This window comes from Winogradskyella sp. (assembly GCF_013213835.1).
In the GTDB taxonomy this organism is placed as follows: domain Bacteria; phylum Bacteroidota; class Bacteroidia; order Flavobacteriales; family Flavobacteriaceae; genus Winogradskyella.
This window is the reverse complement of record NZ_JABSSU010000015.1, coordinates 1-47500: the sequence shown is the minus strand read 5'-3', so window position 1 is coordinate 47500 and position 47500 is coordinate 1. Positions and strand designations below refer to the sequence as shown.

The window sequence follows — 47500 nt, the reverse complement described above, 5'->3', positions numbered from 1 at the left end:
GTTTTTTTACCCAAACCAATGATTTTTTATCCAAAAATGTAAAAGACGGTAAAGTAGATTATCATAGTATTAAGAAAGATATAAAAACATTAGATAAAATTATAGCATTATCAAATGACTTAGTTTTAGAAAATATAAATGATAATCAGTATAAAGCCTTCTGGATTAATATTTATAATCTTTGTGTAATAAAAGGCATAACCAATAATCTCAAAATTAACTCACCATTAGATGTAAATGGTTTCTTTGATACAATTACTTATCAGGTTGGTCGAAAGAAAATAGCTCTAAATGATATCGAAAATAAATTATTACGTGATAAATATAATGATCCTAGATTTCATTTTGTTCTTGTTTGTGGCGCGATAGGGTGCCCTGTATTACTTAATGAAGCGTATATGCCAAATACTATTGATCAACAACTAGAAGCACAAACTACTAAGGCAGTGAATAATTCTGAGTTTATTAAGATTAATAGAAAGAAAAAAAGGATTGAAGTTTCAGAAATATTTAAATGGTATAAAAAAGATTTTGTAATGAATGGAACAGAAATAGATTTTATCAATAAGTATTTGAAGGAACCGGTTTCATCAAAATTTAAATTGAGTTATTATTCATACAATTGGAAATTAAACATAAAAAAAGACTAACAAATTAAATCAAAATGAAAAAGAAATTAACTTTATTATGCGTCTTGGCTTTTAGTATTATGGCATTTGGGCAAGAAAAAGAATCAAATAGAAGTATTATTCAAGAATATACACCTTCAATATTATTAAAGAAGGGACAATGGGATATAAAGTGGTTTAATAATTTATATACAGAAACAAGAGCAACATTTGGGGGAAACGAAAGTGACATAGCAAGAAATACGTTTTTTACTTCTACTGTGGATGTTTTTACAGGTTTGAGTGAAAGTCGTAGTTTAAATGTGGGATTATTGTTAGAATTTAGATCTAATGTTATCGGTGGAAGAGATGCCTTGGATGTTTTTTCTTTTGATGGTGAAAGTGGAAGTGCGCGTTCTGGCTTAACATCCTTTGCTCCAGCAATTAAGTTTAATCCCATTAAAAGTATTGGAAATTTTACTATTCAATCAGCATTTCATATTCCTTTGGTAGATAATGAAACTGAAGATAATGTGTTTTTAGATCAAAACGGCTATATATTCCAAAATAGATTTTTTTATGATTATAGTTTTTCTGATGGAGACTGGCAGTTATTTACTGAATTAAATTCAGAATATAGTTTTAAAGAAGAGACTAGCTTTGCGAGCAATAGTTTAAGATTCATACCGGGTGCTTTTTTAAGTTATTTTCCATCTCCTAAATTCACTGTGCTTGGATTTGTTCAACATTTACAGTTAATTTCATTCGAAACGGAAGGATTTGAACAAGATGCTACAATTTTAGGTACTGGGGCAAAGTATCAATTGTCAGATGAATTAAATATAGAGTTACTTTATTCAAATTTTGTAAGAGGAAATGATACAGGTTTAGGACAAACTTTTAATATTGGGCTTAGAGCACTGTTTTAAATTTTATATTTGAAAAAAAAACAATTGAAACTGAAATACGCTTTAATTCTACTATTTATTTCCTTAGTTTCAAATGCACAACAAAATGAAGTTGCTAGTATTGAAATTAGAGGATTAAAAAGAACCAAAGTTTCATTCATTAGAAAGATATTAAATACAAAACCAAATGCTGTTTTAGACAGTACAATTATTAATAATGATATTGAGAGACTAAAGCGATTACCTTTAGTCTCTCATGCGTCTTACCAGGTTTTTTATTCACACGAAAACAAACACAATGTTTTTTTCAATATAGAAGAGAATTTTACGTTAATTCCCAATGTTAATTTGTGGACAGCAGTTAATGATCAATTTGCATATAGATTAGGCCTAAGTGATTTTAATTTTTTAGGAAGGGGAATTGCATTTGGTGGGTTTTATCAAAACAATGGGTACGATACTTATTCAATAAATTTTAGAGCACCTTATTTGTTGAGCAAGCACTTAGGATTAGCTGTAAACCATCAAAACTGGAAAAGTGAGGAACCTCTTTATTTTGAAAATACAAGTGCAAACTATTTATATAACAATATTTCCATCGAGGCCTTAGCTATAGTTGAATTCAATAGGAAGCACAAATTACATTTAGGTATCAATTTTTTTACGGAGAAATTTGAGTACTTGAATGGGGAAGTGCCAGAGAATGTTCCAAGAAATCTTGATATCAATAAAACGCTATATAAATTGGTGTATGATTTTGATGGGTTAGAATATCATTATCAATATGTTTCAGGATTTAGAAGTTTGCTTTATGTGCAGTCTGTAGAGGCTGAGAATAACTTACAACCAAATTTTTTAATTGCTTGGAATGATTTTTTCTTTTATAAGAGAATTGGCGATAAAGGTAATTGGGCAAATAGATTGCGGCTGGGATTATCTACAAACAATGATAGCCCATTTGCCCCGTTTTCACTAGATAACAATTTAAATATTAGAGGTGTTGGGAATTTAATTGATAGAGGTACAGGTGTAATTGTGCTAAATACTGAGTATAGACATTCATTAATTGAAAAGAAATGGTTTGTATTGCAATCAAATGTATTTGTTGATTCTGGTACATGGAGGAATCCAGGTGGTGAATTTAATGATTTTGTAAGGTCTCAAAACTTAAGAGTTTATCCAGGTTTCGGACTTAGATTTATAAATAAAAGAATATATAATGCCACCTTAAGAATTGATTACGGATTTGGAATTACTGAAAATTCAAGTAATGGTATCGTATTTGGAATTGGCCAGTACTTTTAAGAATTGTTTTAATAGACCTAATAAAGATTATAATATCAAATAGTATAAAATTATTTTATGGGTAAAGGTTTTAGAATCGTTTTATTTTCAACATTATTAGTTTTTCAGATTGTAAGTGGTCAAGAATTTACAATCAATACTAAGAAGATAGAAAGGCAAGCAAGAAAATTAATAAAGAGGAAAAAGGTTCCAGGTTTATCTATATCTGTGATTCGGAATGATTCACTCATGTTTTCAAAAGGTTATGGCTATGCCGATTTAGAGAATAAAGTATTAATAAATTCTCGAGAGACACTCTTTAGGATCGCTAGTATTTCTAAAAGTTTATCAGCTTATGGTTTAGCTAAAGCTGTTGAGCAGAATTATATAAATCTAGATACTACAGCATTTGCTTATTTGCCTAATTTCCCTCAAAAAAAATACGATTTTACAATAAGAGATTTAGGAGGACATTTGTCTGGCATTCGCAGTTATAAAGGTAACGAATTTAAAAATTCTGAAAATTTGTCTATTAGAGAAGGTTTGGAGTTTTTTAAATCAGATTCTTTACTTTTTGAACCTAGAACTGACTATGCTTATACCAGTTATGGCTGGAACTTAATTTCTATGGCAATTGAGAATGCAGTTAAGACTTCTTTCGAAGATTTTATGAAGAAAAATGTCCTTAATCCTCTTAGTTTAAAACAGACTATTGCAGATAAAAATGAATATATAGAGGGTAAGGCAATTTTCTATTCTAAACCAAAACTTAGACGTAAATTCCATGAGGTGGAAGAAGTTCACAATTACTTTAAGCTAGCTGGTGGTGGTTACTTATCTACATCAGAGGATATTGCAAATTTTGGAAAGGCTTTATTGAATTATAGAAAAATAGATGCAACAATTTTTAATGAATTTATAACCTCTCAAACACTTAATGACAATTCTAAAACGTATTATGGTATAGGATTTCAAACAAGTTTTGATCATAAGAATAGACCTTATTTTGGTCATTTTGGAAGTGGTTTAGGAGGTTATGGTCTGTTTTATGTGTATCCTCGGCAAAAAACGGTTATAGTAATTTTGATGAACTGTTCAGATCCTAAGCAACAAAAGCGATTTAATAAAATTATAGATGCTGTAGTTGATAAGTGATTAAGGTTATTATAGACTAACTCTTGTCAAAAAAACTATTCACAATAGTCCTAAGAGCAATAAAGAACATAACTATGGCTAACAAAATAATCAAGATTGAAACTATTAAAATAGGGATATAAAGGTTTTTTTCTTGATTTAGCATTGCTATTCTAAATAAAGATGGACCTGCAAACATTAACAGAACAGTAATACCTAATTGTTGAAGTCCCTTTTTTAGAAGTTCTTTATCAGTTCTATTATTTTCGTCCATGTTTAATACTTTCTCTAACGTTTTTATATGTTTTGAGTAGTTTAGAGGCTTCTTCTTTTGAAATATTTAGTTCATTCATTATCATTTTTTCACCTCTGTCCACAAGTTTGTTATTACTCAACTGCATATCAACCATTTTATTTCCTTTGACTTTACCTAAATGTATCATGGTTGTTGTGGTTATCATATTAAGTACTAGTTTTTGAGCTGTTCCTGCTTTCATGCGTGAACTACCAGTCAAAAACTCAGGACCTACAATAACTTCTATTGGAAATTTAGCAGTAAGACTTAAAGGACTGTTCAGATTACAAGTAATACATCCTGTAATTATATTGTTTTGATCACATTTCTTTAGTGTATTTACAACATATGGTGTAGTTCCAGAAGCTGCTATACCAACCACTACATCTTTTTCTGAAATTTGATATTCTAATAAATCTTCCCAACCTTGAGTTATTGAATCTTCAGCATTCTCAACCGCTTTTCTAATAGCTTTGTCACCACCAGCAATTAGACCAATGACAAGGTCATGAGAAACACCAAAAGTTGGTGGGCATTCAGATGCATCAAGTATTCCTAAACGTCCGCTAGTACCAGCACCAATATAAAAAAGTCGCCCACCGTTCTTTAGTTTCTTAACTACTTGTTCTATTAGTAATTCTATTTGAGGTAATGATTTTTCTACTGCTAATGGAACGGTTTTGTCTTCGTTATTAATGTTAGTGATAACCTCTGAAATTGACATTCTTTCGAGATTATTATAATTTGAATCTTGCTCTGTAGTTTTGATAAAATCCATGGGTTAAAGGTAACAAATATATCTTCTATATAGCTTTCGTTAGCGGTAGAAACCGCATATTTTATAGCCTTAGTTTTAAAGATAAAGGCAATGACACGACCTTAATTGTAGTAACGCTACAGAAATTATTCTATCGTATAAAATACTTGATCCACTTCAGAAAGTCTAAAATAACCAAATGGAAAATTATCTGGATTGGTAGTGTTAATGCAATTACCTCTCACAGTTGCTGGTTGTGTTTCAAATGGTCCGCCATTATCTTGACTACCTTGTTGTAATAAAAGAAACATGTATTCGTAAAATCGTTTTGAAACGCCATAATTTCTTATAGTTACCTCAATTCCCGGTTCTAAATCTTCTTCAGTATAAAAACCAAATATTTGGTTTCCATCAGTAAATCTATCTTCATAAACTTCTAATGTAGGAATTACAGGGATATCACTAATAAATTCAAAGAAATAGTAATTTTCGATATTTACTGGGTCAGTATAATAGGCCTTTAACTCAATTTCCTCACCTGAAAAACCTCCTTCGTCATTTTGTTCTACAAAATCTATAGGAACCACGGATTTTAATGTCTCTGTGGCATTGTAAATTTCGTTATTGTAATTTATGGTAAGTGTATAGGTTTCATCAATTACAGGAATGAAATTATTATTGCTGTATATGCCTGAATCGTTAAACTCTGCAAATACATATATGTTATTATTAGAATCCTGTATCTGAACTTCTGCACCTGTTGCTGGTGGCACTGCATTATCAAAAAATGGCGCAGTAAGACTTAATTTAATGGACTGCTCATTACCTGATGTTCCTTTAAACCAGTTAATGGAAGCTTCAATAACTAATCTTGGTTCAGTTTCATTTAAATCTACATCAATAACGTCTTCGCAGCTAAAGCAAAATATAAGACAGAATATATATATTATCTTTTTCATGATTTAAAATTTAAAATTATATGAAACCGAAGGTACAGCACCGAAAATTGCCAAACGCACAGCTTCGTTACGTCCTGACATTCTATTTTCTCTGAATGATATACTTGCTGCATTTCTTCTATTATAAACATTGTATATACCAAATACCCACTCACTTTTAAACTTTTTAGTACTATTTGGTTTAGGTCTGTAATTAACCGCTAAATCTAATCTATGGTATGAAGGTAATCTGCTAGAGTTTCTTGCCTCAAAGCTTGGGACAATAATGCCGTTATATTCATATTGCGCATTAGGAAATGTAACAGGTAACCCGGTTTGAAATAAGAAATTACTGCTAAATGACCATTTTTTGCTGAGTTCGTAACTTGCAGTTAGTGATATATCATGTGTTTTATCAAATGGTGTGCTGTACCATTCTCCGTTGTTAATTCCTGATTCCAAAGAATTTCTTCCAGGTGTTCTTTGTTCAGATTTAGATAATGTATATGCCAACCAACCTTTTAGTTTTCCTTCGTTTTTTCGTAATAACACTTCAAGACCATACGCTCTTGCTTCTCCGTTGAGAATCACCTGTTCTATAGCATTGTTAGCTATAAGATTTGCACCGTCTATATAATCTATTCTATTTTGAATAGTTTTATAAAAACTTTCAACTTCTAATGAATATCTATTGTCCTTAAATGTTCTAAAGTATCCTATCGCCACCTGATCTAATAATTGGGGTTTTACAAATTCTCCACTTGGCGTCCAAACATCTAGTGGTGTAGGTGAGTTTGTGTTAGATAATAAGTGTAAATATTGACTCATTCTGTTATAACTAGCCTTTATTGATGAGTCGTCATTTAATTGATATGCCAATGCAAATCGCGGTTCTATGTTTTCAAATGAGGCGATGACATCACTTCTATCAAAAGTTTCCGTACCAATAGGTTCTGCCTTTAAGTAAGTGCCAGTATCTTCATCAAAAATGACAGGATTATTATTTGCATAAATATTTTGTTCATTTTGACCTAATCTATGAAATGTACTGAACCTTGCCCCATAACTTAAGGATAGCCTATCACTAAGTTTATGTTCGGCATCTATATAGACTGCATTTTCAAATGCATATTTATCTATAAGTTTAAACGGGTTAATGCCAGAATCTGGTGTATTAGGGTTTATTTCACCAGGATTGAATTTGTAGTAGATACTATTTAAACCATATTCAAGTTTGAAGTTATTGCTTATATAATGCTTAAAATCATATTTTAAATTGAAGTTTCTGATTCCAGATTCCCATTCAAAACCAACAAAATTTAAATCAAGTCCATAGTAATAGTCAGAGTATATTAGGGAAAGATTTGAAAATAATTTATCCGAAAACAAATGATTCCAACGAAAATTAACAACCGAATTACCATAAGTATTTGCAAAACTATCTTGGATGGTAAACACATCTCTACCAAAATATCCAGATAAGAATATGCTATTTTTGTCATTTATTCTATAACTTAATTTTGTGTTTAGGTCATAGAAATAGGCTTCATTATCTAAATCAAAAAGAGGTAAAAACAAGTGTGCATAACTGCTGCGTCCCCCAAACAAAAAAGAACCTTTGTCTTTTTTAATAGGACCTTCTGCTAATAATCGACTAGAGATTAATCCAATGCCACCATTCATATGAAAGCTACTGCTGTTACCTTCTTTTTGATATATGTCTAAAACCGAAGATACACGACCACCATATTTTGCAGGAATTCCACCTTTATATAGTTTAATATCTTTTATAGCATCCGGATTAAAAACCGAAAAGAACCCAAATAAATGAGACGAGTTAAATATTGTGGCTTCATCTAACAAGATGAGATTTTGGTCAGCTGCGCCACCTCTGACATTAAAACCTGAAGAACCTTCACCTGCATTTGTAACACCTGGTAGAAGCGTTATGGATTTAATAACATCAACTTCGCCTAAAACAACCGGCATTTGTTTGATGGTATTAATTGAAAGTGCATTAACACTCATCTGAGGTTTCTTAATGTTTAGTTTTTCTACATCCTGTTTAATGATGACTTCATCAAGGCTTTCGGCAGCTTCATTAAGTTTAAAGTTTTTTGTTTGGTCACTATTAAGGTTAATAGTTTCAACTATAGATTGGAATCCTAAATAGCTAATCTGTATTTTGTAAGTGCCTTTTGGTAATGTAATAGAGTAGAAGCCATATTCATTGGTCATAGTACCAGTTTGGAGATCTGGCAGTATAATATTAACTCCAATGAGGGTTTCATTACTGCTCGCATCTGAAATAGTTCCACTTAGCGTTACTTTTTCTTGTGCTAAAAAAGCGTTAGTGCTCAAAAAAAGTAAGAGTAGGACTTTTAGCATTAAATTTTTCATCATGCTAAATTAAGAAACAAGAGTCTCAGCATTAGCACGCTAAAAGTTAATTATATATTAAAAGGAAGATTGGTGACATCTACATTTCCACCAGAAATTATAACACCAATTTTTTTGCCTTTAAATTTATTTTTTTCTCTGAGAATTGCGGCAAAAGTTACAGCGCTAGAAGGTTCAATAATTATTTTCATGCGTTCCCATATAAATCGCATAGCTTCGATAATGTCTTCTTCAGTAACACGTATAATTTCATTGACATTATCCTTTATAATCGGAAAGTTGTGATGACCTAATTGTGTTCTTAATCCGTCTGCGATTGTATTCGTGGTAGTGTTACTTTCAATTTTACCACTTATTAAAGACCTATATGCATCATCTGCCTCAAAAGGTTCGCCACCAATAACTATAGTATTATCAGAGAAATGATGCACAGCAAGTGCAGAACCAGCAATGAGTCCACCACCACCAACAGGACAAGCGACTACATCTAAATTTGGATAATCTTGAAGCAATTCATAGCAAGCTGTGCCTTGACCTAAAATGACATCTAAGTCGTTTGAAGGATGAATAAAAGTTCCACCAGTTTCTTCTACAATTTTATCTGCTGTTGACTGACGAGCTTCAATCGTAGGTTCGCATTCTATGATGTTACCACCATAAGTTTTTACACCTTCTTTTTTAGCTATTGGTGAGTTTGAAGGCATTACAATTGTTGCCTTAACACCTAAACTTTGAGCTGCTTTTGACAACGCTTGAGCAAAGTTACCCGAAGAATGTGTTACTACGCCTTTTACTCTTTGTTCATCTGACAATTGCATAATCGCATTAGTCGCACCGCGCATTTTATAAGCACCTGTTTTTTGAAAGTTTTCACACTTAAAGAATACTTCTGCACCAACTAATTCATTAACCAGACTAGAAGTTAATACTGGTGTTTTGTGAATATAAGGTGCTATTCTTTGGTAACAATCATTTAGGTTTTGCTTTGTCATAAGGCAAAAGAAAGACCGTAATAAATACGGCCTTAAATTTTAATTTAAAATATTATTTAGTGTTTCACTAGGTCGCATTGCAGTGCTTGTTAGTGTTTCACTTGGATAGTAATAACCATCTATATCAACAGCATTACCTTGTATATCGTTAAGTTCGTTTACTATCTTTTCTTCATTGGCTTTTAAGCTTACAGCAATAGACGTAAACTCTTCTTTTAAAGCGTCATCTTTATCTTGATTTGCTAAAGCTTCTGCCCAATACATCGCCAAATAGAAATGACTTCCGCGATTGTCAAGCTCATTCACTTTTCTAGAAGGTCCTTTTTTATTCTGAAGTAATTTCTCAGTTGCTTCATCTAAAGCTTCACCAAGTACACTTGCTTTTTTGTTATCATTAACTTCAGCATAATGGTCCAAAGACACTGCTAATGCTAAGAATTCACCTAAAGAATCCCAACGTAAGTGATTCTCTGTTACAAACTGTTGAACGTGCTTAGGTGCAGAACCACCAGCACCAGTTTCAAATAATCCACCACCATTCATTAATGGTACAATAGATAACATTTTTGCACTTGTACCTAGTTCTAAAATTGGGAAAAGGTCTGTTAAGTAATCTCTTAAAACGTTACCAGTTACTGAGATTGTATCTTCACCAGCTTTTACTCTTTCAAGTGTAAAGTTAGTCGCTTCAATTGGTGATAAGATTCTAATGTCTAAACCTTCAGTATCATGGTTTGGTAAATAAGTATTTACTTTTTTGATTAACTCAGCATCGTGGGCTCTATTCTCGTCTAACCAGAAAACTACTGGTGTTTGAGATGCTCTTGCTCTTGTTACCGCAAGCTTAATCCAATCTTGTACAGGTGCATCTTTAACTTGGCACATTCGCCAGATATCACCAGTTTCAACATCATGGGAAGTTAATACTTTACCTTCAGCATCAATAACTTCTACTTTTCCATCTGCTGAAATTTCAAAAGTTTTATCGTGAGAACCATATTCTTCAGCTTTCTGAGCCATTAAACCAACATTAGGAACTGTACCCATTGTAGTTGGGTCAAAAGCACCATGTTTTTTACAGAAATCTATAGTTGCAATATATACACCAGAATAACTACTATCTGGAATAATCGCTTTAGTATCTTGTTGCTTACCTTCAGCATTCCACATCTGACCAGAAGTTCTAATCATTGCAGGCATAGAAGCATCAATAATAACATCACTTGGTACGTGAAGGTTAGTAATGCCTTTATCAGAATTTACCATTGCTAAGTCCGGTCCGTTCTCTAAAGCGGTTTTAATATCAGCTTCAATCTCTTGACGCTTGTCAGCTGGTAACTCTTCTAAGTTTTCTAATAAATTACCAAAACCATTATTAACGTCAACACCGATTTCTTCTAAAGTTGTACCGTGCTTTTCAAATACAGATTTGAAATATGTTTTTACAGCATGACCAAAAATGATTGGGTCAGAAACCTTCATCATTGTAGCTTTCATGTGAAGCGACATTAAAATATCTTGGTCTTTAGCATCTTTAATTTCGGCTTCTAAGAAATGTAATAATGCTTTTTTACTCATTACTGTAGCATCAATAATTTCACCGTCAAGAAGATTTAATCCATCTTTTAATATCGTAGCATTACCATTAGCATCTGTATGAACAATCTTTACAGAAGTAGCATTATCTACTGTGACAGATTTTTCGTTGTGCGCAAAGTCGCCATGAGACATAGTAGCTATATGTGTCTTAGAATCTGATGTCCAAGCGCCCATACTATGTGGATTTTTCTTTGAGTAGTTCTTTACTGCTTTTGGTGCTCTACGGTCTGAATTTCCTTCTCTAAGTACAGGATTTACAGCACTACCTTTTATTTTATCATAGCGAGATTTAATCTCTTTTTCTGCGTCTGTTTGCGGATCTTCTGGATAATCTGGAAGATTGTAACCTTTAGACTGTAATTCTTCTATAGCATCTGTTAACTGAGGAATAGAAGCACTAATATTTGGTAACTTAATGATGTTAGCTTCTGGTAATTTTGCTAATGCACCAAGCTCGCTTAAAGCATCATTTACTTTTTGATTATCGGTTAAAAAATCTGGGAAAACAGCTAATATTCTAGATGCTAGAGAGATGTCTTTAGTCTCAATTTTTATACCTGAAGATTTGGTAAAAGCTTTTACTATTGGCAGAAATGAGCGCGTTGCTAAAGCAGGTGCTTCGTCAGTTTTTGTATAAACAATCTTAGCAGTTTTGTTCATAGGTTTTAAAATATTATTGATTGTGCTAATTAGGTCAAAATTAATTCCGCCAAATATACAAAAACGAAAGGGTTTCTAAGTGATAAATTTTGCTGAAAACAGATACTTTCTCTGAGCTTTTTAAGATTTTATTTTTACATGAAAAGAATCGAGTAACCCAAAGCAGTTTTCTCTAGAGAAAACAGCACCTTTTAAATTATTTATTGTTGGATTGATGGAAATATTAAAAGCTGTTTCAAATTGAGTTTTTTGAAGTGAAGTTTGATCAAAAATAGCATCTTTCAAGTCACAGTTATCAAAGATGACATTATTTGCAGAAGTTTCTGTAAAGTCTACATGTTGCAATTTACAATCTGCAAATTTTGTATTGTTAACCTTGAGCCGATAAAATGAACTGTAATTAAGTATACAATTACTGAATTTAAAATCGAGAAGAAAATCATTACAATGATAGAACTGAATACCTACTAGTTTACAATCTGAGAAATAAACGTCATTAAAAATGGTGTGTTTAACTGTTCCATTACTGATGTTACAATTAATGAACTCACACTCAAGAAATGAATTGTTAGATACATCGGAAGCTTCAAAATTACAATTGATGAATTGACATTCGTTGTATTCTGCGGTTGGTAATTTGTTGTTTGTAAAGTCTTTGTTTTTAAACTCTTCGTTATCTATAAGTGGTAAATTCATGAGATAAATATAGAGTTATTTTTAAGTCTGAAATTTAGAATAATAAAAAAAGCCATATCACTGTAGTACTACTACTTTGACATGGCTTTCAATTAAAACCGTACTAACGTGACCTATTTAGCTTTCACTAACTCAGCTGCATGGTAATTACCATCATCCTTTTCGGTTCAAGGTTTCCAGTTTCAGTGAAACATTTCACAACTTTCAAAATGTATTTACTCGTCACTACTTTGTTTCTAATGAGATCATGTTTTTCTTGATGTTTTATTCTTTACTATCCACTTTCGTGTCAAGTACGTTCAAAAACATTGCTCTATATTTTCGTTTTCACTTGCGATCAAACTACTTTTTCAAGCTTTCAATTCTAAAACTTCCTCAATTGCTTTATTGAACATCATTTTTAATTTTAAGTAAAATTTGTTCGAGTTAATATAGCTTTAACATCAATCGATTGCTCTTTTGATCTTAACAACAATACTTCGTTTACTTTAATTAATCTTCAATACTTGATGCTCTACAACCAAGTGCTTTAAAATATCTTGGCTAACTACGCAATACTTGTCTACACAAGCCGCTCACTAACCTCAAAAAACTATCTCAAAATATAAAGAACGTTACTTCATAAAGACTTAACTAAATAACTGAATATAACTTAAACTTAAATTACTTTCTTTGTTAAATCTTCAGCTAATTTAGATTATAATTACAATATTCCAAATATTTTAAGAGTTTTATTATCAACTGTTTATAAACCGCACTTATTAACAAATGTTAATAACGAAAAAAGCCTTCGATATTCGAAGGCTTTGTAATGTTATGTGCGTTAGATTATTTTCTAACTTCTTTAATTCTTGCTTTTTTACCAGTAAGACCTCTAAAGTAGAAGATTCTCGCTCTACGTACTTTACCACGCTTATTAACTTCAATCTTTTGTAAAGCTGGTAAGTTAATTGGGAAAATACGCTCTACACCAACAGTACCAGACATTTTACGGATTGTAAAAGTTTCTGATGCACCAGAACCTTTACGTTGTAATACTACACCTTTAAAGAACTGTGTACGTGTTTTGTTTCCTTCTTTAATCTCGTAGTATACTGTAATAGTATCACCAGCACTAAATTCTGGAATGTCATTTTTGGTAACAAATTCGTCTTGTACAAATTTTACTAAAGAATTCATTTTTTCTTTTTTTTAATAGTTGTTTCAAATCAACATTCACGATTCTCGCCAGAGGTTAATCTAAAATTGGCTGCAAAGATAATTAAAAAGTTAGAAGTAGAAAGTAATAAGTTAAAAGTTTTAGCTTTAGTAAGCAGAGACTTTATACTTTACACTAAACACTTATTACTAAGTATTATTCCTCCAAAAGGTCTGGTCGTCTTTCTTGTGTTCTTTTATAGGCTTGTTCCTCGCGCCATTTTTCAATTTCGCCAAAATTACCACTAAATAAAACTTCAGGAACTTTCATGCCTTTATAGTCTCGTGGTCTGGTGTAAATTGGTGGTGCCAATAAATTGTCTTGAAACGAATCTGTTAATGCGGAAGTTTCGTTGCCTAATACACCTGGAATTAATCTAATTACTGCATCGCACAACACTGCTGCACCAAGTTCGCCACCAGAAAGCACATAATCCCCAATTGATATTTCTCTAGTTATGAATTTATCTCTTACGCGTTGGTCTACACCTTTATAATGACCACAAAGAATAATAATGTTTTCTTTTAACGAAACCTGATTGGCAATACTTTGATTGAGACGTTCGCCATCTGGTGTCATATAAATAATCTCGTCGTAATCGCGTTCTGCCTGAAGTCCAGAAATACACTTATCTATAGGTTCTATCATCATAACCATACCTGCGCCACCACCAAATTGATAATCGTCGATAGATTTATAATTATCGGTTGTGTAGTCTCTTAAATTATGAAAGTGAACTTCTACCAAATCTGCATCAATTGCACGTTTTAAGATTGAAGCTTCAAACGGACTTTTTAAAAGTTCTGGTAATACAGTAATGATGTCAATGCGCATAATTGTGCTTTTCTGGTTTGCAAAGATAATTTATTGCAGCGAATGATTGTTTATAAATCTGATGAGTAATTGTACTGCTTTTCCCTGATGACAAATTCCTTTGTAAATAAGAATCTTATAAATTATTTAGACGATTTATTAACTCTAGAACTGCTTTTCCACGATGACCTATTTTATTTTTCAAATCTAAATCCATTTCGGCAAAAGTTTCATTGTAACCATCTGGTTTAAAAATTGGGTCGTAACCAAAACCTTTATCTCCATATTTTTCTAATGTAATTTCACCTTTACAAATGCCTGTGAAAGTTTCTAGCTTACCATTAAGATGTAATGCAATGACTGTTTTAAACTGTGCTTTTCTAGAATTCTTATCGGCTAATTCTCGCAGTAGCTTATTCATATTATCTTGAGCATTGCGCTGTGGGCCAGCATAACGTGCCGAAAAGACACCAGGTTCGCCATTTAAAGCATTAACCTCTAAACCTGTATCGTCAGCAAAGCAGTCAAAGCCATAATTATTTTTGACGTATTCTGCTTTTTGGATGGCATTACCTTCAATCGTAGCTTGTGTTTCAGGAATGTCTACAGTACAATTAATATCTTCTAAACTTAAAAGTTTAATGTTGAGAGGTACTAAGCTTTGTACTTCTTTTAGTTTGTTTTTATTGTTGGTAGCAAAGACGATTTTCATATAAATAGGTGTTAAACTTCAAAAGTAATAATATCTAAAAGATTAAATTTGAGAAAAAACCACGCCATGCGACTTTTAATTATTTTACTATTTCTTGGTTTATCAGTAAATGCTCAGGTGACAACGCAAAAAACAGATGGACAATGGTCATTATTAGTAGATGGCAAACCTTTTGAAATTAAAGGTGCCACCTTTGGCTACGATAATGATGTTGATAATTATGATGCCTATTTTAAAGATTTAAGATTCTTAGGTGTCAATGCCATTAGAACATGGGCTACAGGTGAAAATACAAGAGCATTGTTAGATGCTGCTGACGCCAATGGTATAAAAGTTATGGTTGGTATATGGATGAGACATGGAAGACCTGGTATGGAAGACGATGACCATTTTGATTATTTAAAAGATACAAAAGGCATGGAAGCCATGTTTGATAGTGCTATTAAAGTGGTAGAAACTTATAAAGATCATCCGGCGGTTTTAACTTGGGGAATTGGTAATGAAGTGTATCTAAATATGGCCACAGATGACGAGAAGTTGGCCTATTCAAAATTATTGGAACGTATCTGTAGTAAGATAAAATCGCTGGATGAAAATCATCCTATTACTTCGGTTGAAGCTTGGACTTTTGGTCTTGATTGGTGGGAAACATATGTGCCCTCATTGGATATTTATGGATTAAACAGTTACGGCATTGGCGCAAACTTTTTACAAGAAGAATTAGACAAACGTAGCATTGATAAACCATATATCATCACCGAATTTGGTGTTACCGGTGAATGGGATATTACAGCACAAAAAAACGGTGTAAAGTTAGATCCAAAGGACAATGAAAAGTATGACGCAATAGCTACTGGTTATAAAGAATGGATAGCTAATAAACCATCAAATTTAGGTGCTTTTGTGTTTCATTATAGTAACGGAACTGATTTTGGTGGAACTTGGTTAATGACGCATTTTAATGGTAAGTACAGACCGCAATATTGGGCAATTAGAGAAGCTTATACAGGCAATAAACCCAATAATAATGTCCCGAAAGTAGATGCTTTTAATCTACCTCAAGAAACCTATAAAAGTGGTACTTGGATTCCTGTAGAATTAGAGGTCTCAGATCTTGAAAATGAAGATTTAGATATAAGTTTTAGTTATAATCAGCGCGAAGGAAGCAGGCGACGTAGAAATGCTATTTTACCTTTAAACTATAGAGGTAATCTTAAAGATGGCTTTGAGATAGAGTTACCAAAAGAAAACGGACCGATAAAGGTGTATTGTTTAGTACGTGATACTTTTAATAATCTCGGTATTGATACCAATACAATTAATGTACAGGATGCCGACGAAGCTAAACGCAGGTTTAAAGTCCCAAAAGTAGAATTACCGTTTTATGTGTATAAAGATGGAGAAGATATGCCTTATTTCCCATCTGCATATATGGGAAACTATAAGGATATGAACGTGAACCATAATCATAAAGAAGAAAAATATTCAGGTGATTCGTGCATAGAGATAGATTATAATGCAATACACAGTTGGTATGGTATTGCTTTTGTTGATCCTGCAAATGATTGGGGTGATATACTTGGTGGTTATGATATCAGTCAGGCCAAGACCTTTAGTTTTTGGGCAAAAACAGATGCATATAATGTTTTTGCAACAATAGGTTTTGGGCTAATTGATAAGGATAAAAAATTCCCAGATAGTTCTAAGAAATCTGTAGAAATAAAATTAACCAATGAATGGACCAAATATACTATCAAGACGAAACGGTTAGATATGAGTTGTATTCGCTCTGGATTAACGATTTTTTCAGGTGGAAGAGGCACAAAACATAAAATTTATATTGACGAAGTCGTGTTTGAGTAATACATATTATAAGCTAAATTTATGATATCAATCAGGTATTAAAGCATATAATTTTTGTATCTTAGAAATAGGAAATATTAACTTAAATCGATTAGAACTATGACTGTAAATTTTCAATATGTAAATACAGATGTAAGTGAAGCGCTATCAACTTTCATTGAAGAAAAACTAGATAAATTGGCAAATAAATTTGAATTTTTAATCTCTGCACAAGTTTACATTAAGCATGATGACAATCATCATGATACAGGTAAGATTTGTAATATAGAACTAAGTCTTCCTGGACCAAGAATTTTCGCCACTTCAAATGAAGCTACATATGAAATGGCAGTCAATGAGACTATTAATGATTTAACACGTCAGCTAAAAAAACGTAAGCAAATTTATAAAGTACATTAAAAGTATAGATTAAAGGGTTTACAATTTTATCTGTGATGATAGGGTTCGTTCTTTAAAATTGTAAACCCTCTATATAATTGTTCAATAAAAAATAGCCGAACCATTTGATGCGAAAATGTCATTTTAGACAAACTCAATTTTCCATTAGCTCTTTTGTATAAGGCATCAGAAAACCCGTAAGGACCACCAATAACAAATACTAAAGTTTTTATACCAGAATTCATGTGTTTTTGCAAATATTTAGCAAAAGCAACAGAATCTGTTTGTTTTCCGTTTTCGTCCAATAGAATTAAAACATCAGAATTTTGAGTTTTAGATAATAATAAATCGCCTTCCTTTTCTTTTTGTTGAGATTCTGAAAGGTGCTTTGTGTTCTTTATGTCTGGTACAATATCAAACTCAAATTTTATGTAGTGACTTAGTCGCTTTACATAATCTTCAATAAGAGATTGAAGGTTTTTATTATCCGTTTTTCCAATGGTGATGAGTTTTATATTCATATTTGAATAGGCCTATTAACCTCGACGTCTTTCTAAAAGAACCATCATCATTAAACTTAAAATAACACGTTCTTGATCATCTTGATCGATGTCTCTATTCTTGGTAATGGAAAATTTACGACCAAAAAATGAAGGCTCTTTTTTCATTTCAACAATCACGTTGTTATAATTGTCGGTTACAAGATATGTTGGGTTAAATAAATAACCTGTGAAGAAACTAAGAATCGGAATTTCACCAAAAAGACTATCTAACAAACGTGTCAGTGCGCTCTTTTCTTTAATCTTATACTGTGGTTTTTGATGTTGGTCAATAATGTCATATTCGGCTTTCCAAAGAGATCGCCATCCTTTACGAGCAATTTTACCTAATTCTTTCTTGGTTCTTTCGTCCTTAATACTGTAAGCTGCAGAAAAATCTATCCATCTATCTGCTTTGATGGTATAGTTAATTTGAGATTTGTTTTCATCACTGTAAACTAATACATCTTCTTTGAGCTTAAATAACTTTTGCTTTACATAAGCTATCGTTTTGTTATTGGCATCAGTAGCAGAAAAGTCATTGGCAATTGTGCCAATATTAAATACTAGATTTATAGGGAAATTAATGTCTTTCATATTTAGATTTAGTTAGAATCAGGGTTAAATTTATAACTTTAAATGGGTTGTTGGTAAAAACATCTTGTGATTTTGTCTAGTGTTCTGCGTTTCATTAAATCTAATAGTCAGAACTATAACAAGAGTTAGTAGTTGGTTGATTTAAACTATGCTGTTCAAATGTCTTTTTTATTTGCTTTTTGGTCATATCTGGTGTTATTTGAATAGGTTTACGTCTTGCTCTTGTCGGTTGTTTATATTTGAATCGTTTTATCCGTTTTTTTTGAGATAATCTTCTCGCAGTTTCGAAGTCATTAATAAGAATTGACCATTCTTTGTATTCTATGACCGACTTTACCCAATCTTCAGTTGTTTCATTGAATCGGTAATACTGTCCATTTGGTTTAATTATTAAAACACCTGAGCTATATTTAAAAAATGTATCTTTCAAATATGTATTCATTTTTTTCCATTGCATATTTTCGTAAATATGTGAATCTTCAAATCTAGTAGAGTATATATGTAGATGATTGATATTGAGTCTTATTGATTCCTTTTTGCATTTTTTTTGGTAGTCATCAAAGTCAATCCTATTCTTTAAAAAAAGTCCTGGAGTTGTAGATATATTTACGGTATCTCCATTTACCATTCTAAAAATAAAATGTGGATTTCGATATTTTTTCAGAGCTTTATAGCTGTAAAGTGTGTCTCTATAATGTATGACTAATGTTTTATTTAAATTTAGGTTGTAGTTTTTGTTGATTTTATTCTTAAGATTTTCAAAAGTTGAATCTTGTAAAGTACCAAACTCTTCTGATAAGATTAAATAATGTACTTTTCCGGAATCTGTCTTTTTAATTCTTTCATGGTATAGGTAACTTTTTTTCTTTTTTTTGAATTCACTTTTGTCGATATTTCGAAATTCTTCGTTTAGATAGATATTACGTTTATCTTTGTTTTGACAGTGAAAAGTATAACTGCCTAATAGAGCAATTAAAAAACATAACGTTTTTCTCATAGGTTGTGGTTAAAACATAAATGTAATGATTTCAAAAGAACAATTCGATAAAGAAATAGAACTCATAATTTCAAATGCCATAAGAGAAGATGTTGGTGATGGAGATCATAGTTCTTTGGCTTGTATTCCTGCTTCAACGCAAGGTAAAGCAAAACTTTTAGTAAAAGATGAAGGCATCCTTGCTGGAGTTGAATTTGCAAAACAAGTGTTTGCTTATGTGGATGTAGACCTAAAAGTTGAAACATTAATTGAAGATGGAACTGAAGTTAAGTATGGTGATATTGCATTTTATGTTGAAGGTGCGTCTTTATCTATTTTAAAAGCTGAGCGTTTGGTACTTAATGCCATGCAGCGTATGAGTGCAATTGCAACTAAAACAAAAACCTTTGTTGACTTATTAGAAGGTACAGGAACTAAAATATTAGATACCAGAAAGACGACACCAGGCATACGTGCACTTGAGAAATGGGCAGTTAAAATTGGAGGTGGAGAAAACCACAGGTTTGCATTATACGATATGATTATGTTAAAGGACAACCATATTGATTTTGCAGGTGGAGTATCTAAAGCAATTGATAAAACCAAGAAATATCTAAAAGAAACAAATAGAGATTTAAAGATTATTGTTGAAGCAAGAAACCTAGAAGAAATAAAAGAAATTTTAGATTGTGGTGGAGTGTATCGAATTCTAATAGATAATTTCAATTACGAGGATACGCGCAAAGCAGTTGAGTTAATTGGTAACCAATGTCTTACGGAATCTTCGGGTGGCATAAACGAAAACACGGTTCGTCATTATGCAGAATGTGGAGTAGATTATATTTCTTCAGGAGCATTAACGCATTCAGTCTATAATATGGACTTAAGCCTTAAAGCAATCTAATAAGTCTAAATATCTAACCGTCTAAAAGGTCTAATATATCTAACAAGTCTAAGGGGTCGAATACGTCTAACAAGTCTAAAATCTAAATGTCTAAACCAATAGAAGAAAAGCTAAATAAAATTCCTGTAGTTAATTTAATTGTACGTTTTTTTAAGCAGATTAAGTTACCAGGTTTTGAAGGTTTATCGGTTTATGATTTGTTAGAATTATATGTGTTAGGTATTGTAAAAGGGACATTAACAACTAGAGCAGGAGCAATTGCTTTTAGTTTCTTTACAGCTATTTTTCCTTTTTTATTGTTTGTCATTATTTTAATGCCGTACATACCTATAGAGAATTTTCAAAATGAGTTTGAACTGTTCTTAAATTCCTTTTTACCACCACAAACTTCTGAATTCTTTTTCTCTAATATTTTTGAAAATATCAACAGCGGTAGTGGCACAGGTTTGTTGTCGTCTGTATTTTTATTGTCAATGTTACTTATGGCAAATGGTGTGAATGCTGTATTTTCAGGATTTGAGAATTCTTATCACGAACAACTTACACGTAATGTCTTTCAGCAGTATCTCTATGCGTTAGGTGTTGCTCTGATCTTGGCAATTTTAATGTTATTGACAGTTGCTGTTTTTGGGTATTTCCAGATTTATATTATTGCACCTTTGTATGAAAGTATAAGCGGAACAACCATTGAAGGATCTTCTGATGATTTGGGATGGGTTATATTTTTTAAGTATTTATTTTTTGTTTTGATGGTGTACTTAGCTACTGCAACTTTATATTATTTTGGAACAAAGGAAGGTCGATTAACGCGTTTTTTTTCAATCGGCGCATTACTAACAACATTATTAATTATCTTAACTTCATACTTATTTGGTATATATATTGACAATTTTTCTCAGTATAATAAGTTATATGGTTCAATTGGTGCGCTTTTAATCTTGTTATTATATTTATGGTTAAATGCTAATATTTTGCTGTTGGGCTATGAGCTTAATGCCACCTTAAGACGATTAAAAAAAATAAATCTATGATTATGAAAAACATTTTAACCACTCTTTTATTTGTATGTATTTTGTCAAGTGTAAATGCGCAAAGCATTTTCGGTAAATGGAAGTCTATCGACGATGAAACCGGAAAAGCAAAGTCAATCATTGAGATTTATGAAAAGGATAGAAAGGTTTATGGTAAAATAATAGAGATAATTAATAAGGATAGAGCAAATGCTGTATGCGATGCCTGTAAAGGTGATAAAAAGAATCAGCCTATTTTAGGCATGCGAATTATTGAAGGATTAGAGTTAGAGGATGACATGTACGAAGGCGGAACCATTACAAATCCAGAAAATGGTAAAGTCTATAAATGCACTTTAAAACTCACTGAAGATTCAGATACATTAAGGGTTAGAGGTTATGTTGCATTTTTCTATAAGACTCAATATTGGAAGCGAGTAGAGTAGCTAGAAGTTAGAAGTGTAAACTAAAATACTGGACTATTCAAATATCAACAATCTAAAATTGTAAATCGTAATTCACTTCCTAGACGTCATATTACCAATACCGCTTCAAAAAGCATTTACTTATCATATTACTGAAGCTGAAGCTAATTTTATTAAAACAGGTATGCGTGTTGCTGTACCTTTTGGTAAAAGCAAAATATATACGGCTTTAGCATATAAGATTCATAACATTCCACCAACAGCTTACGAGGCAAAAACAATTCATCAAATATTAGATGAATCACCAGTTATTACTTCAAAACAATTAAGCCATTGGAAATGGATTGCATCCTATTATATGTGCAGTGTTGGTGAAGTAATGCGAGCAGCAATGCCAAATGCGTTTATTTTAGAGAGTGAAACCATTATATCTAAAAATGAATCTACAGAAATTGATGAGCAATCATTAAAAGATGATGAGTTTTTAATTTATGAAGCGCTACAATATCAGTCTTCACTAAAAATACAAGATGTGGTTTCTATTTTAGATAAGAAACGCGTTTTACCAGTTATTAATAATTTGGTTGAAAAACGAGTACTTAATCTTCAAGAAGAGCTTTATGAAAAATACCAACCTAAGCTGGTACGCTATATTAAGCTTCATAATGATTATAAATCTGAAGAAAGTTTACAAGGTTTACTCGAAGTTTTAAATAAAAGAGCTACCAAGCAACGCGAAGTATTACTAACACTTTTCACGCTTACAGCATCTAGTAAAGAACCTGTTAAAGTATCAGAACTAGTAAAAAAAAGCGAAGCATCTTCAACAATAATAAAGACTCTAATAGATAAAGGAATTTTAGAAGATTACCATATTCAAACAGATAGAGTTCAGTTTGAAGGTGAAGGAAATTCAAGAGTAAAGATTTTAACTGAAGCTCAGCAAGTAGCTTTTGATAGTATTAAGAATGAGTTTGAAACCAAATCAGTCACATTATTACATGGTGTCACCTCTTCAGGAAAAACAGAAATCTATGTTCAGCTTATAAAAGAGCAATTAAAGAAAGGTAAACAAGTACTGTACTTGTTGCCAGAGATTGCATTAACGACCCAACTGGTCCAGAGATTGCAAGACTATTTTGGTGAAAAAGTAGCTGTGTTTCATAGTCGATATTCAGGAAACGAACGTGTTGAGGTTTGGAATAACATGCTTCATAATCCTGAAAAAGCTGAAATTATAATTGGCGCGCGTTCGTCATTATTATTACCATTTAAGAATTTAGGATTAATCATCGTAGATGAAGAACACGAGCAATCTTACAAGCAATTTGACCCGGCGCCAAGATATCATGCAAGAGATGCGGCTGTAGTATTAGCAAATTTGCATGGTGCTAAAACACTTTTAGGTTCTGCAACACCAAGTTTAGAAAGTTATTTTAATGCAAGCCAAGGCAAATACGGTTTGGTTGAGCTCAATACCCGATTTAATAATGTGTTGATGCCAGATATTGAATTGGTTGACCTTGCAGATAAGTACAAAAGAAAGCGCATGAAAGGTCATTTCTCTGACCGAATGATTGTGGAAATGACAGAAACTTTAGAAGAAGGATTTCAAATTATATTATTTCAGAATAGAAGAGGTTATTCACCAATTATAGAATGTACTACTTGCGGACATTCACCACAATGCCCAAGTTGCGATGTTAGTCTAACTTATCATCAATATAAAAATCAATTGCGTTGTCATTATTGCGGATATCATACAGCAATGCCAAAAAGCTGTGAGGCATGTGGAAATCCGACATTAGATACAAAAGGTTTTGGTACTGAGCAGATAGAGGAAGAAGTCAAAGAATTGTTTCCAAACCATAATGTAGCTCGTATGGATTTAGATACTACTAGAGGTAAGTATGGTTTTGAAAAGTTAATTACGCGTTTTGAACAAAAGGAAATAGATGTTTTAGTCGGAACCCAAATGCTGACTAAAGGTTTAGACTTTAGACATGTAAAATTGGTTGGTATTTTAAATGCTGATAACCTTTTGAACTTCCCAGACTTTAGAGCTCACGAGCGAAGTTACCAATTAATGGCCCAAGTTTCTGGAAGAGCAGGACGAACCGATGTAAGAGGAAAAGTACTAATTCAAACGTATAATCCACATCATAATATTTTGCAACAGGTCTCTGTAAATGCATACAAGGATATGTTTGCAGAGCAAATGAATGACCGTTATAATTTTAAGTATCCGCCAATTTATAGGTTGGTTAAGATTACACTAAAGCATAAAGATTATAATCGTGTTAATACTGCCGCAGATTGGTATGCAAAATCACTAAAGCAAGTATTTAAGACTAATGTACTTGGACCAGAATTTCCGCCAATTTCTAGAATCAGAAATCTGTACAACAAAAATATCTTAATTAAGATTCCGCCAAATCAATCGTTGTTAAAAACTAAAGAAGCGATTAGGAAAATAGATAACAGTTTTAATGCTGTTAAAGACTTTAGGTCTGTTAGAGTTATTTTGAATGTAGATAGTTATTAAATTAAAAAATCCTAACAGGTAACTGCTAGGATTCTTTATCTTTTAAACAATAATGTGTTGTTACATGTTATTAAGTGCATCCACTAATTGCGTCTTTTTATTTCTACTTAACGGAATTTCGTAGGCACCAACTTCAACGTTTTTACTATTGAAGCGATCGATTTTGTCCAAGTTCACGATATATGATTTGTGAATTCTTAAGAACTTGCCTTCTGGTAATTCTTTTTCAAAAGCTTTCATTGTTGATAATACAACTAAGCTGTTTTCTTCTGTTACAACTTTTACGTAATCACCTAAAGCTTCTATCCACTTAATGTCTTTGATGTATACCTTACGTTTTTTAAGGTTACTCTTTACAAAGATGTGTTCACCATCCGTTTCGTTAAAATCTAATTTTAATTTATGCTGTTCAATTGCTTTTTCTACAGCAGTATTGAAACGTTCTTTGGTAATTGGCTTTTGAAGATAATCGGTAGCGTCGTAATTAAATGCTTTAAAAGCATATTCGGTTTTACCGGTAACAAAAATAATTTGGGGTTTGTTGTTGAGTACATCTAAAAGTTCAAAACCGTTTAATACTGGCATCTCTATATCTAAAAAGATTAAATCTACCTTGTGCGTATTAAGACCGTTTTTAGTTTCTAATGCACTGCTGTATTCTGCTATAAGATTTAAAGACGAATGATTCTCAATTAATTTAACTATTGAGAGACGTTGGATCGCAGAATCATCAACAACTACACAGTTTAAAGTCATAACATTATATGTTTTATTAGGTTAAGATATCGACAATAGTACAATAATTTCGGTTAAAAAACAAATTTTATCGTTAAAGTGTTAATTTTAACATAGTAATTTTTTCAAATTTTATAAGCAATTTTACATTCAAAAACGTTGCCGGAATTAGAATTATTGCTTATTTTTGCACCCGTTTTAACAATAAACAAAACAATTTATTATGAATAATTACGAAACTGTTTTCATCTTAAATCCCGTTTTATCTGAAGATCAGATAAAGGAAACAGTAAAGAAATACGAAGATTTTCTTGTTTCTAAAGGTGCTAAGATGATTGCTAAAGAAGATTGGGGCTTAAAAAAGTTAGCTTATCCAATCCAAAACAAAAAGAGTGGTTTTTATCACTTATTTGAGTACCAAGTTGCTGGCGAAGTAATCGAAACTTTAGAATTAGAGTTTAGACGTGATGAGCGTTTTATGCGTTACTTAACTGTAAAATTAGACAAGCATGCAATTGCTTGGGCTGAGAAGAGAAGAGAAAGAAACAAACAAAAAGCTTAATTATGTCATCTATAGAACAACAAGCAAAAGGAAAAAAAGACGGAGAAATTAGATATTTAACTCCGCTTAACATAGAAACTACAAAAACTAAGAAGTACTGTCGTTTCAAAAAGTCTGGTATTAAGTATGTAGATTACAAAGATGCTGACTACTTATTAAACTTTGTGAACGAGCAAGGTAAATTATTACCAAGACGTTTAACAGGAACTTCATTAAAATATCAAAGAAAAGTATCTGTGGCTGTAAAAAGAGCTAGACATTTAGCTTTAATGCCATATGTTGCTGATTTATTAAAGTAAAATATCATAACAATGGAACTTATATTAAAACAAGACGTTGAAAATTTAGGATTTAAAGACGATATTGTAACAGTAAAGAACGGTTATGGTAGAAACTTTTTAATTCCTCAAGGACACGCTATCATGGCAACTCCTTCAGCAAAGAAAATGTTAGCAGAAACTTTAAAGCAACGTGCTTTTAAAGAGAAGAAGATTGTTGACGAAGCAAAAGCTGTTGCGGATGTGTTAGCTGGTTTAGAAATTAAGATTGCATCTAAAGTTGGTACAGGAGACAAATTATTTGGATCAGTAAACAATATTGATTTATCTGCAGCTTTACAAAAAGAAGGTCAAGAAATTGATAAGAAATTCATCAATGTAATTGGTGGTAATGTAAAGCGATTAGGTAAGTACAATGCTGTTGTAAGATTACACAGAGAAGTTACTGTAGACTTACCTTTTGAAGTAGTAGCTGAGAAATAATTCTTAAAAACTATAAATTTAAAAACCGTTTAGTTCTCTAAGCGGTTTTTTTATTGAAACTAATACTTATAAAGCAGTACAATGCGAATTCAAGTATTATTGTTGAAATATTCTCGCTGAAAAGCGGTATCCCAAATAAAAGATAATATCTAATGAAGCAATTTGTATTATTACTCGTATTTGTCTTTTCTTTTTTAGGTTGTAAAAACTTAGAAAGTAATACTGACATTGATAACAAATCAAAGCTGATTGAAGTTTTCAAAGCCTCCTCGTCAGATTATCCTAATATCAGTGTGCATCGCGGTGGAAAAGGACTTAAAAACTATCCTGAAAACTGTTTAGAAACGATTACATACGTAAACGATAGTATTACTGCTATTTACGAGATTGATATTGCTCAAACTAAAGATGGCCAGCTCATTTTAATGCATGATAATTCATTGGATAGAACCACAAATGGTTCAGGATTAGTTAAAAATAAAACTTATAATCAGATAAAAAGATTAAATCTTGTTGATGATTTTGGCAACAAAACGAACTTTAGAATTCCATTGTTTTCAGAGGTTTTAGAATGGAGTAGGGAAAACAATGTTTTACTTACCGTTGACATCAAACGCAGTGTCAGTCAGAAAGCTGTGATTGATGCGATAAAAAAAGCAAATGCGGAAGATGTTTGTATTATTATTACCTATGATGTAGCTCAAGCGCAGTCTGCTTATAACTTAAATCCTAACTTATTATTATCTGTTTCAGCTAGAAATCATAAGGAATTTGATAGGTTGCTAGAAACTAATATTCCAACAGAAAACATGTTAGCATTTACAGGTACACGTTTATCTAATGCATCACTTTATAAGCGACTTAAAGAAAAGAATATGCTTTGCATTCTTGGAACTTTAGGAAACTTAGATAGGCAAGCAGAAGCTAGAGGCGATAGTTTGTACAAGAATTGGTATAGTAAAGGTGTTAATATATTAGCAACCGATAGACCATTTGAAGCATTTAATGCTATAAATAAAAAAGAGATACTGAAAAAAATTCAGCTAAAATGAAATACGCAAGATTAACAAAAGAGCAGTTTGAAGAATTACACCAAGAGTTCATAAACTTTTTAGCTACACAATCTATAACTGCAGACGAATGGGAAGATATAAAGAAGAACAAACCAGAAGCGGCAGAGCAGGAGTTAGACGTTTTTAGTGATTTAGTTTGGTATGGAGTCCTTAACAAGGTTGAATATTTAGAACATATTTCACCAAATCAAATACACCTTTTTAAGTGTAAGGAGAAAGATATGCATCTTATTGCTTTGAAGTTGAAAGAAGATAAGGCAGATTTAACCACAAAAGAAGGTTTTCAGTGGTTAAGAGATAATTTATTGTCAGATGATATTGAGTTTTTTAATGCAAAAAAAGAGTACTCAGATGACAAGCATCGAGATATTTTTAAATTAGTTCAGCAAGGAGCAAATATCACTAAAGGAGAGTTGTTTAAGTACTTTGAAAATTTAATCAGACAAAAATAAAGTGCTCAATAAAGAAAGATAACTAGAACATATCATTTGTATGGTTATGGCCTTGTTGCTCTTTGTGTCTTTCCTCAAGACGATGTATAGGGTTCATTTCTCTGAATTTTTTGCGCAAAGGATCAAGTTGTTCGTATTCTTTATCAACCTCATCCAAGAATAAGTTTTTCAAAAAAGTCTTTATTTTAGTTAAGAGACGACTCAAGATTATTCGTATCTCAACGATTCCACAGGATCTAATCTTGCTGCTTTAGTTGCTGGATATAGACCAGAAATAATGGCAACAATAAACGCTATACTTGTGGCCCAAATCATGGCTGCCCATGGTGTAGAGAATTCTAGGTCGAAGCCTTTGGCAACACCATAGCCAATTAAAATTCCAAGGATAATGCCTAAAATTCCACCTAACTGACCTATAATTATGGTTTCAATAAAAAATTGAAAAGCAATCGTTTTACTTTTTGCACCTAGGGCTTTACGAACACCGATTTCGCGAGTACGCTCGCTAACAGAAACAAGCATAATATTCATCAAGGCTATAGTAGAACCAAATATGGTAATAATGCTGATAATCCATGCAGCCCAATACAAAGCTAAAGTATTATTAGCGGCTCTATTAATAAGGTCTTCACTTCGTTCTATACCAAAATTATTCTTTTCTACAGGATTTAGCCCACGTACATTTCTAAAAGTCACAATAGCGTCATCTTGTGCACCTTCAAGCATGTCTTTCTTGTCCACTTTAACACTAAGTCGATAATTGATATTAGGATTGGTGAAAATTGAGCGTGCTTTTTTTAAAGGTAAAACAGCCGTTAAATCTTGGTTATTTCCAAAAGTTGAACCTTTTCCTTTGATGGTTCCAATTACTTTAAATTTTGAACCTCTTATACTTATGGTTTTATCAATAGGGTTTTCATCTGGGAACAATGCCTTTTGTAAGTCTGCTCCAATGACACAAACTGCATTGTTGTTTTCTACATCTGCGAAGTTTAAGGCTCGACCTTTTTCTATTTCTAATCCTGAGTTTTCGATATAGTATTCGTTAGCACCAATTACAGATACCTCCGGATCTGTTTTTTTGTTTTCATACTTAACTTCTGAAGCAAAAGAACCATAGAATGACACCGCAACTTTGGTAAATGGAAAGTCATAATTATCAATGAAGTCCTTAACATTGCGGTAGCTTATGATTGGATTTATCTTTTGGCGTTCTCTACTACTTTGACGTTGTGCTCTAAACTCATAGCGTTGAAAGTTAAAGGTGTTTGCACCCATTGAAGAGAAGTTACTCGAAATAGTGTTTTCTAAGGCAGAAACACCGCTAAGTATACCAACCAATGCCATTATTCCTATGGCAATAATTAAAACTGTTAATATAGTACGAAGCAATTGCCCTTTAATAGAACCAAAAGCTATTTTAATATTTTCTTTAGCAAGTGAAAACATAGTAAAATTTAAAGTTGGTTGGTGTGTTTAAAACTATAAGACTATTTAAACACAATAAAGTTACTACAAAATTGAAATAACTTTCGATTGCCTCTGTTTTTTATAATATTTTTGTGAATTGTGAATTGATTTTTTCAAGATTCATAAGAAAGGCTAAGCTTGTCTAAGCCATTTAGAAGAATTGTTAATTATAATTGACTTCCGCTTTGGAGGAAGATAAATATGGCACAAAAACCGAGTATACCAAAAGGCACAAGAGATTTTAATGCAGTAGAAGTAGCAAAGCGTTCTTATATTATGGAAACCATAAAAGAACAATTTCAGCTCTATGGATTTCAGCCTATTGAAACCCCAAGTTTTGAGAATTCAGAAACCTTAATGGGTAAATATGGTGATGAAGGTGACCGTCTGATTTTTAAAATTCTAAATAGTGGTGACTATTTAAAAAAAATTAATGAGGATGATTATAATTTAAAATCTGAATCAGTAATGACTCCAAGGATTTCAGAAAAAGCCCTTAGATACGATTTAACAGTACCTTTTGCTCGTTATGTTGTACAACATCAGAATGACATAGCTTTTCCTTTTAAACGTTACCAAATACAACCAGTTTGGCGTGCAGATAGACCGCAAAAAGGTCGATTTAGAGAGTTTTACCAATGCGATGCAGATGTTGTAGGTTCTAAGTCCTTATTACAAGAAGTTGAGTTTATACAATTGTATGATGCGGTATTTACAGCTTTAAATCTAAAAGGTGTCACTATAAAAATCAATAACCGTAAAATACTATCTGGTATTGCTGAGGTTATTGGTGCGCAAGACAAACTAATAGATTTTACTGTTGCTTTAGATAAACTAGACAAGATAGGAGAAGAGAAAGTAAAAGAAGAGATGCGCAGTAAAGGCATTTCTGATGATGGTATTACGAAGCTTCAACCTTTATTTTCTTTAGGAGGTGATTTTGCTAACCAGATAGAAAGTCTAAAATCTATTTTAGGTAGTTCAGAAATAGGCTTAAAAGGCATTGAAGAATTAGAATTTATAGATACAGCCATTTCAAACTTAGGTTTAAAAACGGCAAACCTTCAATTAGATGTTACTTTAGCAAGAGGTCTTAATTACTATACAGGTGCTATTTTTGAAGTTTCTGCACCAGAAGGTGTGAAAATGGGTTCTATCGGTGGCGGCGGACGTTATGATGATTTAACAAGTATTTTTGGCAAGCCTGATACCAGTGGAGTAGGAATAAGCTTTGGATTAGACCGTATTTATTTAGTATTAGAGGAATTAAGTTTATTCCCTAAAACTATAGCTGATCCTACAAAAGTGCTCTTTATCAATTTTGGTGATAAGGAAGCTGTTGCATGTCTAAAAGCAGTGTCGAAGTTGCGAGAAGTTGGTGTTAAGGCGGAACTGTTTCCAGATGCTGCGAAGATGAAAAAGCAAATGAATTACGCTAACAAACGCGAAATTCCCTATGTGGTTTTGGTAGGTGAGCAAGAATTAGAGTCAGGATTGTTTGCTTTAAAAACCATGGAATCTGGGGAGCAACAAAAACTAGACTTAGAAGCATTGATTAAGTTTCTTAAATAATCGTTTGGATTGTTCAGAACTTATGAGAGAATAAAAAAAGCCCATCAATTCTTTGATGGGCTTTTTTCATATCGTTAAGTGACTACTTAATCACAATTTTTTTGGACACAACACCACGTTGTGTTTTGAGTTCAATAATATAAACGCCTGTGCTGAGACTTGGTGTGTCAAATTCATTATATGACTCTGTCCATAATCTTGCATTTTCATAAACAGATTGTCCATTTATGTTGTATAGATTTAATTGTTCTAATTCAATCATATCAGGGTTTAGTACAACTATTTTATTTCTGTGAGATGCATAGTATATTCGCATTTCATCAATATCTAAATCGTCCATAGATAAAGTTTCAGAAGCATTGTCAAAAGTGATTTCATATTTGTCTAAATGCTCACCAATAGTAATTGTTGTTTCAAAATCACTTACTCTAAGATCATGATACGAAGCATTGTAAATGTCATGTAAATAAATGTTTACTGTATCTGGTACATTTTCAAGTGCTTCTATTTCAATTTTAATTATACCATCTGTACTTGCTTTTATACCTAGTGGATATACAGTATTTATGTCTGCATTATTATTTGCTTGTATCGCAAATTTCTCACTATTAATTAACCAGAACATATCATCAGTTTGTCCTTCGTTTAATGGCGCATCATAAGCCCAATCCACTCCAGCCGTAGTGTTTTCGTCTATGGTTAATAATAACTGTCTCTGCAATTGTAAGGCATTACTACCTGTGAATCTAAACCTAAACTTCATTCTATCATCAACGTCTTCATCGTCAACTATTTCTGATGGACCTCTAAAGAAAACGGATGAGCTACCTTCTTTTTTAAAGATACGTTGGTCGTTTTCAAAGGTAATGGTACCCGAGCTTTCTCCTTTAACGAAGAAACCTTGCCCAACAGGAATGTATCTGCCAGGTGTTTTTGTACCTACACCAACTTGCGCCACATCTGGATGAGGTGCAGAAGCAGGTACTCCACCTGCTAAGTTATATCTGGCATAACCACCGCGATATTCTTGTAAATTATGAGATCCGCCACCCCAATGCTCCCATAATGCAATTGTACCAGTTAAATTAGGGTTATCATTTATAAATTCATTGGCATCAATTGCCGATGCATAAGGATTACCAATAAGGTAGTTATTGTCTGCGCTAAGAGGTAATGTGATAGTACCATTATTTGGCTTCCCAACATAGACATAGTTTTGGTCATCATCAATGGCACCTGTTCCCGGTCCTTTCATAGTATAACCTTCACCAGCGCTCATGTTGCCGTTACTTTTTGCATGTTGCCATGAGGAGTAGTCATTAGCTGGGTTATTGGCATATTTCCAAATCCAATAGTGCGCAATACCAATAGGCGAGGTGTCTGTACCGTTATAACCACTAGTTATCCAATTAATTGCTTGAGGATTATTTGGATCGCTTCCGTCTCTTAGAATAGAGCTAATAGTATAATCGTTATTATTTGTTGTACTATTTATAGTACCTACCGGAGAAGACCAATAATTATATGTAAATGTGTCTGATGTACCTTGTTGATCACGCTCGATTCTACCTTTACTCGAGACATCTAGAATACTATTCTCACCTTGAACAAGTTGTGATTCTCCTTCAAGATCAATAAACCCATCTAATTTTAAATACCATGACACATTTAATTCTGAATCATTTGTAACGTGAAACTCTATATGGTTTAAACTTGGGTCATTTTCCTCAACAATAAGACCTAGATGTTTTTGATCACCATCAAAAGTGATATCGTCATGGTTAATTTTTACAATAGACCACTCGTAAAAAATAGCATCAATACCGTAAACACCATCTTCAGGCTTGCTTAAGGCACTTTCTAAATCGGAATTTCCATAGTAAGACACAAATGGTATTGGTGCAGTTTCTTCAGTAATATTCTTGATGTTATAAAGTGTAGCACCTGAGCCTTCATCAATTGAAGGTGTAGTATAATCGTCTGTAATATTACCTTTGTATATATCTAATTTATAATATTTAATAAGATTAGACCATTGCAATGTTTCGATATCCAAAGGTATTTCTGAACCTCTAACGTAACCATTATCTTCAATTTTTTGATAGACCATTTTACTAACTTCATCAGAACTCAATGATTTATTAAATAAACGAATTTCGTCCAAAGTTCCTTTAAAGTAGTCATTGTTACTCGAAGGATCCTTTGCCATTGTAAACGGGCTAGAGTCTGTGTCTAGCAACCCGGTTCTTGAGCCACTTTCTACAACTTCACCGTTAATATATAGTTTGTAGACTTCTTCAGTTGCACTATATCCTATAGCAACATGTGTCCAGTGGTTTGTTGGTATCGCAGTATTATAATTGACAATTGTTCCACTTATATTAGCCTGAAGATTACCATTACTAAGTAATTTTAGGCTAAAATTGTCTTGCCCAAATAAGAAACGATCACCTGAGCCATCATTGTCAATTTTAATCCATCCCATTAATGTAATTTCTCCCCAATTATCAATAACTGATTCATCTTGAATGTAATCATTACGACCGTCAAAATGCACCTGAAGATTTACGTTAATATCTCTTGGTGATCCAAAACTATTGTCATTAGTATCAAACAGGTCTAAAATACCATCACCATCAGTGTCAACTGTATCGTCAATAATACCATCATTATTTTCATCATAATAATAGTATAGTGTATTTGAGATATCATAAGTGTCATTAGAGTTATTGTAAACATCAATATAATCTGGTGTACCGTCGTCATCAGAATCGGCAACATAATTGGTATGAGAAACACCTTGATTTTGGTTACCATAGGCTGTTTCAAATGTTGATCCATCTAAATAATCATAAATATCTAAAATACCATCAGCGAAGTATTCTACACTTCCATCAGAGTCGACATCTTTTTCTCTAACCGCATCAGAATCTTCACCATCACCTACGCCATCACCATCAATATCACCGTCACCATTTTGAAATGAAGTATTTATTGAATTACCTGCTCCTGATTCATCAACGTCAAAAATGGCATCGTTATCACTGTCTAAATCAATGTAGTTTGGTACACCATCATTGTCTGAATCTAATGGTGTTAGACCTTCATAAGCGTCATGCATTCCGTTACCATTATTGTCAGACCAATTATCTATTATACCCTTACCATTAGTCGTTGCTGTATAACCAGCTTCCACTGCGTCTGGTATACCGTCGTTATCACTATCTAAATCAAATACATTAGCAACATTGTCGCCATCTGTATCGCAAAGCGTCTGTGTAATTTGAATATCATCTATGGCAAGATCGTTTCCTAATCCACCGGTTTCGTTGTTATAGAAATACACATTAAATTCACTGACATTAAAGGTTAAATCTGCTGAAAAATTGTACCAGTCACCTTGTAAGTTTCCTGCTGCTGTTGGTGCAATTTCACCAGTTGTGATTGAAGCAAGAACGTTATCGTCTACGTCTCTAAACTCAACTAAAATATCTGGACGTAACCTTGAACCAATATTTGGAGCATCTGATCTGTCTAAATTTAATACCCAAAAACTATAGGTAATAGGTATGCCTGGTAAAGCACCTGTAATATTTGCTGTATAGAATATTCCGGGGTCGTATGACGCATTAAACATGGCCATTCTGCCATTTGTGTCGTCAGGTGTATGGTCTTCTCCTAAGTACCAATAAGTATCTGCCCAAGAGCCAACCTCTTCATTTGGTGTGTCGTTAACTCCATCACCATCAGCAGCTCTATAATACACGGTATATTCACCGTCATTTAAATCAATGCCGCCACTAGAACAACTTGAAGTACCATCTTCATAACAGTATGTTGTTACCGCGTCATAAGTTGTGTTTATAGTTGTTCTTTCACCAGTACCAAAAGTCTCGTTTAAAAATTTATAATTAACTTTTAGTGCGATATTTGTATTATCACAATCTAACTCTTCTTCACTATCTCTAATACCGTCATTGTCATCGTCAATATCAATATTATCTAAAACTCCGTCGCCATCACTATCAAAGAAGCTTGCAACTGCTGTAGCTTTTATAGTAAATTGGTAAGAAGAACCAGAAGTTGCATTGTTTGTTATAGTAACGTCAGATGTTTTTTCACCGAGTGTTGATGAGTTGAAAGCAATTTCAAAAGTTGTGGAGCCATTGGCTTCCACCGTATTATCATAAGCGTCACCAATAAATGAAAAATCTGTGGTGTTAGATAATGAAATATCAGATATTTCAAGATCTAAAGATCCGCTATTGTTAATTGTAAATACGCGCGAAATAGTTTGATTTGTATTTGCAGACCCAAGATCTGTATGGTCTGTTGGTGATGGTGTGGAGTCACCATATGATATTTCATTATCATTTCCAATTACCACAATTTCTGGTGCAGGTGCAGCTGATACTACTATGGTGTAATCTTCTACCTCACCATCAAAGTCTATTTCGCAATCATCAGGATAATCCCAGTATTTGGCAGAAACCCTCATACGTGTTGATCCTATTGCGGCATCCTCAGGGACAAGAACTGTAAGTGGTGATAAATCTGTAATACCATCTTCTACGTTTACTGCATAACCAAGATCGTAAGTTTCTCCATCGTCTTCAAAGTCATAGTCACCATTCCAATCTATCCAAACGTTTGTGTATACAATATAGTTTCCATCCGTATCTACGCTAACACTTAGGTCGTAACTAGACCCAGCTTCAACTGTAGTAGATTGAGAATTTGTAAAATCTTCATAACCTACATTTTTCTCACCATCATCGGAATGGTCTAAGGTATTAAATGTAACGTTGGTAATACTTGTTTGGTAATCTAAATTACCATAGGACTCGCAAAATTCACCCAAAACAGCGTTACCTTGTATAGAAAAGCTGTAACTGCTTTCGTCATTGTCGTCATTTGCAATGGTAACAGTAGCAGTTTTTAATCCATCGGATGTTGGATTAAATGCAATTGTAAAGTTAGTATTTGAGTTTGGATTGATACTATTAGATGGAGTAGTGGTTACACTAAACTCTCCTGAGTTGGCACCTGACAAACTAATGTAAGGAGAACTACCTGTAAGTGAAAGATTATTGTTAATACCAAGATTTTCTATGACAAAAGATCTGGATAAAGTTGATTCTACAGAAACATTACCAAAGTCTGTAAAGTCTAATAATATTGGTGAATTGTCTTGATTTAAGATGTTAAATCCATTACCAGTAATATTAATTTCAGAATTTGAAACCCCATCAGAAACAATTATTTCGTAGTCTTCTACCTCTCCATCAAAATTTGTAGCACAGAGCGTTGGGTCTGCTTCAAAATTAACTGCAATCCTCATACGAGTTGCACCTAATGTGGCATCAGAAGGAATCGTTATAGCAAAAGGTGATAAGTCAGTAGAACCATCGGATACATCATCTGCACTACCAAGGTCATAACTTTCTCCGTCGTCATTGAAGTCTAAATCTTGGTTCCAATCTATCCAAGCGAAAACATGTGCCGAATAATCACCATCTGTATCCACATTAACATTTAAGCTTCTTATTGTATTTCTATATACAGTAGTTGATTGAGTTGAAGTGAAGTCTTCATATCCAGAATCTTTTGGTGATCCATCAGAATGATCTATAGTATTGAATTTAACATTTGTAATTCCAGTATTCCATGTTGTATGTCCCCATGAAGTACAATACCCTTCAGAATTGACTCCTGAAAAATCTATAATTTGTATTTCATGAGACATACTATTACCGCTACGATGAGACCAATGAGCAGCTTCAGTATTAGAATTGAAATAATAATTACGCCATCCTCGACCATATGCTGTACCACCACCACTAGATATAGAGCTACCAACAATTATTGCTTGGTTAGTATTTGAAATATTGGCGGATGTGATATCTATCGTACTTTCATTAGATGCGTTTTCACTAGATTGAAATCTCGAAACGTTAAGGTTCGGATTGCTTAAAACATGAACAAAATGTCTATTAGTACCGTTAGAACCATGATTGGAGTGAAAGACCCAATCAACCTTATCAGTACTACCATTTGGTTCAAAAATTGGCCAATTATCTGCAATGGCCTGGTTAGCACCACTGGAGGTGTTGTCACCTCTGTGATGACCAAATATTATTGCATTACTCCATTGTGATACTGAGGTTGTAGTTCCTGTTCCATCAGAACCATCTTTTAGTGTAATATTGCCAGTGCTTGACGATACATTTCCTGAATCTCCATGTAGTACGGTCCAATTACTTCCTGTAAATTCTACAACAGTTATAAAAACTGTAACATTGTTTCCGTTACTACCTTTTTGAATTCTTAGTGTTGAAGCATCTTCTAAATAGGCTAAAGCTGTTCCAGAATCTGCTCCTTGACTAGAATCATCATTAAGAATACCCGTAATAAAAGGGATACATTTATTGGCATTAACAATACCACTAAGTGATTTTGTTGTAGAATTATTAGATCCATTTAAGGAGACTTGAAATCGTTCGCGAACAATCATTTCGTTAGGTCCGCCTTGTTCTCCTTTGTATTCCCAAATAGAGGAACTAAATCGAGTATCTGAATTCATAGAATTAGATTCTCTATAGTAAGAGATGGTGTTAACTGCAGTTAAAACATTGGCACCGGATAGATCATCACCATTTAGATTAGATCCGTTTCCTTCATCTCCAGCGCTAGATCTTCTGTTATTGTTTAAAAGAACAAATGCAGAATTGAGTGATGATACCTCAATAAAATTATTGGTTGTATCGCCCGAGTTGTCTACATCATTTTGAATATGCTGGATAAAAAAGTCTTGAGTTTGTCCATACAAATTATGGGATAATACGGTCAGAAGACTGAGGGCAAGTCCATAAAGGACAGTGGTATGTCTTTTCATATGAGGCTAAGATTAATAGTTATCGAGTTGGGGCTCGAGGGGCATAACTAATTAAATTATGGTGGAAATATAGGGAAAAATTTTAAAAAAACCCATAAAATGTAATATTTTATCGACGAAAAGCATAAAATATCATAAAATAGATTATAAAAAGAAAAAGTCCTGAAAAAAAAATCAGGACTTTTCGTTAAGATCTTTAAGTAATGGTGTAAAGGATTATTTGACTAAAACTTTTTTCGTTAATACAGCCCCTTTTGCGGTATTTAACTTAATTATATAAGTCCCAGAACTTAAATTCTCAACTTCATACTCAGAGTAGCCTCTCAAAAACTCAGAAGTATGTTTTATTGTTAACATAGATTGTCCTAAAATATTGTATAGTTCAATCGATTTTATGTTTTCTTTATGAGGGTTTAAAAGTACAATTTTTTCTTTATCATTTGAATATAAAATATCAATACTTTCAACAATTTCATCATCTATACCTAAACTTTCACCAGATTGACCAAATGTAATCTCAAATCTTTCTGTGTACTCGCCTGAGTTTAAGAAGATTTCATAATCATTTGCTCTAAGGTCGTGGTAAATGTTTAGTGTTTTGTCATGAACAAATATTTCTAAATCACTAGGCACATTTTCTAATGCATCGATTGAAATACGGTTTATACCATCTGCATCTGTTATAACACCAAGAGGGAAAATGGTATTCTCTTCGATTATATTACTAGCCTGAATAACAAAGTTCTCATTGCTTATGCGCCAGAACATGTCATCCATTTGAGTATCGTTAGTCGAAGCATCATAACCCCAGTCAATACCAGAAGTAGCGTTGTCGTCTATAGTTAATAACAATTGTCTATGAATTGTATTAATTGAATAGAATCCGAACCTTAACTTCATTCTATTATCAATTTCAGCACTTTCTGTAGCGTTTGTATACTCATCATTTCTAACAAATGTAGAAGATGCACCTTCTTTTACAAATACACGTTGACTATTATTAAAGTTAATCGTACCAGTGTTGTCTGCAGCTACAAAAAATCCTTGTCCTACTGGAATATAGCGTCCAGGAATTTTAGTAGGTGTTCCTCCTGTTGCAACATCAGGATCATTAGTTCCTAATGATGCTGCAGCTACTCCTCCAGAGAAGTTATAAGTCGCATAACCACCTTGGTATTCTTGAAGTATGTGTGATCCACCTCCCCAATGTTCCCAGAAGTATAACGTACCACTAAGTAATGCATTTGTTTCTGGACTTGTACCAGTATAATCTAATGTAGGTCCGTTGTCTTGAATAAACTTATCGGCATCAATAGCTGAAGCGTAAGGATTACCAACTAAATAATTGTTACCTGCACTAATAGTTAGATTAATATCAGCATTATTTGGTTTTCCAAGGAAAACATAATTTTGCTCAGTTGTTATAGAACCTGTTCCAGGTCCTTTCATTGTAAATCCTTCACCAGCATTTATGTTACCAGTTCTTCTTACATGTTGCCAAGAAGAATAGTCACCTATTGGATTATCTGCATATTTCCATATCCAGTAATCTGCAATAGTCACAGGTGTAGTAGCACTACCGTTGTATCCAGAATTTGTGAAGTTTACCGGATTAGTTCCATCGTACATAATATCCTGTACAGTATATCTGTAATTGTTTGTACCAAGATCAGTTTCTCCAACAGGTGCAGACCAGTAGTTGTAAGTAAAAGTGTCTGCCGTACCTTGTTGGTCTTTTTCTAAGGCTCCGTTACTTACTACAAGTAAATCACTATCTACTGTCTGAATTAATTGAGACTCTCCTTCAAGATCTATTTTTCCTTCTAGTCTCAAATAATGACTTACTGTTAATCCATAACCTGTGTCTAAGCTATTATCACCATCTACAGTTAACTCATTAGCATCTACATAAAGTCCGAGTACGGTTCTATTATCTTGATTACCGGCAGGTAGACTAGAATTGTCTAATGTAATATTATGCGATGTTCTAACGATGTTCCAATCTACAGTTACCGCCGAATCAACAATAGAAGCGGATCCAGGAACTGTTAACATAGAACCATTAGTCCATGTAGTATTAGTATCCCAATCTCCATTCTGGTTTGAAGCATATGGTAGTGGTGCGGTCTGGTGATCTACAGTATCTAGATTTCTTAAAGCTCCTTGTTTGCCATTTCCTGAGGCGTCATCTGTATTTGTATAAGTGAATACAGACATCGGATAGTAACCTGCTAAATCAGACCATGGGATGGCATTGATATCATTTTTTGTGATTGAACTAGGTAATTCTGTACCCATAACTTGGCCAGCATTATCTACAATTTCTTGATTCATTATATATCTTAATTGGTCTACAGTTAATGCCGTATCCCAAACACGAACTTCGTCAATATTTCCTCTAAAGAATTGAGAAATTGTTCCTTTACCAGCAGCAGCGATTAAAAATGACTCGTTAGTATGTAATGGTGCTAATCTCGACGCTATATTGTCTAATACACCATCAATATATAAAGAGATATCTGATCCATCATATATGGCTGAAACATGGTGCCATTGGTCATCAGGTATTCTTGTGTTTGAGATTAAACTTTGATCACCACCATTTTTCCATATAATTTCAATAGAATTATTATTTAAAATTCTAAAATCTAAACCTTGAGTGAAACTTGCATCTCTTTTAGAGAGAATAGATTTTGTACCACTATCTGCACCATCTCTTTTTATCCAAGCTGATAATGTGAAGTTTGTCGTTTCTATATCTAATCTATCTTCAATATCGATATAATCATCAGTGCCATCAAAATAAACAGAGCGTTCTACTATAACTTGTGGTGCATAACCGAAGGTTATGAATTTAGTTCCGTCAAAGTCGTAGTCAGTTTCTAGGTTTCCGCTACCATCTGAAGTCATAACTTGGTAATCTGCGGTTGGGTCGAACACATTAGTATCTGAAATGAACATTAAATAGCTTCCAGGAGGTGTTATATTTCTAATGGCATTTTGAGGAATTCTAACTTTAACACTCGGTACATCTCCACCAGTTTCTACGAACTTCCAAATACGTTGCATACCTGTAAATGTTACCGGTGTTGAAACACCTGAAATTCCGCTACTCATATCAACGTTAATTGTTGAAGATGCTAAATCTAAATCAGCTCCATTATTTCCCCAAACTAAGAATTCTTTATCATTAAACGTAACCGCATTGGTGTTTTTATTAATAGTATTAGTATCATATATATCGCCTAAGCCTATTGTTAGAATTCCTTCTATACGACCTGTGCCATCCGCTGCATCGTTAACGCTTCTTGATTGCTTTTGATTTAATTCAGAAATATCATCTCTTCCTATACCGGCAATGTCGTAATTATATCCAGTATTCGCTGATTCATCCCAAATAACTGTACCATCACTATCAACGTAATCTTGCGAGGTACCGTTTACACCTAGAGTAATACCATACTTAATGGCTAGGTAAGATTGAATTCTATTTCTCGATTGTGTTAAATCACCATCATTATTGACTGAAGAAAAAGTTATGATTTCTGCAATTCTCCCATCAAAACTCCCATTCCAATATTGACTTCTCCCTAACCAATATTTTGTGTTGGTAACTGTAGAAAAATCAGCGGCATCATTTGTAATATCTCCAATGGATATACCATTTAGATATAATTCCATATCTGTCACGGTGCTGTTATGTCTAATATTGATAATCCCAATTTGGTTGTAATTGATGCTGCTAGAAGTTGAGCCTCTACCAAACCCTGTGGGTGGTGACCCTGTTTGAGAAGTTCCAAGACAATACCCGAAATATTCATCAGTAAATCTTTGGCTATATGCACCATATCCAAAACCGGTTACATCCTCTGCTTGGAAATCGTTAACAGTTGGGTCAGAACTTGTAAAGGTATCTAGAGGTATCATTGTTGTTGTAATAGTTGGATCTGGCATTATTACAACATACATATCTGCACTATTAAATCCACCAGTACCTGTTAATTCATCTCTACTACCGTCGTTAATAATGTATGTCATATCACTATTGGCGGTATTGTTGTTATTTTCAAATTCAATTACTGGATTAAAATTGAAGTTATTGGTAGTATTATCTCTATAAACTGGTTCTAATCCAGATACCATAGTTTCTGCATGATTTCCTTTGCCATTATCAAACCATGAGTTTACTGCACTCCCATCGGCATTTTCATTAATACCATCAACCATATCAGCTTTTAACCATAAGTCTAAATCGCTCGTTGCACCACCAGGACCTTCAGATGGCGAACAATATGAGGTACCGTTAATGGTAATATTGTCTATGTAAACTTCGTCGTCATTTGCATCACCATTACAACGTATTCTAAATTTTGAAATTGCAGAAGCAGGAAAGCTGTAGTCTGTACTCTTTAATGTCACAATTCTACCATAGAATATTACCGTTGTTGATGTCTCAAAATCAGCATTTTTATGCACTATCTGGCCACTTTCAAAATTTTGAACGATTGCCCAAGTAACTCCATTATCGCTACTGTATTCTATTGTAAATTCTTCAAATGAATCTTTTGTTGCACCAGTATATGCGGAATCCATACTGTTTGGTGAAAAGAAAAATTTGAAATCAACTTTTTCATAATTAGATAGGTCAAATGACGGTGAATCAAAAGAAGTAGTTGAACCTACAGCATCGCCGTTTCTAATTTGTAGACTGTAACTTCCATTATATGACCATGTGGTATTATTTACCCTGTTTGCATTTACACCACCTGATGTCCAGCCATCTAATCCTGTTTCAAAATCAGCAGTATGAACAACCGATGAACCACATGGTGGCGGCACAAAACCAGTACCTTGGATATTAAAATTATATGGGTTTTCGTCAGAATCGTCATTTGCAATGGTAACTGTAGCTGTTCTTAAACCAAGTGCACTAGGATCAAACGTAATTACAAATGCCGAAGAACTGTAAGCCGCAATGGAATTTGATGGAGCAGAGGTTATAGTAAAGTCTGCCGCATGCGCACCACCAATAGTTATGTATGGTGAGCTACCTGTTAAATTAAGGACACCACCACCAAGATTTTCTATAATAAATGTGTTTGGATTTGTCCCTCCTGTTATATTAACATTACCAAAGTCTGTATTGTCAGTAAAAGTAGGTGTTATATCACCATCTGTAATGCTTATGCTATTTCCTGTGATGTTGATTTCAGGATCAGTAGATGCAGGAATAATATTAACTGTATAATCTTCAACTTCACCATAATTTGGGTTATTGCACGGATCTGTAACTAAAATGGCATCATCCATTATAACGCGCATTCTTGTATTACCTAATACAGCTCCAACAGGAATAGTAAAAGTTCCTGTTTGCGGTGAAACTGTATCTGGACCTACTTGCATAATTATTTCAGATGCATCAAATGAATAATCTTGATTAAAATCTATCCATACTGATACACCTTCTGTATAAAGTGTTGAAAGCCATACAGGTGTTACGGAAATTGTGTTGCCAGTAGAACCTTGTATTAAATCAGCTGGTGTTAAGGCAGTGAAATCTGAGTAACCTGTTGATGTACTACCACCGCTTGAAGTGTTACTTGTAGAATTTACAGTAACATTACCAATCCATTCGAAACTATCATCTGTTGCTATTGCTGTACAATAAGATGGCGTTACTCCAGCACCTTGTATACTAAAATTAAAAGGACTTTCATCACTGTCATCGTTTGCAATTGTTACCGTAGCTGTTCTTAAACCAACCGCACTTGGATCAAAGGTAATGTCAAAGCTTGTGCTGCCAGATGCTGCAACTGTCACAGAAGGATTAGCAGTTACAGTAAAGTCAGCGGCATGTGAACCACCGATTGTTATAGATCCAAGGTTCAATATGAGGTTACCCGTATTTTGAATAGTGAATGTATGTACTTCCTGAGTACTTAATGTACTAATACTACCAAAATCAGTGTCATCTGTCAAACTAGGTGTTGTGTCACCATCCGATATATTCGTTGAATTTCCGACAAGGTTAATTTCTGGTTCTACTATTGAATTCAAAGCTGATAGATCTACAATTTGTAATTCGTGGCTCATTACATTTCCGCTTCTTGCACACCAGTGTGCTGCTTGCGTAGTAGAATTTAAATAATAATTTCTCCAACCTCTTGGATATGCGGTTCCACCACCACTAGTAGTTGATGTACCAACAATTAGAGCCTGATTGATATTTGAAAGACCAGCTGATGAAATGTTAATTGTTGTTTCTCCAGCTGAGTTGCTAGTGTTTTGAAATCTTGTTACATTTAAATCTGAATTATTTAATACATGGACAAAATGTCTATTATTTCCATTAGAATCATGATTAGCATGAAAGGTCCAATCAACGCTTTGGTTATTAAAACCAGGATCAGTAGTAGGCCAATTGTCAGCAATAGCATCATTGACGGCATTTTGATTATTATCTCCTCTATGCTGTGTAAAAATTACAGCTTCACCCCAATTACTTACATTCGTCGCTGACCCGGTACCATCAGAATTGGCTCTTAAGGTAATCGTTCCTGTGTCGGCAGACGAACTTCCTGAATCCCCATGAAGCACAGTCCAATTACTCCCTGTAAATTCTACGACCGTTATATAAACAGTCACGGTATTTGCGTTGGTACCTTTTTCGACTCTTAATGTCGAAGCGTTTTCTAAATATGCTATTGCTGTGCCAGAATCGGCACCTCGACTATTTCTATTTGTTATAATACCAGTAATGAAAGGAATACATTTATTTACATTGGTAATGCCCGATATTACTTGAGTTACACTATTTGTGCTACCATTTAAGCTTACCGCATAACGACCTCTTACAATCATTTCGTTTGGTCCCCCAGGTGTTCCTGTATACTCCCAGATAGAACCATTAAATCTTGTATTTGATCCTGTTGAGCCACTTTGTCTGTAATAACTTAAAGTATTTACGCCAGTTAAAACTCTGGCACCGGAGAGGTCATCTGCCGGTAGGGTTGAACCATTACCATTTATACCAGCACTTACTTTTCTATTATTATTGGCTAGAACAAATGCATTATTTAATGTCGAGACAGCTGTAAAACTTGTGTTTGAACCACCAGTATTACCGATATCATCTTGTACATGCTGTACATTAAAATCTTGCGAAAATGAGTGTGCAGAAATTAGGGAAACACACAACATTACTAGGCAGTCCCTTAGGACTGAATTGTAGGTTTTCATATAAGCGGTTTTTTAGTTTGGGACTAAAATTATATGGCGAATATAGTAATTATATTCTATGAATGGTTAAAAAAATCGATGAAATGCATTTTATATTTTTAAAACTTTGGAAATCAGCAATTTAAATTTTAATTAATTGTTCTAGATTTTCGTGAGAGGCAAATTAATTTATGTTATTCGTGTTATTATGTGTTAAATATTTGATTTTTAGGAATTAACAAAAGTTCATTTAGAATAACTCAACCAATCTGATCTATTTGAGATAAAATTACCTGATAGTAGGTATTTTATGGTCAAGTTTTAGTTTCTAGGTTTTTATCCTTAATTCTCAAGGTTTGATTATAAGTTAAGATATCGTAAGTACGATTTAGATAGAAGTAGAAAGCGTGATATAAGATTTAACAACTAAAAAGTCCAGTACTTTCGTACTAGACTTTTGCTGCTGTAGCGAGATCGAGATTTGAACTCGAGACCTCCGGGTTATGAATTTACACTGTGAAAATTAACATATTGATTCACAGTGTTTTGACTAACATGAAAAACTTAATTTATAATTAAACTATGTTCGTTTTATGTTCACTTAATTGATGTTACAAATATACTAAATCTTTCATTATCAAACACATTTGGTTTTGGTTGCTATCTTAGATTTTTGGTCAAATTAAATCATATTTGTATGGAAATCACTTATTAGGTGTGATGTATTCCCTTATCAATTACTGTTCAACTAATACTAATTTTAAATTTTGTTATAGAATTAGTATTTTGATAAGTTACTACGTCATAAATAAGGATAAATCATTTACAAGGCTCATTGAAAAGCTTGGAAGTGAAAATTCACAAGGTCTTCTTTTTTTAGGTCAATCTAGTGACCACGATGAAGCCATGAATGATGTATTAAAAACTAAACCAGATATTGTTTTCATTAATCTACAAGATGAAGAATTCATTGAGCCGTTCCAGTTTGTAAAAGAAGCACAAAACCTATTAGACTTCCTTCCAAGTTTCGTAGCCTTTGCAGATACCAAGACGTATGCTTATGATGCCATTAAAAATGGATTTGTAGATTATTTTGTGACACCGATTACTGAACTTGAGATTAGAAAATTTACACTCAAGTTTAAAAAAAAAATGAAATATGATTCTAAGCGTATTTTATGCTTAAAATCATATAATGATTTTCAGTATTTAAAAGCTGAAGACATCCTTTATTTAAAGGCAGATAACAACACTACTGATTTTTACATAAAAAATGGCGAGATAGTTAGTGCGTTTAAAACTTTAAAGGTATTTGAAAATCAACTTCCTAATAACTTTCTCAGAATACATAAGAGTTATATAATAAATCAAAATTATGTTAGTCGAATTAACTACGGAAAACAGAGGTTTTCTCTTTTTAACGTTGATAAAAAGATCCCTTTTACTAAAACATATCTACAGAACATTGATCATATTAAGGATTCGATGAAGAGTTTATCTCTGGTTCATTTAAATTAAAAATCCTCTTAAAATAATGTCATTCACTATTACAATAGATGCTTTCACTCAATAGCAATCAAATCTCTTCATATTAGATTTTTGCCGACATAAATTTGTTACAGCAAGAAGCTTCTTCATAATAGATCTGATAAAATTCTCAGGTCAATAAGGCTCTGAAAAACAGGGCTAATTCATTGTATAACATTTTAAAAAATTTAATTATGAAGAATGCTGTAAAGATTCTATCACTAGCACTATTATTCAATTTTTTCACATCTTGCACTGTTGAAGACATAAGCGATGATAATACACTTGAAAACACTACACAAACGGGCACTTCTGATTCTGAAACAGGAGAAGAAGATGAAAATGGTTCAGATGGGGGGAAAGGTTGATGCAAAATAAATATATCCTTAAAAAAGCTCTTAATTAAAGTAAGAGCTTTTATTTTTGTGATATGGGGTTACTTAAGAAATCGACTTTAAATTTCACTTTTTTTCTATGTGTTTTTCTTATAATTTCTTGTACTGATAATCAAATAAGAAGTTCGACAGAGAATTATTCAAGATTGAGCAATCCAGAACTAAAGAATCTTTTGGATTTGGCTTATAAAAGTTATAATGAAAATGATTCTATTTTATTCAGAACCAGAAATAAGTATGCATTCGATAGATCTATAGAATTTCAGGATACTCTGGCCATGGCTGAAGTGCATTGGCACTATGGTTTATTTTTCAGTAAAATGGAAATTTTAGATTCAGCATATTACCATTATTTTCGGGCACTCAATTACTATGAACTTAAAAACCACGAGTATTATAAGGCCAAAATGTTTTATAATTTAGGTTTCATTCAATCAAGATTAAAAGATTATTTAGGTGCGGAGGAGAATTTATTTAAGGCAATATTAGTTTATAAAAATCTTAATAAAAACGAGCAACTATATTTTTGTTATAGATTATTAGGTTCAATTTTCAGAGAGAAAAATGAATTAGAAAGAGCACTTGAGTATCATCTTAAAGCATTTAATG

The 47500-nt window shown here is 33.1% G+C and carries 36 protein-coding genes (1 of these 36 cut by a window edge); 19 read left to right on the top strand and 17 right to left on the bottom strand.

The features are described 5' to 3' along the window. The 4 genes in view from HRU50_RS15715 to HRU50_RS15700 are tightly spaced (at most 57 nt apart) and all read left to right on the top strand, a layout consistent with a single transcriptional unit that may run on beyond the window. A protein-coding gene (locus HRU50_RS15715) for a DUF547 domain-containing protein (protein WP_296352222.1) crosses the window boundary here: on the top strand, positions 1–650 show its 3' portion. The gene continues 64 nt to the left of window position 1, outside the view; the window shows 650 of its 714 coding nt (coding positions 65–714); the start codon falls outside the window, past its left edge; its stop codon occupies positions 648–650. 14 nt (positions 651–664) lie between these two features. Then, positions 665–1537 carry a hypothetical protein gene (locus HRU50_RS15710; RefSeq protein WP_296352220.1) on the top strand — a complete coding sequence of 291 codons (873 nt, stop codon included), beginning with the start codon at positions 665–667 and terminating at the stop codon, positions 1535–1537. 9 nt (positions 1538–1546) lie between these two features. After that, positions 1547–2821 carry a POTRA domain-containing protein gene (locus HRU50_RS15705; RefSeq protein ID WP_296352218.1) on the top strand — a complete coding sequence of 425 codons (1275 nt, stop codon included), beginning with the start codon at positions 1547–1549 and terminating at the stop codon, positions 2819–2821. A 57-nt stretch (positions 2822–2878) separates the two neighbouring features. Then, the gene (locus tag HRU50_RS15700) at positions 2879–3955 is read left to right on the top strand and encodes a serine hydrolase (protein WP_296352216.1); all 1077 of its coding nucleotides are present in this window, start codon (positions 2879–2881) and stop codon (positions 3953–3955) included. Between the two features lie 16 nt (positions 3956–3971). Here the strand turns inward: HRU50_RS15700 and HRU50_RS15695 are convergent, their stop codons facing one another. The 10 genes from HRU50_RS15695 to HRU50_RS15650 all read right to left on the bottom strand — a co-directional run bounded on the left by HRU50_RS15695 (position 3972) and on the right by HRU50_RS15650 (position 14994). Continuing rightward, complete coding sequence (locus HRU50_RS15695) at positions 3972–4208, bottom strand: DUF6095 family protein (protein WP_296352214.1); 237 nt, start codon at positions 4206–4208, stop codon at positions 3972–3974. Beyond that, positions 4195–5007, bottom strand: a complete 813-nt coding sequence (gene murQ / locus HRU50_RS15690; RefSeq protein WP_296352210.1) for an N-acetylmuramic acid 6-phosphate etherase — start codon at positions 5005–5007, stop codon at positions 4195–4197. The genes HRU50_RS15695 and murQ overlap by 14 nt, the downstream gene beginning before the upstream one ends. A 125-nt stretch (positions 5008–5132) precedes the next feature. Further along, on the bottom strand, positions 5133–5945 hold the full coding sequence (locus HRU50_RS15685) for a DUF4249 domain-containing protein (RefSeq protein ID WP_296352208.1): 813 nt from the start codon (positions 5943–5945) through the stop codon (positions 5133–5135). 3 nt (positions 5946–5948) lie between these two features. Beyond that, positions 5949–8312: a TonB-dependent receptor gene (locus HRU50_RS15680; RefSeq protein ID WP_296352228.1), complete on the bottom strand. Its 2364-nt coding sequence runs from the start codon at positions 8310–8312 to the stop codon at positions 5949–5951. Between the two features lie 62 nt (positions 8313–8374). Continuing rightward, entirely contained in the window at positions 8375–9316 is a 942-nt protein-coding gene (locus tag HRU50_RS15675; protein ID WP_296352204.1) for a threonine/serine dehydratase, read from the bottom strand. Between the two features lie 39 nt (positions 9317–9355). Next, on the bottom strand, positions 9356–11575 hold the full coding sequence (locus tag HRU50_RS15670) for an NADP-dependent isocitrate dehydrogenase (RefSeq protein WP_296352203.1): 2220 nt from the start codon (positions 11573–11575) through the stop codon (positions 9356–9358). 120 nt (positions 11576–11695) lie between these two features. Next, on the bottom strand, positions 11696–12271 hold the full coding sequence (locus HRU50_RS15665) for a pentapeptide repeat-containing protein (protein ID WP_296352201.1): 576 nt from the start codon (positions 12269–12271) through the stop codon (positions 11696–11698). Positions 12272–13099: 828 nt separating this feature from the next. Further along, entirely contained in the window at positions 13100–13450 is a 351-nt protein-coding gene (gene rplS, locus HRU50_RS15660; protein ID WP_296352199.1) for a 50S ribosomal protein L19, read from the bottom strand. 175 nt (positions 13451–13625) lie between these two features. Continuing rightward, positions 13626–14303, bottom strand: coding sequence for a tRNA (guanosine(37)-N1)-methyltransferase TrmD (trmD, locus tag HRU50_RS15655; protein WP_296352197.1), 678 nt, complete (start codon positions 14301–14303; stop codon positions 13626–13628). A 115-nt stretch (positions 14304–14418) separates the two neighbouring features. Next, positions 14419–14994: a non-canonical purine NTP diphosphatase gene (locus tag HRU50_RS15650; RefSeq protein ID WP_296352195.1), complete on the bottom strand. Its 576-nt coding sequence runs from the start codon at positions 14992–14994 to the stop codon at positions 14419–14421. Positions 14995–15042: 48 nt separating this feature from the next. Between HRU50_RS15650 and HRU50_RS15645 the strand changes: the two genes are divergently transcribed. Both HRU50_RS15645 and raiA read left to right on the top strand, forming a co-directional pair. Beyond that, a complete protein-coding gene (locus HRU50_RS15645; RefSeq protein ID WP_296352192.1) occupies positions 15043–16857 on the top strand; it encodes a glycoside hydrolase family 2 TIM barrel-domain containing protein in 1815 nt (604 codons plus the stop codon). Positions 16858–16956: 99 nt separating this feature from the next. Then, positions 16957–17256, top strand: a complete 300-nt coding sequence (gene raiA / locus HRU50_RS15640; protein WP_296352190.1) for a ribosome-associated translation inhibitor RaiA — start codon at positions 16957–16959, stop codon at positions 17254–17256. Positions 17257–17282: 26 nt separating this feature from the next. Here raiA and rlmH read toward each other — a convergent pair whose 3' ends face one another. The 3 genes from rlmH to HRU50_RS15625 all read right to left on the bottom strand — a co-directional run bounded on the left by rlmH (position 17283) and on the right by HRU50_RS15625 (position 19368). Next, positions 17283–17756 (bottom strand): 23S rRNA (pseudouridine(1915)-N(3))-methyltransferase RlmH, encoded by a 474-nt coding sequence (gene rlmH, locus HRU50_RS15635; RefSeq protein WP_296352188.1) that lies wholly within the window; start codon positions 17754–17756, stop codon positions 17283–17285. A 15-nt stretch (positions 17757–17771) separates the two neighbouring features. After that, entirely contained in the window at positions 17772–18371 is a 600-nt protein-coding gene (locus HRU50_RS15630; protein ID WP_296352187.1) for a hypothetical protein, read from the bottom strand. Positions 18372–18471: 100 nt separating this feature from the next. Continuing rightward, positions 18472–19368 carry a hypothetical protein gene (locus HRU50_RS15625; RefSeq protein ID WP_296352185.1) on the bottom strand — a complete coding sequence of 299 codons (897 nt, stop codon included), beginning with the start codon at positions 19366–19368 and terminating at the stop codon, positions 18472–18474. 25 nt (positions 19369–19393) lie between these two features. Between HRU50_RS15625 and nadC the strand changes: the two genes are divergently transcribed. From nadC to priA, 4 genes are all read left to right on the top strand, one after another. Continuing rightward, positions 19394–20251, top strand: a complete 858-nt coding sequence (gene nadC, locus HRU50_RS15620; RefSeq protein WP_296352183.1) for a carboxylating nicotinate-nucleotide diphosphorylase — start codon at positions 19394–19396, stop codon at positions 20249–20251. Between the two features lie 86 nt (positions 20252–20337). Then, positions 20338–21282, top strand: coding sequence for a YihY/virulence factor BrkB family protein (locus HRU50_RS15615; protein WP_296352181.1), 945 nt, complete (start codon positions 20338–20340; stop codon positions 21280–21282). Positions 21283–21284: 2 nt separating this feature from the next. Beyond that, entirely contained in the window at positions 21285–21707 is a 423-nt protein-coding gene (locus HRU50_RS15610) for a DUF2147 domain-containing protein (RefSeq protein ID WP_296352179.1), read from the top strand. A gap of 70 nt (positions 21708–21777) precedes the next feature. Beyond that, entirely contained in the window at positions 21778–24231 is a 2454-nt protein-coding gene (priA, locus tag HRU50_RS15605; protein ID WP_296352226.1) for a primosomal protein N', read from the top strand. 60 nt (positions 24232–24291) lie between these two features. Here the strand turns inward: priA and HRU50_RS15600 are convergent, their stop codons facing one another. Continuing rightward, a complete protein-coding gene (locus tag HRU50_RS15600; RefSeq protein WP_076620930.1) occupies positions 24292–24987 on the bottom strand; it encodes a LytTR family DNA-binding domain-containing protein in 696 nt (231 codons plus the stop codon). A 202-nt stretch (positions 24988–25189) separates the two neighbouring features. Here HRU50_RS15600 and rpsF point away from each other — a divergent pair, with 202 nt between their 5' ends. The 5 genes from rpsF (at position 25190) to HRU50_RS15575 (ending at position 27814) form a co-directional block, all read left to right on the top strand. After that, positions 25190–25528 carry a 30S ribosomal protein S6 gene (rpsF, locus tag HRU50_RS15595; RefSeq protein ID WP_296352175.1) on the top strand — a complete coding sequence of 113 codons (339 nt, stop codon included), beginning with the start codon at positions 25190–25192 and terminating at the stop codon, positions 25526–25528. Then, complete coding sequence (rpsR, locus tag HRU50_RS15590; RefSeq protein ID WP_296352224.1) at positions 25528–25827, top strand: 30S ribosomal protein S18; 300 nt, start codon at positions 25528–25530, stop codon at positions 25825–25827. The genes rpsF and rpsR overlap by 1 nt, the downstream gene beginning before the upstream one ends. Before the next feature lie 12 nt (positions 25828–25839). Continuing rightward, positions 25840–26289 (top strand): 50S ribosomal protein L9, encoded by a 450-nt coding sequence (gene rplI, locus HRU50_RS15585; protein WP_296352173.1) that lies wholly within the window; start codon positions 25840–25842, stop codon positions 26287–26289. Between the two features lie 152 nt (positions 26290–26441). Continuing rightward, entirely contained in the window at positions 26442–27341 is a 900-nt protein-coding gene (locus HRU50_RS15580; protein WP_296352171.1) for a glycerophosphodiester phosphodiesterase family protein, read from the top strand. Then, the gene (locus HRU50_RS15575; protein WP_296352169.1) at positions 27338–27814 is read left to right on the top strand and encodes a DUF6495 family protein; all 477 of its coding nucleotides are present in this window, start codon (positions 27338–27340) and stop codon (positions 27812–27814) included. The genes HRU50_RS15580 and HRU50_RS15575 overlap by 4 nt, the downstream gene beginning before the upstream one ends. Before the next feature lie 207 nt (positions 27815–28021). On the opposite strand, the gene HRU50_RS15570 is transcribed toward HRU50_RS15575, so the two are convergent. Continuing rightward, a complete protein-coding gene (locus HRU50_RS15570) occupies positions 28022–29263 on the bottom strand; it encodes an ABC transporter permease (protein WP_296352167.1) in 1242 nt (413 codons plus the stop codon). Between the two features lie 222 nt (positions 29264–29485). On the opposite strand from HRU50_RS15570, the gene hisS reads away from it, so the two are divergent. After that, entirely contained in the window at positions 29486–30856 is a 1371-nt protein-coding gene (hisS, locus tag HRU50_RS15565; RefSeq protein ID WP_296352165.1) for a histidine--tRNA ligase, read from the top strand. 82 nt (positions 30857–30938) lie between these two features. Here the strand turns inward: hisS and HRU50_RS15560 are convergent, their stop codons facing one another. Both HRU50_RS15560 and HRU50_RS15555 read right to left on the bottom strand, forming a co-directional pair. Then, positions 30939–37751, bottom strand: a complete 6813-nt coding sequence (locus HRU50_RS15560) for a choice-of-anchor D domain-containing protein (protein ID WP_296352164.1) — start codon at positions 37749–37751, stop codon at positions 30939–30941. Between the two features lie 216 nt (positions 37752–37967). Next, the gene (locus HRU50_RS15555; RefSeq protein ID WP_296352162.1) at positions 37968–44990 is read right to left on the bottom strand and encodes a choice-of-anchor D domain-containing protein; all 7023 of its coding nucleotides are present in this window, start codon (positions 44988–44990) and stop codon (positions 37968–37970) included. Between the two features lie 765 nt (positions 44991–45755). Between HRU50_RS15555 and HRU50_RS15550 the strand changes: the two genes are divergently transcribed. From HRU50_RS15550 to HRU50_RS15540, 3 genes are all read left to right on the top strand, one after another. Beyond that, a complete protein-coding gene (locus HRU50_RS15550) occupies positions 45756–46487 on the top strand; it encodes a LytTR family DNA-binding domain-containing protein (RefSeq protein WP_296352160.1) in 732 nt (243 codons plus the stop codon). Positions 46488–46690: 203 nt separating this feature from the next. After that, the gene (locus HRU50_RS15545) at positions 46691–46864 is read left to right on the top strand and encodes a hypothetical protein (RefSeq protein ID WP_296352158.1); all 174 of its coding nucleotides are present in this window, start codon (positions 46691–46693) and stop codon (positions 46862–46864) included. A gap of 173 nt (positions 46865–47037) precedes the next feature. Then, the coding region (locus HRU50_RS15540; RefSeq protein ID WP_296352156.1) for a hypothetical protein at positions 47038–47500 on the top strand (463 nt) is incomplete at its 3' end.

Excerpts from the sequence above, each read along its gene's own strand:
- HRU50_RS15710 (WP_296352220.1), top strand. The coding sequence starts at position 665 with ATGAAAAAGAAATTAACTTTATTATGCGTCTTGGCTTTTAGTATTATG.
- HRU50_RS15700 (WP_296352216.1), top strand. The coding sequence starts at position 2,879 with ATGGGTAAAGGTTTTAGAATCGTTTTATTTTCAACATTATTAGTTTTT.
- HRU50_RS15695 (WP_296352214.1), bottom strand. The coding sequence starts at position 4,208 with ATGGACGAAAATAATAGAACTGATAAAGAACTTCTAAAAAAGGGACTT.
- murQ (WP_296352210.1), bottom strand. The coding sequence starts at position 5,007 with ATGGATTTTATCAAAACTACAGAGCAAGATTCAAATTATAATAATCTC.
- HRU50_RS15685 (WP_296352208.1), bottom strand. The coding sequence starts at position 5,945 with ATGAAAAAGATAATATATATATTCTGTCTTATATTTTGCTTTAGCTGC.
- HRU50_RS15680 (WP_296352228.1), bottom strand. The coding sequence starts at position 8,312 with ATGCTAAAAGTCCTACTCTTACTTTTTTTGAGCACTAACGCTTTTTTA.
- HRU50_RS15675 (WP_296352204.1), bottom strand. The coding sequence starts at position 9,316 with ATGACAAAGCAAAACCTAAATGATTGTTACCAAAGAATAGCACCTTAT.
- HRU50_RS15670 (WP_296352203.1), bottom strand. The coding sequence starts at position 11,575 with ATGAACAAAACTGCTAAGATTGTTTATACAAAAACTGACGAAGCACCT.
- HRU50_RS15665 (WP_296352201.1), bottom strand. The coding sequence starts at position 12,271 with ATGAATTTACCACTTATAGATAACGAAGAGTTTAAAAACAAAGACTTT.
- rplS (WP_296352199.1), bottom strand. The coding sequence starts at position 13,450 with ATGAATTCTTTAGTAAAATTTGTACAAGACGAATTTGTTACCAAAAAT.
- trmD (WP_296352197.1), bottom strand. The coding sequence starts at position 14,303 with ATGCGCATTGACATCATTACTGTATTACCAGAACTTTTAAAAAGTCCG.
- HRU50_RS15650 (WP_296352195.1), bottom strand. The coding sequence starts at position 14,994 with ATGAAAATCGTCTTTGCTACCAACAATAAAAACAAACTAAAAGAAGTA.
- raiA (WP_296352190.1), top strand. The coding sequence starts at position 16,957 with ATGACTGTAAATTTTCAATATGTAAATACAGATGTAAGTGAAGCGCTA.
- rlmH (WP_296352188.1), bottom strand. The coding sequence starts at position 17,756 with ATGAATATAAAACTCATCACCATTGGAAAAACGGATAATAAAAACCTT.
- HRU50_RS15630 (WP_296352187.1), bottom strand. The coding sequence starts at position 18,371 with ATGAAAGACATTAATTTCCCTATAAATCTAGTATTTAATATTGGCACA.
- HRU50_RS15625 (WP_296352185.1), bottom strand. The coding sequence starts at position 19,368 with ATGAGAAAAACGTTATGTTTTTTAATTGCTCTATTAGGCAGTTATACT.
- nadC (WP_296352183.1), top strand. The coding sequence starts at position 19,394 with ATGATTTCAAAAGAACAATTCGATAAAGAAATAGAACTCATAATTTCA.
- HRU50_RS15615 (WP_296352181.1), top strand. The coding sequence starts at position 20,338 with ATGTCTAAACCAATAGAAGAAAAGCTAAATAAAATTCCTGTAGTTAAT.
- HRU50_RS15610 (WP_296352179.1), top strand. The coding sequence starts at position 21,285 with ATGAAAAACATTTTAACCACTCTTTTATTTGTATGTATTTTGTCAAGT.
- HRU50_RS15600 (WP_076620930.1), bottom strand. The coding sequence starts at position 24,987 with ATGACTTTAAACTGTGTAGTTGTTGATGATTCTGCGATCCAACGTCTC.
- rpsF (WP_296352175.1), top strand. The coding sequence starts at position 25,190 with ATGAATAATTACGAAACTGTTTTCATCTTAAATCCCGTTTTATCTGAA.
- rplI (WP_296352173.1), top strand. The coding sequence starts at position 25,840 with ATGGAACTTATATTAAAACAAGACGTTGAAAATTTAGGATTTAAAGAC.
- HRU50_RS15580 (WP_296352171.1), top strand. The coding sequence starts at position 26,442 with ATGAAGCAATTTGTATTATTACTCGTATTTGTCTTTTCTTTTTTAGGT.
- HRU50_RS15575 (WP_296352169.1), top strand. The coding sequence starts at position 27,338 with ATGAAATACGCAAGATTAACAAAAGAGCAGTTTGAAGAATTACACCAA.
- HRU50_RS15570 (WP_296352167.1), bottom strand. The coding sequence starts at position 29,263 with ATGTTTTCACTTGCTAAAGAAAATATTAAAATAGCTTTTGGTTCTATT.
- hisS (WP_296352165.1), top strand. The coding sequence starts at position 29,486 with ATGGCACAAAAACCGAGTATACCAAAAGGCACAAGAGATTTTAATGCA.
- HRU50_RS15560 (WP_296352164.1), bottom strand. The coding sequence starts at position 37,751 with ATGAAAAGACATACCACTGTCCTTTATGGACTTGCCCTCAGTCTTCTG.
- HRU50_RS15555 (WP_296352162.1), bottom strand. The coding sequence starts at position 44,990 with ATGAAAACCTACAATTCAGTCCTAAGGGACTGCCTAGTAATGTTGTGT.
- HRU50_RS15545 (WP_296352158.1), top strand. The coding sequence starts at position 46,691 with ATGAAGAATGCTGTAAAGATTCTATCACTAGCACTATTATTCAATTTT.